At 60.6% G+C, this 55,799-nt stretch carries 56 protein-coding genes; 40 read left to right on the top strand and 16 right to left on the bottom strand.

Annotation, left to right across the window (positions count from 1 at the left end; all coding sequences use genetic code 11):
• Window positions 1-78: 78 nt before the first annotated feature.
• Complete coding sequence (gene fabB, locus GUC32_RS17395; protein ID WP_016926857.1) at window positions 79-1,299, top strand: beta-ketoacyl-ACP synthase I; 1,221 nt, start codon at window positions 79-81, stop codon at window positions 1,297-1,299.
• Window positions 1,300-1,511: 212 nt separating this feature from the next.
• A complete protein-coding gene (locus GUC32_RS17390) occupies window positions 1,512-1,733 on the top strand; it encodes a hypothetical protein (protein WP_004936201.1) in 222 nt (73 codons plus the stop codon).
• Between the two features lie 51 nt (window positions 1,734-1,784).
• Here GUC32_RS17390 and apbE read toward each other — a convergent pair whose 3' ends face one another.
• Complete coding sequence (gene apbE / locus GUC32_RS17385; RefSeq protein ID WP_342122415.1) at window positions 1,785-2,816, bottom strand: FAD:protein FMN transferase ApbE; 1,032 nt, start codon at window positions 2,814-2,816, stop codon at window positions 1,785-1,787.
• A gap of 154 nt (window positions 2,817-2,970) precedes the next feature.
• On the opposite strand from apbE, the gene GUC32_RS17380 reads away from it, so the two are divergent.
• Window positions 2,971-4,083, top strand: a complete 1,113-nt coding sequence (locus tag GUC32_RS17380; protein WP_049203718.1) for an SLC13 family permease — start codon at window positions 2,971-2,973, stop codon at window positions 4,081-4,083.
• On the opposite strand, the gene pepT is transcribed toward GUC32_RS17380, so the two are convergent.
• A complete protein-coding gene (gene pepT, locus GUC32_RS17375) occupies window positions 4,080-5,327 on the bottom strand; it encodes a peptidase T (RefSeq protein WP_049294897.1) in 1,248 nt (415 codons plus the stop codon). The genes GUC32_RS17380 and pepT overlap by 4 nt on opposite strands.
• A gap of 217 nt (window positions 5,328-5,544) precedes the next feature.
• Between pepT and GUC32_RS17370 the strand changes: the two genes are divergently transcribed.
• On the top strand, window positions 5,545-6,441 hold the full coding sequence (locus tag GUC32_RS17370; protein ID WP_025303712.1) for an endonuclease/exonuclease/phosphatase family protein: 897 nt from the start codon (window positions 5,545-5,547) through the stop codon (window positions 6,439-6,441).
• A gap of 27 nt (window positions 6,442-6,468) precedes the next feature.
• On the opposite strand, the gene GUC32_RS17365 is transcribed toward GUC32_RS17370, so the two are convergent.
• Complete coding sequence (locus tag GUC32_RS17365) at window positions 6,469-7,902, bottom strand: PLP-dependent aminotransferase family protein (RefSeq protein ID WP_188016067.1); 1,434 nt, start codon at window positions 7,900-7,902, stop codon at window positions 6,469-6,471.
• A gap of 93 nt (window positions 7,903-7,995) precedes the next feature.
• On the opposite strand from GUC32_RS17365, the gene GUC32_RS17360 reads away from it, so the two are divergent.
• Window positions 7,996-8,451: a rhodanese-like domain-containing protein gene (locus GUC32_RS17360; RefSeq protein WP_049207351.1), complete on the top strand. Its 456-nt coding sequence runs from the start codon at window positions 7,996-7,998 to the stop codon at window positions 8,449-8,451.
• Between the two features lie 4 nt (window positions 8,452-8,455).
• On the opposite strand, the gene flk is transcribed toward GUC32_RS17360, so the two are convergent.
• Window positions 8,456-9,484, bottom strand: coding sequence for a flagella biosynthesis regulator Flk (gene flk / locus GUC32_RS17355; protein WP_060447957.1), 1,029 nt, complete (start codon window positions 9,482-9,484; stop codon window positions 8,456-8,458).
• A gap of 205 nt (window positions 9,485-9,689) precedes the next feature.
• Here flk and GUC32_RS17350 point away from each other — a divergent pair, with 205 nt between their 5' ends.
• The 4 genes from GUC32_RS17350 to GUC32_RS17335 are packed head-to-tail and all read left to right on the top strand — an operon-like array spanning window position 9,690 to window position 13,344.
• Entirely contained in the window at window positions 9,690-10,052 is a 363-nt protein-coding gene (locus GUC32_RS17350) for a hypothetical protein (protein WP_060447956.1), read from the top strand.
• Window positions 10,053-10,101: 49 nt separating this feature from the next.
• Window positions 10,102-12,138: a protein-disulfide reductase DsbD gene (locus GUC32_RS17345; protein WP_342122409.1), complete on the top strand. Its 2,037-nt coding sequence runs from the start codon at window positions 10,102-10,104 to the stop codon at window positions 12,136-12,138.
• Window positions 12,135-12,851, top strand: coding sequence for a DsbA family protein (locus GUC32_RS17340; protein ID WP_025303706.1), 717 nt, complete (start codon window positions 12,135-12,137; stop codon window positions 12,849-12,851). The genes GUC32_RS17345 and GUC32_RS17340 overlap by 4 nt, the downstream gene beginning before the upstream one ends.
• On the top strand, window positions 12,844-13,344 hold the full coding sequence (locus tag GUC32_RS17335; RefSeq protein ID WP_060447954.1) for a protein disulfide oxidoreductase: 501 nt from the start codon (window positions 12,844-12,846) through the stop codon (window positions 13,342-13,344). Before GUC32_RS17340 ends, GUC32_RS17335 begins: the two co-directional genes overlap by 8 nt.
• Here the strand turns inward: GUC32_RS17335 and GUC32_RS17330 are convergent.
• Window positions 13,341-14,807 (bottom strand): PLP-dependent aminotransferase family protein, encoded by a 1,467-nt coding sequence (locus tag GUC32_RS17330; protein ID WP_049294892.1) that lies wholly within the window; start codon window positions 14,805-14,807, stop codon window positions 13,341-13,343. The genes GUC32_RS17335 and GUC32_RS17330 overlap by 4 nt on opposite strands.
• A 172-nt stretch (window positions 14,808-14,979) precedes the next feature.
• Between GUC32_RS17330 and GUC32_RS17325 the strand changes: the two genes are divergently transcribed.
• Entirely contained in the window at window positions 14,980-15,975 is a 996-nt protein-coding gene (locus GUC32_RS17325; protein ID WP_049203705.1) for a DMT family transporter, read from the top strand.
• Between the two features lie 156 nt (window positions 15,976-16,131).
• Complete coding sequence (locus tag GUC32_RS17320; RefSeq protein ID WP_025303702.1) at window positions 16,132-16,764, top strand: CatB-related O-acetyltransferase; 633 nt, start codon at window positions 16,132-16,134, stop codon at window positions 16,762-16,764.
• A 244-nt stretch (window positions 16,765-17,008) separates the two neighbouring features.
• Here the strand turns inward: GUC32_RS17320 and GUC32_RS17315 are convergent, their stop codons facing one another.
• From GUC32_RS17315 to GUC32_RS17300, 4 genes are all read right to left on the bottom strand, one after another.
• Window positions 17,009-17,674, bottom strand: coding sequence for a hypothetical protein (locus GUC32_RS17315; protein WP_369435352.1), 666 nt, complete (start codon window positions 17,672-17,674; stop codon window positions 17,009-17,011).
• A gap of 514 nt (window positions 17,675-18,188) precedes the next feature.
• Window positions 18,189-19,706 carry a tripartite tricarboxylate transporter permease gene (locus GUC32_RS17310; RefSeq protein WP_043140139.1) on the bottom strand — a complete coding sequence of 506 codons (1,518 nt, stop codon included), beginning with the start codon at window positions 19,704-19,706 and terminating at the stop codon, window positions 18,189-18,191.
• 11 nt (window positions 19,707-19,717) lie between these two features.
• Window positions 19,718-20,149, bottom strand: coding sequence for a tripartite tricarboxylate transporter TctB family protein (locus GUC32_RS17305; protein WP_049203701.1), 432 nt, complete (start codon window positions 20,147-20,149; stop codon window positions 19,718-19,720).
• A 15-nt stretch (window positions 20,150-20,164) separates the two neighbouring features.
• Complete coding sequence (locus GUC32_RS17300) at window positions 20,165-21,145, bottom strand: tripartite tricarboxylate transporter substrate binding protein (RefSeq protein WP_025303700.1); 981 nt, start codon at window positions 21,143-21,145, stop codon at window positions 20,165-20,167.
• A gap of 275 nt (window positions 21,146-21,420) precedes the next feature.
• Here GUC32_RS17300 and GUC32_RS17295 point away from each other — a divergent pair, with 275 nt between their 5' ends.
• The 3 genes from GUC32_RS17295 to GUC32_RS17285 all read left to right on the top strand — a co-directional run bounded on the left by GUC32_RS17295 (window position 21,421) and on the right by GUC32_RS17285 (window position 23,997).
• A complete protein-coding gene (locus GUC32_RS17295) occupies window positions 21,421-21,750 on the top strand; it encodes a hypothetical protein (RefSeq protein WP_060433730.1) in 330 nt (109 codons plus the stop codon).
• 167 nt (window positions 21,751-21,917) lie between these two features.
• Window positions 21,918-22,592 carry a transcriptional regulator TctD gene (tctD, locus tag GUC32_RS17290; protein WP_025303698.1) on the top strand — a complete coding sequence of 225 codons (675 nt, stop codon included), beginning with the start codon at window positions 21,918-21,920 and terminating at the stop codon, window positions 22,590-22,592.
• Window positions 22,579-23,997 (top strand): sensor histidine kinase, encoded by a 1,419-nt coding sequence (locus tag GUC32_RS17285; protein WP_043140131.1) that lies wholly within the window; start codon window positions 22,579-22,581, stop codon window positions 23,995-23,997. The genes tctD and GUC32_RS17285 overlap by 14 nt, the downstream gene beginning before the upstream one ends.
• Here GUC32_RS17285 and GUC32_RS17280 read toward each other — a convergent pair.
• A complete protein-coding gene (locus tag GUC32_RS17280; protein WP_193403018.1) occupies window positions 23,994-24,914 on the bottom strand; it encodes a DMT family transporter in 921 nt (306 codons plus the stop codon). The two genes, GUC32_RS17285 and GUC32_RS17280, sit on opposite strands and share 4 nt — an antisense overlap.
• A gap of 117 nt (window positions 24,915-25,031) precedes the next feature.
• On the opposite strand from GUC32_RS17280, the gene GUC32_RS17275 reads away from it, so the two are divergent.
• The 15 genes from GUC32_RS17275 to hisP all read left to right on the top strand — a co-directional run bounded on the left by GUC32_RS17275 (window position 25,032) and on the right by hisP (window position 39,328).
• Window positions 25,032-25,805 carry a helix-turn-helix domain-containing protein gene (locus tag GUC32_RS17275; RefSeq protein WP_025303695.1) on the top strand — a complete coding sequence of 258 codons (774 nt, stop codon included), beginning with the start codon at window positions 25,032-25,034 and terminating at the stop codon, window positions 25,803-25,805.
• 53 nt (window positions 25,806-25,858) lie between these two features.
• Window positions 25,859-26,980 carry a 4-phosphoerythronate dehydrogenase PdxB gene (gene pdxB / locus GUC32_RS17270; RefSeq protein WP_043140127.1) on the top strand — a complete coding sequence of 374 codons (1,122 nt, stop codon included), beginning with the start codon at window positions 25,859-25,861 and terminating at the stop codon, window positions 26,978-26,980.
• Window positions 26,981-27,090: 110 nt separating this feature from the next.
• Window positions 27,091-28,101, top strand: coding sequence for an aspartate-semialdehyde dehydrogenase (locus tag GUC32_RS17265; RefSeq protein ID WP_025303693.1), 1,011 nt, complete (start codon window positions 27,091-27,093; stop codon window positions 28,099-28,101).
• Window positions 28,101-28,922, top strand: coding sequence for a tRNA pseudouridine(38-40) synthase TruA (truA, locus tag GUC32_RS17260; RefSeq protein WP_025303692.1), 822 nt, complete (start codon window positions 28,101-28,103; stop codon window positions 28,920-28,922). Before GUC32_RS17265 ends, truA begins: the two co-directional genes overlap by 1 nt.
• Before the next feature lie 78 nt (window positions 28,923-29,000).
• Window positions 29,001-29,663, top strand: coding sequence for a DedA family protein (locus GUC32_RS17255; RefSeq protein WP_004936130.1), 663 nt, complete (start codon window positions 29,001-29,003; stop codon window positions 29,661-29,663).
• Window positions 29,664-29,895: 232 nt separating this feature from the next.
• Window positions 29,896-30,804 carry an acetyl-CoA carboxylase, carboxyltransferase subunit beta gene (gene accD / locus GUC32_RS17250; protein WP_025303691.1) on the top strand — a complete coding sequence of 303 codons (909 nt, stop codon included), beginning with the start codon at window positions 29,896-29,898 and terminating at the stop codon, window positions 30,802-30,804.
• 191 nt (window positions 30,805-30,995) lie between these two features.
• Window positions 30,996-32,261, top strand: a complete 1,266-nt coding sequence (gene folC / locus GUC32_RS17245; protein ID WP_369435351.1) for a bifunctional tetrahydrofolate synthase/dihydrofolate synthase — start codon at window positions 30,996-30,998, stop codon at window positions 32,259-32,261.
• Window positions 32,262-32,999, top strand: coding sequence for a cell division protein DedD (gene dedD / locus GUC32_RS17240; RefSeq protein ID WP_049203693.1), 738 nt, complete (start codon window positions 32,262-32,264; stop codon window positions 32,997-32,999).
• A 234-nt stretch (window positions 33,000-33,233) separates the two neighbouring features.
• Window positions 33,234-33,734, top strand: coding sequence for a colicin V production protein (cvpA, locus tag GUC32_RS17235; protein ID WP_004936119.1), 501 nt, complete (start codon window positions 33,234-33,236; stop codon window positions 33,732-33,734).
• A gap of 21 nt (window positions 33,735-33,755) precedes the next feature.
• Window positions 33,756-35,273 (top strand): amidophosphoribosyltransferase, encoded by a 1,518-nt coding sequence (gene purF, locus GUC32_RS17230; protein ID WP_025303688.1) that lies wholly within the window; start codon window positions 33,756-33,758, stop codon window positions 35,271-35,273.
• A gap of 131 nt (window positions 35,274-35,404) precedes the next feature.
• On the top strand, window positions 35,405-35,977 hold the full coding sequence (locus GUC32_RS17225; protein ID WP_019453741.1) for a UbiX family flavin prenyltransferase: 573 nt from the start codon (window positions 35,405-35,407) through the stop codon (window positions 35,975-35,977).
• 303 nt (window positions 35,978-36,280) lie between these two features.
• Window positions 36,281-37,063, top strand: a complete 783-nt coding sequence (gene hisJ, locus GUC32_RS17220; RefSeq protein ID WP_004936109.1) for a histidine ABC transporter substrate-binding protein HisJ — start codon at window positions 36,281-36,283, stop codon at window positions 37,061-37,063.
• 82 nt (window positions 37,064-37,145) lie between these two features.
• Complete coding sequence (locus GUC32_RS17215; protein ID WP_025303686.1) at window positions 37,146-37,832, top strand: histidine ABC transporter permease HisQ; 687 nt, start codon at window positions 37,146-37,148, stop codon at window positions 37,830-37,832.
• Complete coding sequence (locus GUC32_RS17210) at window positions 37,829-38,533, top strand: ABC transporter permease (RefSeq protein WP_025303685.1); 705 nt, start codon at window positions 37,829-37,831, stop codon at window positions 38,531-38,533. The genes GUC32_RS17215 and GUC32_RS17210 overlap by 4 nt, the downstream gene beginning before the upstream one ends.
• Window positions 38,534-38,554: 21 nt before the next feature.
• Window positions 38,555-39,328 carry a histidine ABC transporter ATP-binding protein HisP gene (gene hisP, locus GUC32_RS17205; RefSeq protein WP_004936098.1) on the top strand — a complete coding sequence of 258 codons (774 nt, stop codon included), beginning with the start codon at window positions 38,555-38,557 and terminating at the stop codon, window positions 39,326-39,328.
• Between the two features lie 7 nt (window positions 39,329-39,335).
• Here hisP and GUC32_RS17200 read toward each other — a convergent pair whose 3' ends face one another.
• The 3 genes from GUC32_RS17200 to yfcG form a co-directional block, all read right to left on the bottom strand.
• On the bottom strand, window positions 39,336-40,250 hold the full coding sequence (locus tag GUC32_RS17200; protein WP_043140109.1) for a TIGR01777 family oxidoreductase: 915 nt from the start codon (window positions 40,248-40,250) through the stop codon (window positions 39,336-39,338).
• 16 nt (window positions 40,251-40,266) lie between these two features.
• Window positions 40,267-40,638 carry a dihydroneopterin triphosphate 2'-epimerase gene (gene folX, locus GUC32_RS17195; protein WP_025303682.1) on the bottom strand — a complete coding sequence of 124 codons (372 nt, stop codon included), beginning with the start codon at window positions 40,636-40,638 and terminating at the stop codon, window positions 40,267-40,269.
• A gap of 111 nt (window positions 40,639-40,749) precedes the next feature.
• A complete protein-coding gene (gene yfcG, locus GUC32_RS17190; RefSeq protein ID WP_089196115.1) occupies window positions 40,750-41,379 on the bottom strand; it encodes a GSH-dependent disulfide bond oxidoreductase in 630 nt (209 codons plus the stop codon).
• 233 nt (window positions 41,380-41,612) lie between these two features.
• Here yfcG and yfcE point away from each other — a divergent pair, with 233 nt between their 5' ends.
• The gene (gene yfcE, locus GUC32_RS17185) at window positions 41,613-42,164 is read left to right on the top strand and encodes a phosphodiesterase (RefSeq protein ID WP_025303680.1); all 552 of its coding nucleotides are present in this window, start codon (window positions 41,613-41,615) and stop codon (window positions 42,162-42,164) included.
• Window positions 42,165-42,263: 99 nt separating this feature from the next.
• Window positions 42,264-42,809, top strand: coding sequence for an NUDIX hydrolase YfcD (gene yfcD / locus GUC32_RS17180; protein ID WP_004936086.1), 546 nt, complete (start codon window positions 42,264-42,266; stop codon window positions 42,807-42,809).
• A gap of 54 nt (window positions 42,810-42,863) precedes the next feature.
• Here yfcD and GUC32_RS17175 read toward each other — a convergent pair whose 3' ends face one another.
• Window positions 42,864-43,883 (bottom strand): LacI family DNA-binding transcriptional regulator, encoded by a 1,020-nt coding sequence (locus tag GUC32_RS17175; RefSeq protein ID WP_089181150.1) that lies wholly within the window; start codon window positions 43,881-43,883, stop codon window positions 42,864-42,866.
• Window positions 43,884-44,193: 310 nt separating this feature from the next.
• Between GUC32_RS17175 and GUC32_RS17170 the strand changes: the two genes are divergently transcribed.
• The 5 genes from GUC32_RS17170 (at window position 44,194) to GUC32_RS17150 (ending at window position 48,231) form a co-directional block, all read left to right on the top strand.
• Complete coding sequence (locus GUC32_RS17170; protein ID WP_025303677.1) at window positions 44,194-44,637, top strand: PTS sugar transporter subunit IIA; 444 nt, start codon at window positions 44,194-44,196, stop codon at window positions 44,635-44,637.
• 92 nt (window positions 44,638-44,729) lie between these two features.
• Entirely contained in the window at window positions 44,730-45,011 is a 282-nt protein-coding gene (locus tag GUC32_RS17165; protein WP_025303676.1) for a PTS sugar transporter subunit IIB, read from the top strand.
• Between the two features lie 23 nt (window positions 45,012-45,034).
• Window positions 45,035-46,414 carry a PTS ascorbate transporter subunit IIC gene (locus tag GUC32_RS17160; protein WP_043140091.1) on the top strand — a complete coding sequence of 460 codons (1,380 nt, stop codon included), beginning with the start codon at window positions 45,035-45,037 and terminating at the stop codon, window positions 46,412-46,414.
• Window positions 46,415-46,427: 13 nt separating this feature from the next.
• Window positions 46,428-47,279, top strand: a complete 852-nt coding sequence (locus GUC32_RS17155) for a transketolase (protein ID WP_099816994.1) — start codon at window positions 46,428-46,430, stop codon at window positions 47,277-47,279.
• Window positions 47,272-48,231 (top strand): transketolase family protein, encoded by a 960-nt coding sequence (locus GUC32_RS17150; RefSeq protein WP_043140084.1) that lies wholly within the window; start codon window positions 47,272-47,274, stop codon window positions 48,229-48,231. The genes GUC32_RS17155 and GUC32_RS17150 overlap by 8 nt, the downstream gene beginning before the upstream one ends.
• Before the next feature lie 63 nt (window positions 48,232-48,294).
• On the opposite strand, the gene pta is transcribed toward GUC32_RS17150, so the two are convergent.
• Both pta and ackA read right to left on the bottom strand, forming a co-directional pair.
• Window positions 48,295-50,457 (bottom strand): phosphate acetyltransferase, encoded by a 2,163-nt coding sequence (pta, locus tag GUC32_RS17145; RefSeq protein WP_043140081.1) that lies wholly within the window; start codon window positions 50,455-50,457, stop codon window positions 48,295-48,297.
• A gap of 74 nt (window positions 50,458-50,531) precedes the next feature.
• Window positions 50,532-51,734, bottom strand: coding sequence for an acetate kinase (gene ackA / locus GUC32_RS17140; protein WP_025303669.1), 1,203 nt, complete (start codon window positions 51,732-51,734; stop codon window positions 50,532-50,534).
• A gap of 358 nt (window positions 51,735-52,092) precedes the next feature.
• On the opposite strand from ackA, the gene yfbV reads away from it, so the two are divergent.
• From yfbV to GUC32_RS17120, 4 genes are all read left to right on the top strand, one after another.
• A complete protein-coding gene (gene yfbV, locus GUC32_RS17135; protein ID WP_004936061.1) occupies window positions 52,093-52,548 on the top strand; it encodes a terminus macrodomain insulation protein YfbV in 456 nt (151 codons plus the stop codon).
• Window positions 52,549-52,691: 143 nt separating this feature from the next.
• On the top strand, window positions 52,692-53,186 hold the full coding sequence (locus GUC32_RS17130) for a YfbU family protein (RefSeq protein WP_016926898.1): 495 nt from the start codon (window positions 52,692-52,694) through the stop codon (window positions 53,184-53,186).
• A gap of 17 nt (window positions 53,187-53,203) precedes the next feature.
• Window positions 53,204-53,860 (top strand): sugar phosphatase, encoded by a 657-nt coding sequence (locus GUC32_RS17125; RefSeq protein WP_004936056.1) that lies wholly within the window; start codon window positions 53,204-53,206, stop codon window positions 53,858-53,860.
• 97 nt (window positions 53,861-53,957) lie between these two features.
• Window positions 53,958-55,790 (top strand): SLC13 family permease, encoded by a 1,833-nt coding sequence (locus GUC32_RS17120; protein ID WP_043140070.1) that lies wholly within the window; start codon window positions 53,958-53,960, stop codon window positions 55,788-55,790.
• Window positions 55,791-55,799 lie beyond the last annotated feature (9 nt).

Here is a 55,799-nt window from a genome sequence, read left to right as displayed (position 1 = left end):
ATCGGACTTGTTCGGCTTACATCTGTACGCTAAAGTGCGATGCAAAATCCCGTAGGTAAATAGTGGAAGAGGTATTGAATGAAACGTGCAGTGATTACTGGCCTGGGAGTTGTCTCCAGCATTGGTAATAACCAGCAGGAGGTCCTGGCAAGCCTGCAGGAAGGACGTTCTGGGATCACTTTCTCCCAGGAGCTGAAAGATTCCGGCATGCGTAGTCACGTATGGGGGCAAGTTAAGCTCGACACGACCGGCCTGATCGACCGCAAGGCAGTGCGTTTCATGAGCGATGCTTCCATTTATGCCTTCCTGGCGATGCAAGAAGCGATCGCATCTTCCGGCCTGAAGGAAGAAGAGTATCAAAACAACCCGCGTGTAGGCCTGATTGCCGGTTCCGGCGGCGGTTCTCCGCGCTTCCAGGTGTTCGGCGCCGATGCGATGCGCAGCCCGCGCGGCCTGAAAGCGGTTGGCCCGTACGTGGTGACCAAAGCCATGGCTTCCGGCGTTTCCGCCTGCCTGGCAACGCCGTTCAAAATCCATGGCGTGAACTACTCCATCAGCTCCGCTTGCGCGACCTCCGCGCACTGCATCGGCAACGCGGTTGAGCAAATTCAGTTGGGCAAACAGGACATCGTGTTCGCCGGCGGCGGCGAAGAGCTGTGCTGGGAAATGGCCTGCGAGTTCGATGCGATGGGCGCGCTGTCCACTAAGTACAACGACACGCCGGAAAAAGCCTCCCGCACCTACGACGCCGATCGTGACGGTTTCGTCATCGCCGGCGGCGGCGGCATGGTGGTGGTTGAAGAACTGGAGCACGCGCTGGCGCGCGGTGCGCACATTTATGCAGAAATCGTTGGCTACGGCGCGACTTCCGACGGTGCCGACATGGTTGCCCCTTCGGGCGAAGGCGCAGTGCGCTGCATGAAGATGGCGATGCAGGATCTGGATGCGCCGATCGACTACATCAACGTGCACGGCACCTCTACGCCGGTAGGCGACGTGAAAGAGCTGGGCGCTATTCGTGAAGTGTTCGGTGACAATACCCCGGCCATCTCCTCCACCAAGGCGATGACCGGTCACTCGCTGGGCGCCGCGGGCGTGCAGGAAGCGATTTACAGCCTGCTGATGCTGGAGCACGGCTTTATCGCGCCGAGCATTAACATCGAAACCCTGGATGAGCAGGCGGCCGGCATGAACATCGTGACCCAGCCGACTCAGCGCGAGCTGACCACCGTGATGTCCAACAGCTTCGGCTTCGGCGGCACCAACGCCACCCTGGTGATGCGCAAACTGGCGAAATAATTCCGCCTGAGCTTCATTTCGCCATCAAGCCCGCGTTTTCGCGGGCTTTTTACTGCTCAAAGCCCGCCGGGCGAGCGCTCGGAGTTTTCCCAAATCACATCCCCTGACACATCATTACCTCGCCATTACACGCGTTGAGCATACAATAGCCAGGTAGCGTGATTATCGCTCGGCGTAGCTTTCTAAAGTGATCGAACATTGAGGCAAGAAGTATGAAAAAGTTAATTGCGGTTGGGTTACTGTCGGCCGTGTTGGCCGGATGCGCCACCGATTCTCCCTGCGTGCCGGTCTACGATGACCAGGGGCGTCTGGTGCACACCAACACCTGTATGAAGGGCACCACTCAGGATAACTGGGAAACCGCAGGCGCGATCGCCGGCGGCGCGGCGGCGGTTGCCGGTCTGACCCTCGGTATCATCGCGCTGACCAAGTGATCGGCGCGGAACAGGAATAAGCCCGGCCATGGCGCGCCGGGCTTTTTTATCTCACTGCACTAAAAACGCCTTGAACTGCGGCGTCATCACGGCGCTGAAACCGTCGTCGGTTTTGCTGATCAGGTAGACCGCCAGCCCTTTCTCTTCGGCGAGCTGCAACGCTTTCTCCGGGCCCAGCACCATCAAGCCTGTATCCCAGCCGTCGGCCTCGAGCGCAGTGGGGGCGATCACCGTGGCGGAAACCAGCCGGTGGTTGATCGGCCTGCCGGTGGTCGGATCGATGACATGGGAGTAGCGCTGGCCGTTTTGTTCAAAGTAGTTGCGGTAGCTGCCGGCGGTGCTGATGCCGTAACCGTGCAGATCCACCAGCGCCTGCACCGCATTTTCACGATCGGTCGGCTTTTGGATCGCTACCCGCCAGGGTTTGCCCTGGCCGTTGACGCCGCGCGAAGAGACCGCGCCACCGACCGATACCAGGTAGTTGGTAATGCCGTTACGGTTCATCAGGCGCACCAACTCATCGGCGCCATAGCCTTCGCCCAGCGTCGAGAGATCGACATACATGCCCGGCAGATCTTTTTGCAGCCACTCCCCGCGACTGTCGCTGATCAGCTTCAGGTGCTGCAGGCCGGTGCGCTGCTTCGCCGCGTGGATCTGCGCCTGTTCCGGCACCTTGACCGGATGCTTGTCTGGGCCGAATCCCCACAGGTTTACCAGCGGGCCGACGGTGATGTCCATGGCGCCGCCGGTATCACGGCCGATGCGCTGGGCCATCAACACGATGTCCGCCATGCCGCGCGGGATAGGCTGCGGTTCGAGGCTGGCGCTGTGGTTAAACCGCGACAGTACCGAATCGGCGCGGTAGGTCGAGATGTCGTCGTTGGCCCGTTCGAGCACCGTGTCGATCTGCCGCTGCAGCTCTTGTTTGCCGATCGCGACGTCACCGCTGACCTTAACGCTGTAGAAGGTGCCCATGGTCTTGCCGTCGATATCGATTTGCGGGCGGGAGGCGGCATCGTCGCAGGCGGCGAGCAGGGCGCATAAGGCGCTGAGCAACGCCCCTTTGGCGAACAGGGAAGCCATAACATGTCCTTTGAAACCGTGAAAGCCGCTACAAATAAAGTAAAGCGCGGCAAATGAAAAGCGGATAAAGGTAAAATAGCATTTTGCTGGCGCTGAAGCCGCGCCTGAGCTAACGTCTCGTTCATGCTTTTCGCTGAGGTTTCAAGCTGCCACCATGAGTGCAACCGCCATTTCCCGGATTATCCATCCCTTTGTCAAAGATCGCTTCTTGCATGTATTGCTGCTGGCCGGCGTGGCGATGTTCGTCTTTCATCCGCAGCCATTGGCGGCGTTGGGCGGCTTTATCGACGGCCGCACCCTCATCACCCTGCTGGGGCTGATGCTGCTGACCAAAGGCGTTGAGGTTAGCGGCTACTTCGACTTCGTTGGCCGTAAGATTATCAACCGGTTGCACAGCGAACGACGGCTAGCGCTGTTCCTGGTGTTTTCAGCCGCGCTGCTGTCGTCGTTTCTGACCAACGACGTGGCGCTGTTTATCGTCATTCCGCTCACCATCACGCTAAAAAAGCTGTCGGCGCTGCCGGTTGGCCGCTTGATCATCTTCCAGGCGCTGGCGGTGAACGCCGGTTCGTTGCTGACGCCGATCGGCAACCCGCAAAATATCCTACTGTGGAGCCGATCCGGCCTCTCTTTCCTCGATTTTATCGGCCAGATGGCGCCGTTTGGCGCCGCAATGATGTTGAGCCTACTGGCGCTGACCTGGTTCAGCTTCCCGGCGCGCGACATCGTGAAAACGCCGAATACCGAGGGGTATCCCTACCAGCGGCCGCTGTTGCTGAGCTGTGTAGGGCTGTATGCAGTTTTCCTGCTGTGTCTCGATTTCGATCTGCCGTTGTACGGGCTGCTGGCGGTGTTCGCCGGTTTCTTGCTGCTGGCGCGCCGAGTGCTGTTGCAGATCGACTGGAGTCTGATTTTCGTGTTCGCCGCCATGTTCATCGATGTCGGCCTGTTTACCCGCTTGCCGCCGCTTCAGCCGGCGTTCGCCGCCATCGCCGGGCTGAGCGAGGGGAGCGTGTATGCGTTGGGCGTCGGGCTGTCGCAGATCGTCAGCAACGTGCCGGCCACCATACTGTTGCTCAACTATGTGCCCTCCAGCGCTCAGCTGGCCTATGCGGTCAACGCCGGCGGCTTCGGGTTGGCGATCGGATCGCTCGCCAACCTGATTGCGCTGCGCATGGCGGGGGAGCGCAAGATCTGGTTGCGCTTCCACTATTATTCGCTGCCGCTGTTGGTATGGGCCGCGTTGCTCGGCTGGGTGATGAGCTAAGCCGGTTGGCCGCTTTGCCGCGCGGCCAGCAGGCAAATGCTGCGGGTCACCTGATAGGATTTCACGAAGGCGCTGACGGGTAAAAACTCGAAGCGCGAGTGGAAGTTATGCGCGCCGGTGAAGTAATTGGGCGTCAGGATACCGCGGCTGGAGAGCGCCGCACCGTCGGTGCCGCCGCGCATTGGGATCACCTTCGGCGGGATGCCGTGGGCGGCAAGGGCGCCGAAGATCAGATCGATAGCGCGCCGATCTTCGCCGATGGCATTGCTGATGTTGCTGTAGATGTCGCTGACGTTGCAGCTAACGTTGGCGCGCGGATAGTTGGCCGCCACCTGGCGCACCGTCTCCTCAAGGCGGGCCTTGCGCGCCTCGAACGCCGCGCGATCGAAGTCGCGAATCGACACCTTCAGCGTCGCCTGATTGGCGTTGGCGGCCAGATCGGTGAACCAGAAATAGCCCTCGCGCCCTTCGGTGTGCTCCGGGGTATCCAGTACATCGAATCGGTTAATGATGTCGTTGGCGATGCGTATCGGGTTGATTAATACGTTTTTCGCCGACATCGGGTGGGCGGTCACTCCCTCGATGCGGATCTCCGCCGCTGCCGCGTTGAAATTCTCGTACACCACTTCACCCAGTTCGCAGCAGTCGATGGTGTAGGCGAAATCGACGGGGAAACGCTGCAGATCCAGCGCCTTGGCGCCGCGCAGGCCGATTTCTTCGTCCGGTACGAACGCCACCACGATATCGCCGTGGCGATCGGCCGCGGTCAGGTTGGCCAGCAGCGTCATCACCACGGTGACTGCCGCCTTATTGTCGGCGCCCAGCACGCTGGTGCCGTCGCTGAACAGGATCTCTTCGTTCCGGTAGGGCAGGATCTCCGGATGCTCGGCGGTACGCAGCCAGATGTCCTGCTCGGCGTTCAGGCATAAATCCTCGCCGGTGAAGCGCAGGCGCTGCGGATGAATCTCGGGCGACAGGCCGACGTCCACGGTGTCGATATGCGTGATGAAGCCGATGCGCGGCGCGCCGGGTTGGGTGCCGGGCTTGCGGGCGGTCACGGTGGCGTGCTCGTCGATTTGCACGTCGGCCAGGCCGAGCCGGCGCAGCTCGTCCGCCAACAGTTGCGCCATCTCATGCTGCCCCGGCGTGCTGGGCAGGGCGGTTGCGGCGGCGTCGCTCTGGCTGGTCACCGCCAGATAGCGGAAGAAACGTTCGGTAAGCTGTTCGGCAATCGGGCTGGTCATCGGAACTCCTCGCGGTTGGCAATCTACCGGTTTTAAAACGAAATCAGCCGATTGTCCAACGGCGCAATGCGTAAACCGCCAGAATGCGAAGCATCGCGCAGAAACGAAAAATAGCGGTGCAACTAGGAAATAGTCGCAGGTTTCTGCGGCAAAATCGGTGTTAGCTGTGGGCCGGGAAGCGCCTACATAACACTTATCTGTCCCTCAAGGAGAATTCATGCACACCGGTCACGCTCTGCTTATCACTTTACTGTCCCTGGGTATCTCTCACAGCGCCTGGGCGTCCGCCGATACCGGGCATGCCAACAGCAACGCCAACAGCCGCGAAGTGGCCAGCGCGTTGGGCGGCCTGAAGAACAAAACCTACGAGCTGGAGCAGGCGCCGAAGATCCGCGTCGCCAGCTTCAATATCGCCGCCGGCAAGGTCAGCGACATGACCGCCATCGCCAAGGCGATTCGCGCGATGAACGTCGACGTGGTGGCGCTGCAGGAGGTGGATAAACTCACCGCCCGCAGTGGGCGCGTCGATCAGGCGGCGGAACTGGCGAAGCTGACCGGCATGCAGGCGGTGTTTGGCCGGGCGATCGATTTCGACGGCGGTGAATATGGCCTGGCGTTTCTCTCGAAGTATCCGCTGCACGACGCCGTGATCTATCCGTTGCCGTCCGGCCAGCGCGAACAGCGCATCGCCTTCAGTGCCAAAGTTGACGTGCCGGAGTTCCCGGCGCCGATCACCCTGTTCAACGCACATCTCGATACCAAGGAAGATCCGACGATGCGTCTGGATCAGGTGCGGGAGCTGAACGATCGCGCCATCGAAGTGCGCGGCATCAAGCTGCTGTTCGGCGACATGAACGATGTGCCGGGCAGCGTCACCTGGCTGGAGCTGAGCCGCTATTGGAACGACATCATGCCTAACGGGCAGGACGGCCGCAGCTGGCCGGCGGAAAACGCCGAGATCAAGGTGGATTACATCTTTAGCGGCAATGCGCAGCGTTGGCATCTGGACAGCCTGACGGTGCCGAACGCCAGCGGTGATTGGAACGGCGTGCACTGGCCGGCGGTGAGCGACCACCTGCCGCTGGTGGCGGAGATGCGCCTGACCGAGCAATAAGCCGGCCGGCGTCTCTCCGGGGCAGGGCTAAGCCGCGGCGATCCGCGCCAGCCGCTCGACGGCGCTGCGGATCTCGCCCGGCGTCAGGGCCGAAAAACCCAGCAGCCAGCCATCGCGCTGGGCCTGAACCGTTTGGTATTGCGCCGTTAACCCGGGCGTAAGGACGCCGAGCCGCCACGCCTGCCGGCTGAGCGCCGCCTCTCGGCCGGGCGGCAGCCAAACGCTGAGCTGCAGGCCGCCGGCGGCGGGAACGGCCGTGGCGAAGTGGCTCAGCTTTTCGCGCACTTCCGTCAGCAGCACATCGCGCCGGCTGTGGTAGAGCTGGCGCATGTAGCGAATATGCGCGGCGAAGTGCCCCTGGCGGATGAACTCGGCGGTCACCGCCTGCATCAATTGCGCGCTGTGGCCGTCATAGACCGTGCGCGCGGTGACGAAGGGAGCGACCAGCGCGGGTGGCACGATCAGGTACGCCAGCCGCAGCGAAGGGAACAACGATTTGGAGAAGGTGCCGAGATAGAGCACCCGGCCATGGCGATCCAAGCCTTGCATCGCCGGAATCGGCAGCCCGTCGTAGTGAAATTCGCTGTCGTAATCGTCCTCAATGATCCAGGCCTGTTGCCGCTCCGCCTGCGCCAGCAACGCCAAGCGGCGTGCCAGGCTGAGCGCCGCGCCGGTCGGGTATTGGTGCGAGGGCGTCAGATAAATCAAACGCGGATCAGGCAAGGAAGGTTCTGCTTGCAGGCCGTCGCCGTCTACGGCCACCGGCGTCAGCGCGGCGCCGGCGCTGATAAAGGCGTTTCTCGCCCCGGCGTAACCCGGCTCTTCCATCCAGACGCTGTCGCCGCTGTCCAACAGTAAGGTGGCGATCATTTGCAGCGCCTGCTGCGAACTGGTCAGCACGATAACCTGGCTCGCATCGCAGACTACGCCGCGCGTTTGGTTGACGTGGGCGGCAATGGCTTCGCGCAGCGGCAGATAGCCTTGCGGATCGCCGTAGCGCAGCAGGCTTTCCCCCTGCAGGCGCAGGCGTTGAGCGGTCAACTGCTTCCACAGGGCCAGCGGAAACGCGCGCAGGTCCGGCGAGCCGGCTGCGAAGGCCTGAGGATGCTGCGGATCGCGGCAGCCGCCGGTGTGCACGATCTGTTGGCCGCGCAGCGAAAGGCGCGGCATGGCGGTGCGGGTCGCCGGCGGCGGCGATTTGGCGATGCGGATAGCAACAAATGTGCCCTGGCCGACGCGGCGCTGCAAATACCCCTCCGCCTCCAACTGGCCGTAGGCTGCTTCGACGGTCACCCTTGAGAGGTTCAGATCCCCAGCCAGCACTCGGCTGGAGGGCAGCCGTTGCCCAACGCTCAATGCGCCGTGGTGGATGGCCTGCCGCAATGCCGCACACAGACGATCGCGCAGCGTGCCGATGGCCTGGGGCGATTGCTGAAACAGCGTGATCAGCGTGTGCCGCATAATGGGTCTTATCATGAGTAAAAAATGGGTATCAATCATAAGACCAAAATCGGGCACTATTGTCATCTGTCTTGATCAACGGGAGTGAGTGATATGTCGAAAGAATCCTTGGTGCTGGCTTTTCCGCCAGCGGCGCCGGAAGAGAGCCTGGCCTATCTGGCGGCCAAACTGAGCCGCTATGCGGATGCCTGGGACGTGGCGGAAGATTTGCGCAATGGCGTGGACGGAATGGTGGTGATCGATACCCGTGCGGAGGCGCTGTACGCCGCCGGGCATATCCCCGGCGCGTTCAGCTTGCCGCATCGCCTGATGGATGAAGCCGGCACGGCGCACCTGGATCGCCAAAAGGTGTATGTGACCTACTGCGACGGCATTGGCTGCAACGGTTCCACCAAAGGCGCCTACAAGCTGGCGACGTTGGGGTTCAGGGTGAAGGAGTTGATTGGCGGGCTGGATTTCTGGCTGCGCGACGGCCATCCGTTGGCCATCGGCGAACAGCCGGGATCGCTGCGCGATCGGGCGGCTGTTGCGGACTGCGGCTGCGCCTGAGGCGTTAAAATACCAGCGCCAGCACCACGGCCAGCACCAACAGCAGCAGGATCAGCGCCACGGCCGGCTTGCTGAGCGCTTTTTGCAGTGGCAGAGGCAGGGCGGCGATCAGCGGGTTGAGCAGCGGCTGTGGCTCGACAGGGTGGCTGGCGATCGGCTGCGCCTGGCCGGCCTTCTCCAGACGGCGGGCAAACAGTTGATGAATGGCGTCGCTCATTTGCGGGTGCGTCAGCGGCGCATTGGCGCCGCAGTTGAAGCGCGCCTGGCAATAGTCGTTCATCTGCTGCAGTTCTTGCTCGTCCGCCGGCTGTTTGAGCGCCGCCAGCAGGTTGTTCAGCGTCGGTGCGCTCTGCGGGCTGAGCGCCACTTTCACCTGTAAAAACTGGTTCAGCAGCTGGAAGTGGCGCGCCGGCAGCGGATCGTTGGTTTTCACACCCGCCAGATCGAACAGCGTTTGCCAGATTTTAGCCGGCGCTTCGCCGGTGGCGGCACTGAGTTTGGTGATCTGCTGCTGCAGGCTTTGATGCTCTGCGGGCAGCAGCGGGCGATCGCTGGTGGCGGTTTGCTGCGGCTGGGGAATGGTCAGGCCGCCGGTCTGCAACAGATTCAGCACTTGCTGCAGCTGCGGCGGGCTCAACTGGCTCAGCACCGTATGGCCGAACTGCTGGCGAATAAAGTCGCTGACCGCCTGGCGGTTGTTGCCCAGGGGCAGTAATTCGGCCAGCTGTTGCAACAGCTGGCGCCCGGCGTGGTTTTGCTGCGCCTGCGTCAGGCGCGTTTGCAGCAGCTGTTCCGCCGGTTGAAAATGGCGCGCCAGCAGTTCGCCGCCGTTGTCGGCGCCAAGATCGTGACGCAGAGACGCCCAGATCTCCGCCGACTTTGCCGGGCTGAGCGTCATGATTTTCACGATCAGTTTTTCCAGCGTCGTGCGCTGCGCCGGAGAGAGGGGTTGATCGTCAGTGGCCGCCGTTTTGCCCGGGGAGGGAGGGCGCTCGCCGGCGATTGGGGTGCCCGGCCCACTCAAAGGTTGCATATCACCAGTCCTTCGCTGTGTATCCCCGCAGTGTGCCTGGAGGAGAGAATCGTCATCGTACCCGGCGAAAAGCGCAGGCTTACCCTCTATGATACCTGTAATTCGCCGCCATCAATACCGCCGCTCAGACATTTCTTTACCGACAAAACGTTGCTAATCGCGTCTGCGCCGCTAAGATAACCCCAGATCTGAACATGAGGATGGCATGGTTAAACGGCAGCGGATTGCAAAATGGTTTTTATGCCTGGCTTGCCTGGTGGTGCTGACGTGCATGACCCAGCGCATGGCGGGCCTGCATGCGCTGCAGCAAACGCTGGGGATCCCGGCCGCTACCGCCGTTCAGTCCAGCGATGCCGCCGCCGAAGCGCAGCCGACGCCCTGTGAACTGAGCGCCAAATCATTGCTGGCCGCGCCGCCGGTAATGTTCGAAACCGTGCTGTTCGGGCTGGGGCTGCTGCTGGCGCTGTTGGCGCCGACCATGGCCGCGCGCCTGCGCATTCCTCCTCCCCGCGTCATTTCACCGCCCACCCTCAGGGTGCACCTTCGATTATGCGTCTTCCGTGAATGAGTTAATCGCCCGTTTTTCGCGGTGAATTAATCATTTATGGAGAATTAACATGTTGAAAATTATCAGGCTGGCCTGCGCTTGCCTGTTTATGCTGTGGCTGCCTGCCTTGCAGGCGGCGGACAGCGGCTGGCTGCAGAACCCGGCCAACGATCATGCCAAGGTGCGGCTGCGCGCCGACACGTCACAGCCGGGAGAGACCCGTCTGCTGCTGTCGGTCGAGCTGCAAAAAGGCTGGAAAACCTACTGGCGCTCTCCAGGCGAAGGCGGCATCGCGCCGGCTATCGTCTGGCAGGGCAACCCGCCGCCCGCAACCTGGCACTGGCCGACGCCGCAGCGTTTCGAGGTGGCCGGCATTTCCACCCAGGGCTATCACGATTGGGTCACGCTGCCGATCGTGATGCCAGGCCAGGTGTCCGGCCCGCTGGCGGGCACCCTGACGCTGTCCACTTGCAGCAATGTCTGCATTCTGACCGACTACCCGTTCAGCCTGGATCTGACCACGCCGAACGATCCGCTGTTTAACCACGATTTCGCGCAGGCGATGGGGCAGGTGCCGATCGCCACCGGGTTGGCGGAAAGCGTCAAGGCCGGTTATCGCAGCGGCGAGCTGCAGATTTCCGCCGAACGCGCCGCCGGTTGGCAGCAACCCGCGCTGTTCTTCGATACGCTAGCGGATGCCGATCTCGGCAAGCCGCAGGTCGAGACCGACGGTGCTCAGCTGTTGGCGCGAGTGCCGGTCAGCGACGGTTGGGGCGATGCGGCGCCGGATCTGCGCGGCAAAACGCTGACGTTGGTGATTGACGACGGCGGCATGGCGCAGCAGATTACGCTGCCGATTGGCGATCCGCTGGCCGCGCCTGCCGGTGCGGCGTTCCCGTTATGGCAAGCGGTATTGATGGCGCTGGCGGGTGGGTTAATCCTCAACCTGATGCCGTGCGTGCTGCCAGTGCTGGGCATCAAGCTCGGTTCTATCCTGCAGGTGGAGCATCGCGATCGGCGCAGCGTTCGTTTGCAGTTCCTGGCGTCGTCGCTGGGTATCGTCGCCTCGTTTATGGCGTTGGCCTTGCTGATGACGCTGCTGAGACTCGGCAACCACGCGCTTGGCTGGGGCATTCAGTTCCAGAATCCGTGGTTTGTCGGCTTTATGGTGCTGGTGACGCTGCTGTTCAGCGCCAACCTGTTTGGCCTGTTCCATCTGCGCCTCTCATCCGATCTGAATACCTCACTGGCCACCCATAACGGGCACGGTCTGAGCGGCCATTTCTGGCAGGGCGCGTTCGCTACGCTACTGGCGACGCCGTGCTCGGCGCCGTTTCTCGGCACGGCGGTGGCCTTCGCGCTGGCGGCGTCGCTGCCGGTGCTGTGGGGCATGTTCATCGCACTCGGCATCGGCATGAGCCTGCCGTGGCTGCTGATCGCCGCCTGGCCTTCGCTGGCGCTGCGCTTGCCGCGCCCCGGCCGCTGGATGAATACCGTCAAGCTGGCGATGGGGTTGTTGATGCTGGCGTCGTCGCTGTGGCTGCTGAGCCTGCTGAGCAATCATATCGGCGTGCAGGCCACGCTGTGGCTGGGGGCGCTGGCGCTGCTGGCGTTGCTGCTGGCAGTATGGCGTCAGCAGGGAGCACGGTTAGCGGCCAAGCTGGCGGCGGGCACGTTGGTGCTGGCTGGCGTGGCCTTGTTGGCCGGCTCGCTGACCGCCGGCCTGTGGCGCCAACCGTTGCAGGATCGGGTGCAGTGGCAACCGCTGAGCGAACAGGCGATTGCCGAGGCGCTGGCCCAGCATAAGCGGGTGTTCGTCGACGTGACCGCCGACTGGTGCGTGACCTGTAAAGCCAACAAATTCAATGTGCTGCTGCGCGATGACGTACAGCGCGCGCTGAGCGCCGACGATGTGGTCGCGCTGCGCGGCGACTGGAGCCGCCCGTCGGCCGACATCAGCGCCTTCCTGCAAAAGCGCGGCAGCGTCGCCGTGCCTTTCAACCAAATCTATGGCCCCGGCAGCCCGGACGGCGAGGTGTTATCCCCGCTGTTGACCCGTGACGCCGTGCTGCAAACGCTCTCCCATGCCAAAGGAACCGAACAATGAAAAAGCTACTGATTTTACTGATGATCATCGCCGCCCCGGCGTGGGCCGCCGAGCCTTTCACCCCGGCGCAAGAGGCGCGCATTAAAGAGATGATCCGCGAAACGCTGGTGTCCAACCCGGACATTCTGGCGCAGGCGGTGGACGCCTGGCAGCAGCAGACCGCAGGCCAGCAAATCAGCCAGGCTATCAAGCAGAATGCCAAAACGCTGTATCAGGATCCGGCCAGCCCGCGCCTGGGCGCCGCCAACGCCAAACTGACGCTGGTGACCTTTACCGACTATAACTGCCCGTACTGCAAGCGGTTTGATCCGATGCTGGAGAAGATCGTCAAGCAATACCCGGATGTGGCGCTGGTGGTGAAGCTATTGCCGTTCAAGGGCGAAAGCTCGGTCAGCTCGGCGCGCGTGGCGCTCACCACCTGGCAGCAGCATCCGGATCAATTCTGGGCTTTGCACCAGCGGCTGATGGCGAAAAAGGGCTTCCACGACAAGGCCAGCATCGCCGCCGCGCAAGAAAAAACCGGCGTCAAGGCGGTGGCTCCGAGCGAACAAAGCATGACCACGCTGCGCACCAATATGGAATTGGCGGAACAATTGGGCGTACAAGGGACGCCGGCGACGCTGATCGGCGATCAAATGCTGCCGGGGGCGGTGTCCTATGAAGAGCTGGAAACGATGGTGAAGCAGCAGCTGGCGAAGGCCAACCATGGCTAAGCTCAAGCGCTGGGGGCGCGAGTTGCTGCTGCTGGCGCTGATCGTACTGGCGGTGGTCACGGTAATGGATTGGCTGAACGCGCCGCAGGCGCCGTCGGCCTTCGATGCCCAGACGCTGACCACGTTGGACGGTGAGCGCGTATCGTTGGCGCAGCTCAGCCATGAACGGCCGCTGCTGGTTTACTTCTGGGCCAGTTGGTGCGGCGTCTGCCGTTTCACCACGCCGGACGTCGCCCGTTTGCAGGCGACGGGCGGCAACGTGCTGACCGTCGCGCTGCGCTCGGGCGACGATACCCAGGTGAAACAGTGGCTGGCACGCAAACGGCTGGCGCTGCCGGTGGTCAACGATCCGGCCGGTACGCTGTCGGCGCAGTGGCAGATTGGTGTGACGCCGACCTTCGTGGTGATCTCGCAGGGCAAAGTGGTGCAGAGCACCACCGGCTGGACCAGTTACTGGGGGATGAAGCTGCGGCTGTGGTGGGCCGCCGTCTAACCGGCGTTTTTCTCTGTTATCACTTCCTCAATCGCCCGGCCTAGCCGGGCGATACCTTCTTCAATCTGCGGCGGCGAGTTGGCGGCAAAGTTTAGCCGCAGACTGTGCGCGCCCAGCTGTTCCTGGGCATAAAAGCATTCGCCGCGCGCGAAAGTGACGCCGTGTCGCCAGGCCACCGGCATCAGTTCGGTGGTGGTTACCGTCGCGGGCAGCGTCAGCCAGATAAACAAGCCGCCTTGCGGCGTTTCGAAACGGCACCCCGGCGGCAACCGCCGTTGCAACGCGTCGATCATCACTTCCAGATGGCGGCGGTAGACGCGCCCGGCGCGCCGCAGCTGCTTGTCGTAACGGCCGACGGTGACGAACGCGTCCAGTGCCCGCTGGATCAGACTGGAGCTGGTGAAGCTGTCGACGTGTTTCAGCCTGGCAAAACGCTGATAGTGTTCGCTGTCCGCCACCAGATAGCCGATGCGCATGCTGGGCAGCAGCATCTTGGAGAAAGTGCTGACGTAGATCACCGCGCCCGGCTGCGCCAGCGCGCGCAGCGACGGCAGCTGCTTGCCCTGGTAACGCAGATCGCCGACGAAATCGTCCTCCAGGATCACCACGCCGGCCTGTTGGGCGATCGCCAGTAGGCGTCGCCGACGCACCTCGCTCAGGCAGCGGCCGGTCGGGTTGTGGAAATTGGGGATGGTGTAGATCAGTTTAGGGCGGTGGCGTTCCAGCAACTCGGGCAATCGTTCGACCAGCATGCCGTGGCGATCGCCGGGCACGGTGACGATATTGATGCGGTGCTGGCGCAGCAGGCCCAGCGCTTCGGCGTAGGTCGGCTCTTCGACGATCACCGTATCACCCGGCGCCAGCAGGCTTTGCACCACCAGACTGATGGCATGCTGCGAGCCGTTGGTGATCAGCACCTGTTCCGCCTGCGTGGGGATACCCTGTGCGCTGAGGATGCGGCTCAGCGTATCGCGCAGCGGGTAGTAGCCGCAGTACTCCCCGTAGCTGAAGGCTTCTTCCGCATGGCGGCTGAGCACCGACAGCAGCACTTTGCGAAACGCCTCCAGCGGAAACACCTTAGGGCTGCCGACGCCGGCGGCGAAGTTGATCAGCCCCTCGGGCAGCGGGGCGTCGGCATAGCCGTCCAGCCGCGAGGTGAGGGTGGTGAAGCTCTCCAGCGGGAAGGGGGTATCGCTGGTCGGCCGGGCCGGGCGCGTTTGCGCCTGCGGGTGCGCAACATAGGCGCCGCTGCCGCGCCGCTGATGCAAAAAGCCCTTGGCCGCCAGTTCGGCATAGGCGTTATCCACCGTTAAACGGCTGACCGCCAGCTCGGCCGCCAGCGTGCGCGTCGAGGGCAGCTTGTCGCCATCGACGAACACGCCGGTAAGGATGGCGCGCCGCAGCGCTTCTTCGATCTGTAAATAGAGCGGAACGTCCTGCTCGCGATCTAACGGAATGTGCATGCGAAATTGGCCCGGTTAAGGAGAGAGCTTTTTACTATAACCCATGTCAACGGGGCTTCAAGCGCAGAAAAGTGGCCTGCATGACAACGCCGTAAAGTGGCTATAGTGAGAAAAAATGGCCGAGTTACACTCTGTGCCTGAGTATTTATGTCGCCATTTCTCCGAGGATCTCATGTCATTACCGTCAGGCGTTTCCGCCCGGCCTTTGCTGCCCGGCGCGCGTCTCTTTCAGGGCAGCCGCCAGGGTTACGTCATCGCCATTATCAGCGCCATGCTGCTGGCCTTTACCGCCATCATCATTCGCGCGCTGACCGAGTACTATCACCTGCCGACTTTCGTGCTGGCGTTCTGGCGCGCGGCGCTGGTGGCGCTGGTGCTGTTGCCGCTGCTGTTGGTGGTGAAACCGCAGTGGGCGCGCCTGCGCCGTGAACAGGTATTGTTCTACGCGCTTTACGGGCTGCTGCTGGCGCTGTTCAACAGCCTGTGGACGCTGTCGGTGGCGCTGAACGGCGCATCGGTGGCGACCATTCTGACCTACTGCTCGGTGGGCTTTACCGTGTTCCTCGGCTGGGTGATGTACAGCGAACGCCTGACGCTGCGCCAACTGCTGGTGATCGCCATCAGCCTGGGCGGTTGTTTCCTGGTCAGCAACGGCGACAGCATGGGCAACCAGCACTTCGACTTGTTGGGGCTGCTGGTGGGGATGCTGTCGGGCATCGGCTATACCCTGTATACCCTCGGCGGGCGAGTGGCCAGCGAACGGGGCTATCCGGTGTGGAACACCATTTTGTACGTTTTCGGTTTTTCGGCACTGTATCAGCTGGTGTTCAACGCGGCGCTGACGGCGTTCCCGCTGGCGGCGTTCCACGGCATGGCCGGCTCTCTGTGGTTCCTGTCGCACGGCGCGCAGGGCATTCAGTGGAGCGGCTGGCTGTTGTTGCTGGCGCTGGCCGCCGGGCCGACGCTGCTGGGCTTCGGGCTGTACAATATCAGCCTGAAAACGCTGCCGCTGGCCGTAGCCAACCTGATCCTGTCGCTGGAACTGGTGTTCACCGCGGCGATCGCCTATTTCCTGCTGGGGGAGAGCATGAATCAGCTGCAGCTGCTGGGCAGCGCGCTGGTGATGGGCGGGGTGCTGCTGTTGAAAAGCAAGACCGCCGAGGCGTGATCGGCTACCATTACGCCTCGCAAGAGAGGCGGTAATGATGAATAACCCGAGATTGAAACGAGCGCTTATCGCTTGAATGGCCGTGTTGAGTGAACGACAACACGGCCACAGACATTCCGTTCCGTGGCTTTTATTCCCGTAACAAGAGAATACGCCATGTCCGAAAAACACTGGTCTAAAACCGAGCTGCTGCATCAGACGGTGACCAACCCGAATATCATCGTCAAAGGCACCCACAGCTACTACAGCGACTGTTGGGATAACGGCTTCGAACGCTCGGTAGTGCGCTATCTGCACGGCGACGCGGTCAGCCGGCAATGGCAGCCGCTGGGTGACATAGATCGCTTGCTGATCGGCGATTATGTGTGCATCGCGGCCGAAGCGGTGATCCTGATGGGGGGCAATCACACCCACCGTATCGACTGGTTGAGCCTGTACCCCTTTATGGAAACCATCAAACGGGCGTACCGCCCCAAAGGCGACACCCGGCTGGGGGACGGTTGCTGGATTGGCATGCGGGCGATGTTGATGCCAGGGGTATCGATAGGCGAAGGGGCGATCGTCGCCGCTGGCAGCGTGGTGGCCGGCGATGTTGAGCCTTATGCCATCGTCGGCGGTAACCCGGCGAGGTTTATCCGTTGGCGATTCGCGCCGGAAATCATCGCGCGGTTGCTTGCGTTGCGCCTCTATGACTTGTCCGAGGCGGACTTTGCGGTGGTACAGCCTTTGCTGGTCGACAATGATATTGCGGCCGTAGAGCGGGCGATATGCAACATTAAGCGTTATTAAATGAAAAGGACGGGGTAATGACCCCGTCCGAGTGTGACTGAGATAATCGGGCCAAGTGTACCAGAAACTCTCCGACTGTTAATCCTCGCTCCACGGCAGCCGTATAACTGCATTATAGAAATGCAATGTATATAATAGCATTGCCTGAGAAAGGTCCTGGGTCTACGGTATTATTGGCTGTCAGTTTTGCTTTTAGATTGATATTTTTCTGTTGGCCGCCAGTCAAAGAATAATCCACGCCTGTTCATGCGGAATTTCCATCTAAAAAAAGCGTCGAATAAAAATTTTTGGTGTTTCTGAAATAAATATTTCCATCGCCTAATGTAGATTGGGCATGTATTTTTACCGTGCCTGACTGAGTGCATCCGATTGTTCCATAAATCGTTCTCTCCATCCCGGAAATCTCGTCCTGCGAAAGCGTACCAAAATCTATCACAGGAGGGAGATTCACATCACAAGATTGGTTTTGGGGAGGCAATTTGCCGCAAACAGAATTAGGCCATAAAAACGCCCCCCCGGCTAGTGATGGCGTATGTACATAAAAAAGCCCAACGCAACTGGCATCCCTACCGTTCACCAGGTAGGGTCGCGAGGTCCATGGAATGCCAAAGGAGTTTTTCCAGGCGATCTCTATTTCTTTTGCGGTTCTATATTTTTCAATTCGAAGACAATTTTTAGAGTCTATACATGAGCCATGTAGCCCAGGATTTCGGGTACTGTATTTGACATCAGGGCCAATAAAACAAGACGACCATCCATAACAAGGATTGAGATCAGAAGGGTTCTCATCCCACGCAACCAACGATTGAACAACCGTTAGGTTAACAAAAGATACGGGAAGCATATATGCGCCAGCTATAGCTTGTTGAGATAATAAAAATGTGCAACAAAAAATAAATATTCTAAACATATAACTCCTGATTTTATATTTATCTTCCCTATTGATTGTCATCTATAATGCCGCCCATGTTTTGGTGGATTTATAGAGAATATCTGCATCACATTATCATGTGTCTGAGTGAACAGCAATAATTTGGGTTCTCGAATTAGCTGGTTGATTTAGTCTGGGTTTTTATTTTTATGATTAAATAAAAAGTATAATTAATGACAATGTAATAGCTCAGGTTACTTTCTTCACTCTCTCCGTCAATAACGATATAAAAGGGTCACGTAGAGTGTGTGTGGGGGGAGGAGGAGGGGCCAAATGTAGTGGCAAAAATTGATAGCCGTTATCAGGTTAAAAAACGGTATCAAAAAGGTAACGGACATCTGTAATGGATCAATCGCGGACAACAAAAGTTTTTGCGTGTTTAGACATGAAAAATCCAGAGTCAAAAGTCTGGCTCTGGATTTTTTCTCTGGTCGGCTTATTCAAGCTCTCTCAAACGATCGGCATCAGAGATCATAACACCGCCCGTTTCGCATTACTCGGCCTTGGCCTCGGCCACCGGTTGGCGGCGTTTACGCATCAGGCGCAGCAGCGGCGGCAGCGCCAGTACCGCGACCGCCAGCACCAGCAGCGTTTGCGCGATGCTGCTGCTCCACAGGATGCCGAATTCGCCGTTGCTGATCGACAGCGCGCGGCGCAGGTTCTGCTCCAGCATCTCACCCAGAACAAAGCCCAGAATCAGCGGCGACATCGGGAAGTGCATTTTCCGCAGGATATAGCCGAACACGCCCAACCCCACCATCAACAGCAGGTCGAAGGTGGTGCTGTGCACCGCATAAACCCCCACCGCGGAAACTGCGGCGATCGCCGGCACCAGGAACCACAGCGGAATGGTCAGCATGCGGGTGAACAGGCCGACCAGCGGCAGGTTCATGATCAGCAGAATGACGTTAGCGATCAGCAGTGCGGCGATCAGCCCCCAGACGATATCCGGCTGTTCGGTGAACATCGCCGGGCCGGGGGTGATGTTGTACAGCGTCAGCGCCCCCATCATCACCGCCGTGGTGCCGGAACCCGGCACTCCCAGCGTCAGCATCGGAATGAATGAGCCGCAGGCCGAGGCGTTGTTGGCCGCTTCCGGCGCCGCTACGCCGCGGATGTCGCCCTTGCCGAAGGTGTCGCTGTTACCGCTGATTTTCTTCTCGGTCATGTAGGTCAACGCGCTGGCGATGGTGGCGCCGGCGCCCGGCAGAATGCCGACGAAGAAACCGATCACCGACGAGCGCAGGGTCGGGCCTGCGCACTGCGCCGCCTCTTTGCGGTTGAACAGCAACCGGCCGGTTTTACGCACCAGCTTTTGCCCGGCGCTGGTGCTTTCCAGCATCAGCAGGATTTCGCTGACCGAGAACAGGCCGATCACCACCACGATAAACTGCACGCCGTCGGAGAGGTGCACACTGTCGAAGGTAAAGCGGTAAACGCCGGTGTTGGCGTCGACGCCCACCGTCGCCAGCCCCAGGCCGATCAGCGCCGCCAGCAGCGATTTCAGCGGGTTCTGGCTCATCATGCTGCCGAGGCAGGCGATGGCGAACACCATCAGGGCGAAATACTCCGCCGGGCCGAAGGCCAGCGACCAGCGGGCCAGCAGCGGCGCGAACAGGATGATGCCGCCGATGGCGATCATCGATCCGACGAACGAGCTGACCGCCGAGATGGACAGCGCCACGCCGGCGCGCCCCTGCTGCGCCATCGGGTAGCCGTCCAGCGCGGTCATGATCGCCGCCGCATCGCCCGGCACGTTGAGCAGAATCGACGAGATGCGTCCGCCGTACTCGCAGCCGATATACACCGTCGCCAGCAGGATTAGCGCCGATTCGGCCGGCAGCTTGAGGGCAAATGCCAGCGGCAGCAGGATCGCCACGCCGTTGATCGGCCCGAGGCCCGGCAGCAGGCCGACGATGGTGCCGACGAAGCAGCCGATCAGGGCGATAATCAGGTTCTGCGGCACCAGCGCCACTTCGAACCCTTGGGTCAAATACATCCAGGTATCCATCGTCGCTCCCGTTAGCTCAGCCAGATGCCGAGCGGCAGTGTGACATCGAGAAGTTGGTCAAAGGCGTAGTACAGCGCTGCGCCCATGACGACGCCGGAGAGGGCCGCCGCCGGCAGGCTGGCCTGAAACAACAGGCCGATGCTGAACGTCAGCAGCGCGGTCGCCAGTGGAAAGCCCAGCCATTCAAAGCCCCAGGCATACAGCACCAGGGTGATCACCAGCACCAGCAGCCGCTGCAGCACCTTGTGGTGCGGCCATTCCACCGCCTGTGGGCGGCGCAGCAACAGTAGGGCCGCGCACAGCGCCATCAGGCTGAGGATCGCCAGCGGGAAAGGGCGCGGCCCCAGCGGTTCATAGCTGTATTCGCTTTGAATGCCCCAGCCGATGAACAGCCCGCCGATACACAGCAGCAGCCAAAAGCCGGCAAAAATACGATCGCTCATGGTTTTCCCCTGCGGTTATTTGGCCAGGCCGAACACTTTCGCCTGCTCACGGTATTGGGCAACCTGATTCTTCACGTAGGCGTCCAGCTCTTTGCCGGTCATGTTGAATTCGAACAGGCCGCGCAGATCGCGTTGCTGCTTGAATTCATCGGTCGCCATCATTTTCTGGAAGGTGTCGATCCACCACTGATACTCTTCATCGCTGACTTTCGGCCCGACGTAGAAGCCGCGAATGATCGGCCACACCAGGCTGTACCCCTGTTCTTTGGCGGTTGGAATGTCGGCCAACTGGCCAGGCAAACGTTGTTCGGCATACACCGCCAGCACGCGGATTTTGTCGCCCTGCAGGTAAGGCACCATCTCGCTCAGATCACCGGAAACTGCCTGAATATGATTGCCCAACAGCGCGGTGACCGGCTCGCCGCCGCCTTCGAACGCCACGTAGCGCATCTTGCGCGGATCCACGCCGACTTCGCGCGCCAGCAGCGCAGTTTTCATCCAGTCCTGGCTGCCGATGGAGGCGCCGGCGCCGAACACCACGCTGTTGGGATCTTTTTGGAAGGCGTCCATCAGGTCTTTCAGGGTCTTGTAAGGCGAGTCGGCGCGCACCGCGATCATGCCGTAGTCGGTTCCGACCGCCGCCAGCCATTTCACGTCGTCCACGTTATAGCGGCCGAACTTGCCCTGGGCCAGATTGAGCAGCGAGCCGCCGGAGAAGGCCACCACGGTGCCGAACTCCGCCGGGCGCTGCGCGACGATGGCGTTGTAGGCCACCGCGCCGACGCCGCCGGGCATATAGGTGACGCGCATCGGTTTATCGATGGCCTTGGTGTCCTGCAACGACACCTGAATCAGCTTGCAGGTCAGATCGAAGCCGCCGCCAGGCTTGGCCGGCGCAATACATTCGGTGCGTTTGGGCGCTTCCACGGCAAAGGCCTGAGAGGCTGCCAGCAACAGTGCGGCGGCGGTAAAGGTACGGGTCATTATTTTTTTCATTGTGGCTTGCCCTCGGTATTGTTCTGGTTGTGAATCCCGCAGAGCGCGGTTGCAGGATTGTTAAAACAACAACCTTTCATTTACCTTTCAGTGGCCGGAAAAGTTTCCAGTCTGTGATTAGGGTCTCTTGTCGCCAGTGAATCACGGGTGCGCTACCATAGAAATGCGGGCAGGAACAGGGCGCAAAACCGGCCAAAATCCTGCGTAATATCAGGTTTGCCGTTCTGCTTTCGCGATAAAATCATGATCAGTGAAATGAATAGAGACGCAGTGATATGTTTTCGTTAGGGAAATTATTTGGTGGTAGGGACAGCGCCAAAGTATGCGCGATTAAACGGTTGCCTGAGGTCTACGCGGAGATGGTCGGTGAAACCGGGCAGTGCCGTTTGAAGCGACTGCGTGCCGACGTTGGCGTGTTTGAACTGCATTTCGTCAACGCCGACGGTGAAAAGTATGCCTGCCAGATGACCGCCTGCGTGACCGGCATCGATCTGGTATTTGCCGCCAACAACCGCTCCGTGCTGGTTTCTTCGCCGTTTACCGCCGACAAGCTGCGCCCGGTACTGGACATTGCCGTGGCCGATAGCCCCATTCCGCTGATCTGACATCGTCCTGCGATCGCGCTCTATACGCATAATTGTGTGCCAGCTCCCAAAACTGGCGGCGCGGCGCTCTTTTATCCCCTTATTTTCCATGCCATTCTCTGTTATCGACCTGTTAACAATCGCGATATTGGCGCCAGGTTGATCAGATAAATCAATGGAATGGGAACATGCGACTGTTATTGGTTGAAGATCACCCCGAGCTGTCTCACTGGTTGCAAAAGGCGCTGACCGGCGCCGGCTTTGCCGTCGACGTCGCCCCGGACGGCGTGGCAGCGGATCACCTGCTGCTCAACGAACGCTATGCGCTCGCGGTGCTGGATGTGGCGCTGCCGCGTATGAACGGTCTGGATTTGCTGGCGCGCCTGCGCAAGCGCGGGCAGGATCTGCCGGTGCTGCTGCTGACGGCGCGCACCGACGTGGCCGACCGGGTAAAAGGCCTGAATCTGGGGGCGGACGATTACCTCACCAAGCCGTTCGAACTGGACGAGCTGGAAGCGCGTATTCGGGCGCTGCTGCGCCGCAGCGTCGGCGCCCCGCAGCCGGCGTTGCAGTACGGCGCGTTGACCTATCACGACGAAGGCTATTTTCTGCTGGAGAGCAAACCGCTGGCGCTGACGCCGCGTGAGCTGGCGGTGTTGACCGCGTTGATGCACCGGCGCGGCCGCCCGGTGGCCAAGCAACAGCTGTTCGAGCAGGTATTTACGTTGTCCGACGAGGCCAATCCGGAGAGCATCGAGCTTTACGTACACCGCCTGCGGAAAAAGCTGCAGGGCAGCGACGTGGCGATCGTCACGCTGCGTGGCCTGGGTTACAGCCTGGAGCTGTGCGATGCGGTGGTTTAACGCGCCGCGTTCGCTGTTCTATCAACTGCTATTGTTTTTTGGCCTGCCGCTGCTGGCGTTGGGCGGCATCTCTATCTACACCCACTATTTCAGCGCCATGAGCGCCGCCACCCTGGCTTACGATCGCACGCTGCTGGCGTCGGCGCGCACCGTAGCGGAGCGACTGGTGGTGCGCGAAGGCAAGCTGGCGGTTGATGTGCCCTATGTGGTGCTCGACAGCTTCGAGCGCAACATGAACGATCAGCTGTATTACGAGGTGATCTCGCCGCAGGGGAAAAGCATCTCGGGCTATGACGATTTGCCGCCTTTGCCGCCCCATATCCCGCGTTCCACGCTCTACCCGGCGCTGGTGCATTTTTACGATGCGGAATACCTCGGCAGGCCGATCCGCGTGGCGGCGCTGTTTCAACCGGTCAACGAGTCGGGCGTGAGCGGCATGGCGACCATTCTGGTGGCGGAAACCCTGGAGTCGCGCCGTTACCTGGCGCGGCAGATGATGATCGCGGCGCTGCTGAGCCAGGGCACGGTGGTGGCGTTAACCCTGATCCTGGCGTTCGCATTGCTCAAGCGGGTGTTGAAGCCGATGCGTAAGCTCTCCGGTATCATGCTGCGGCGCGATCCGGGCGAGCTGACGCCCTTGCCGCGGGTATTGCCATGGTCGGAGATGCAGCCGCTGCTGGTGGCGTTTAATCGTTACATCGAACGGCTGCGGCTGATGGTGGCACGTCAGGAGCGCTTCAGCGCCGACGCTTCGCACCAACTGCGCACGCCGCTGGCGGTGTTGAAGACTCAGGTAGGGGTCGCGCTGGCCAGTGACCGGCCGCAGCAGTGGCGCGAAAGCCTGCAGGCGATGAGCGCGACGCTGGATAATACCGTGTCGCTGACCGACCGCCTGCTGCATCTTTCACGCCTGAAGGCCAGCGAGCACCAGGCCGATCGTAAGTTGCAACCGGTCAACCTGGCGCAGGTGCTGCGCGACGCCTGCTTTTCCCGCTTGCCGCAGGCGCGCAGTAAACAGATCGATCTCGGGTTCGAAGGCGAGGCGGCGTGTCAAGTGGCGGGGGAGCCGCTGCTGTTGGCCGAGCTGTGCGCCAACCTGCTGGACAACGCGCTGAAATATACACCGCGTCAGGGCGTGGTGACCGCTCGCCTCACGCAGGATAAGGCGGCAGGGGAAGGCGTGCTGGAGATAGAAGACAGCGGCCCCGGCATCGCCTTGCAGGACAAGGCGCTGGCGCTGCAGCCGTTTCACCGGCTGGACAACGTGGGCGATCAGCCGGGCGCCGGATTGGGACTGGCGTTGGTGAAAGACATCACCGCGTATCACGGCACCCGCCCGGAGCTGTTGAGCTCCGCCGCGCTGGGCGGCCTGTTGGTGCGGGTGCGTTTCAGGCTGCTGCCTTAAGCCTGTTCTTTGCAGGACTCTGCGTTGGCCGCCGGGGCTTTGGCTTTACGCGTCAGCGGCGTGCGCAGCCGCTGCGACAAGATAACGCCCAGCAGGGTAATGCCGCCGCCGATCAGGTGGTAACCGTGCAACTGCTCATGCAGGAACAGCACGGCGATAGCGGCGGTAAACACCGGTGCCAGGTTCATGAAGATCGAGGCGGTGTTGGCGCCCAGGCGCATCACGCCCTGGATCCACAGGAACGGGGCGATGATCGAAGCCGGAATGCCGGCGAACAGCACCAGCGGCAGGTTATGGCCGTTCAAGCCGACATCCTCCGCCATCAGGAAATTAGGCAGCAGCAACAGCACGCCGAACAGGATCTGCACATACAGCGATTGCCAGTTCGGCAGCGCGATGGCCCAGCGTTTGGTCAACACCCCATACAGCGCGTAAGAGGCGGTGGCGAGCAGCATCATCAATTCCCCCTTGCCAATACCGTGCTGCAGCAGCACGCCGGGCTGACCGCCGCTGACCAGCCAGATCAGGCCGCAGAAGGAGAGTATGCTGCCGAGCAGCACGCCGACGGTCGGCGCAATGCGCAGCAGAACGATGCTGATCAGGATGGTCAGCAGCGGGATCAGCGACACGATGATGCCCATAAACAGCGCGCTGACGCTGTGCGCGGCGTAATAGGCCAGGCTTTGGTACAGTACCATGCCCAGCAGGCCGAGGATCATCAGCTTCCACCAGTTGGCGCGCACCTGCGCCCAGTTGCGCAGCACCCCCGGCAGCACGAACGGCGTCAGGGCAACCAGCGCCAGCAGCCAGCGGTAGAGCGAAATGGCCGCCGGATCGATAGCGGTGGCGGAGAGTTTGCTGACGACGGCGTTAATCGACCAAATCAGCACGGCCAACAGCGGGAAGAGCATATTCATGATAATTATTCTCAATAACGTCCAACATGCTGGCTAGTCTACGCGTGTCCGGTTTATCATATATAGCGATATCCAGACAAAAATCGGCGTAAACAAGACAAATCACGGGACGAAACCATGCCAGAAATCCGCCATTTCCCCGAGTCGTTGATCCCGGCGCCCAACCCGGTACAGTTCCGCTGCGAGGAGTTCAACGCGCGCACCGAATTCCAGCCGCACAGCCACACCTGGGGTCAGTTGATGTGGGTTAAAGCCGGGGTGATGGTGCTGCGCATCGGCGGGCAGCGCTTTCTGGCGCCGCCGGAGTTCGTGCTGTGGGCGCCGGCTGGCATCGAACACTCCTGCTATAACCAGCGGCTGGCGCAGTGCCGCATGGTGGACATCACGCCGGCGCTGTGCACCGGCATGCCGGCCGACCCCTGTCTGGTGAGCGTAACGCCGATATTCCGCGCCATCGCCGAGGATTTCTATGCGCGCAAGCAGTACATTCCGCAGGCGGAGGCGGATTTGCGTCTCTGCCAGGTGCTGATCGATCAGCTGCGCCTGTCGCCGCGCCAGCAAACCTATCTGCCGTCGTCGGACGACAAGTTCTTGGCGCCGGTGCTGGAAGCGTTGGAGCATTGTCCGGCGGACAACACCTCGCTGGCGGCGTGGGCGGCTCGGGTCTACACCACCGAGCGCACGCTGTCGCGACGCTGCCAACAGGATCTGGGCATGTCGTTCAGCGAATGGCGCCAGCGCCTGCGGTTCCTGCATGCCGTCTCCCTGCTCGAGCAGGGCAAGACCGTGCAGGACGTGGCGTTAGACGTCGGCTACAGCTCCGCGTCGGCCTTTATCGTCATGTTCCAGCAGATCGCCGGCACTACCCCTGAGCGCTTTCGCCGTGCCTGATTCAGTGGCACACTATTTCGCAGACAAATAGCCGTAAACCGTCGGAGAACGCAGTGAAAATTCTGGTTGATGAAAATATGCCGTACGCGGCCGAGCTGTTCAGCCGCCTGGGCGAGGTGCAGGCGGTACCGGGCCGCCCGATCCCGCTCGAGGCGCTGGCGGATGCCGATGCGCTGATGGTGCGTTCGGTCACCAAGGTCAATGAAGCCTTGTTGGCCGGCAGCCATATCGACTTTGTCGGCACCGCCACCGCCGGCACCGATCACGTCGATGAAGCCTGGCTGCAACGTCAGGGCATCGGCTTTTCCGCCGCGCCGGGCTGCAACGCTATCGCGGTGGTCGAGTATGTGTTCTCTGCCTTGATGCTGCTGGCCGAACGCGACGGCTTCCACCTGCGGGATAAAACCGTCGGCATCGTCGGCGTGGGCAACGTTGGTTCCCGTCTGGACGCTCGCCTCAAAGCGCTGGGCGTGCGCACGCTGCTGTGCGATCCGCCGCGTGCCGATCGCGGCGACGCCGGGGAATTCTGGCCGTTGGAGAAGCTGGTGGCCGAGGCCGACGTGCTGACCTTCCATACGCCGCTGAATAAATCCGGCCCATACCATTCGCTGCATCTGGCGGACGCCGAGCTGTTGGCGGCCCTGCCGGACAACCGCATTCTGATCAACGCCTGCCGCGGGCCGGTGGTGGATAACGCCGCCTTGCTGCAGGCGCTGGAAAAGGGCAAAAAGCTGAGCACGGTGCTGGACGTGTGGGAACCGGAGCCGGATCTCGCCTTACCGCTGCTGGCGCGGGTGGATATCGGTACCGCGCACATCGCTGGGTATACGCTGGAAGGCAAGGCGCGCGGCACCACCCAGGTGTTCGAGGCGTTCAGCCGCCATCTGGGGCAGCCGCAACAGGTGGCGCTGGCCTCGCTGTTGCCGGTGCCGGAGTTCAGCCAGATCCGCCTCAATGGGCCGCTGGATGAAGCGCGGTTAAAACGATTGATGCACTTGGTGTATGATGTGCGCCGCGATGATGCGCCGCTGCGCAAAGTCGCTGGGCAACCGGGCGAATTCGATCGCCTGCGCAAGCACTACCAGGAGCGCCGCGAGTGGTCTTCGCTGGCCGTGCAATGCGATGACAGCGCCAGCGCCGAGCTGCTCGGCAAGCTGGGCTTTAGCCTGGCGTAGCGCGTAAGGTTGTCTTAAGCCAACGCCGCTACAGTGAGCGGTAAAGATTATCGGGCGGTGATTGCACTGCCCGTCTGCTTTTATGAATGAAATACTCTGGAGAAAACCCGATGTCTGACGGCTGGAATATCGCGCTGCTCGGCGCCACTGGCGCGGTAGGTGAAGCGTTGCTGGAATTGTTGCAGGAACGCCAGTTCCCGGTGGGTGAGCTCTATCCTCTGGCAAGCGAACGCAGTGCGGGCGCCAATGTGCGCTTCAACGGCAAGTCTCTTCTGGTGCAGAACGCCGAAGAGTTCGACTGGTCGCAGGCCCAACTGGCCTTCTTCGTCGCCGGCAGCGACGCTTCCGCTCGCTATGCCGAAGAGGCCGGCAACATGGGCTGCCTGGTGATCGACACCAGCGGTCTGTTCGCCATGGAGCCGGATGTGCCGCTGGTGGTACCGGGTGTTAACCCGCAGGTGCTGGCGGATTACCGCAACCGCAATATCGTCGCGGTGGCTGACAGCATGGTCAGCCAACTGCTGACGGCGATCAAACCGCTGACCGAACAGGCGGGTCTCTCGCGTCTGCACGTTACCACGCTGATGTCGGTATCCTCGCGCGGCAAGGCCGCGGTGGACGATCTGGCCGGCCAGAGCGCGCGCCTGCTGAACGGCATTCCTGCCGAGGAAGGCGTCTTCGCTAAACAGCTGGCGTTTAACCTGCTGCCGCTCGTTGCCGACGAGCAGGGCAGCGTGCGCGAAGAGCGTCTGATCGTCGATCAGGTGCGCAAGGTGCTGCAGGACGAAGGGTTGCCGATTTCGGTGAGCTGCGTTCAGTCGCCGGTGTTTTACGGCCATGCGCAGGTGGTGCACCTGGAAGCGCTGCGCCCGCTGTCCGCCGAAGAGGCGCGCAGCGAGCTCGAAGAAGTCGAGGACATTCAGCTGAGCGAAGAGGACGATTACCCGACTCAGGTGACCGAAGCCTCCGGCAGCGATGCGCTCAGCATCGGTTGCCTGCGTAACGATTACGGCATCCCCGAGCTGCTGCAGTTCTGGACGGTGGCGGACAACGTGCGCTTCGGCGGCGCGTTAATGGCGATCGAAACCGCCGAGCGTCTGGTGCAGGAGCAGATGTACTGATGTCAGAGGTGGTCTCGCCCGCTCAGCCGACGCTGAAGGTAGCGCTGGGCATCGAATATGACGGCAGCCGGTACTACGGCTGGCAGCGGCAGCAAGAAGTGGCCAGCGTGCAGGAGCGCCTTGAGCAGGCGTTGAGCAAGGTGGCGGATGCGCCGATCAACGTGCTGTGCGCCGGGCGCACCGACGCCGGGGTGCACGCCACCGGGCAGGTGGTGCATTTCGAAACCACCGCGCGTCGCAAGGACGCCGCCTGGACGATGGGCGTGAACACCCATTTGCCGCCGGACATCGCGGTGCGCTGGGTGAGCCCCGTCGCCGACGATTTTCACGCGCGTTTCAGCGCTACCGCGCGCCGTTACCGCTATATTATTTTCAACCATCGCTACCGGCCGGCGGTGTTGCAACAGGGGGTGACGCACTTTTATCACCCGCTGGATGCCGATCGCATGCACCGGGCGGCGCAGGCGCTGCTGGGCGAGAATGACTTCACCTCGTTCCGCGCGGTGCAGTGTCAGTCGCGCACCCCGTGGCGCTGCGTAAAACACGTTAAGGTTACGCGCTACGGCGAATATATTGTGGTAGATATCAAGGCGAATGCCTTTGTGCATCACATGGTTCGCAATATCGTCGGCAGCCTGATGGAGATCGGCTGCGGCAATCAGGATGAGAACTGGATGGCCGAGTTGCTGGCGCTGAAGGATCGCAATCTGGCGGCGGCGACGGCGCGAGCCGAGGGGCTGTATTTGGTTGCCGTGGACTATCCCGATCATTTTGGTCTACCGCGGCCGCCGATGGGGCCGCTGTTTTTGCCCGACGATTAAACGCCGGCACGCCTGAAAGCGTCGCTCCCTTGTGCTTCTGCCGGGTGATTGAAACACCCGGTATCAATGAGAGAATTTATGGACATCATCAAGTTTATTATTGATTTCATTTTGCATATTGATGTGCACCTGGCCGAGCTGGTCGCACAATACGGCATGTGGGTCTACGCTATTCTGTTCCTGATCTTGTTTTGCGAAACCGGCCTGGTGGTGACGCCGTTCCTGCCGGGAGATTCTTTGCTGTTTGTCGCCGGCGCGCTGGCGGCGTTGCCGACCAACGATCTCAACGTGCACACCATGGTGGCGTTGATGGCCGTAGCGGCGATCATTGGCGATGCGGTGAACTACACTATCGGGCGGTTGTTCGGCGAGAAGCTGTTCAGCAACCCGAACTCGAAAATTTTCCGCCGTAGCTACCTGGACAAGACGCATCAGTTCTATGAGAAGCACGGTGGGAAAACGATTATTCTGGCGCGATTCGTGCCGATCGTGCGTACTTTTGCGCCGTTCGTCGCCGGCATGGGGCATATGTCCTATCGCCACTTCGCCGCCTACAACGTGATTGGCGCACTGGTTTGGGTGCTGCTCTTCACTTATGCTGGCTACCTGTTCGGCGATCTGCCGGTGGTGCAGGAGAACCTGAAACTGTTGATCGTCGGGATCATCATCGTTTCGATTCTGCCGGGCGTGATTGAAATTTGGCGTCACAAGCGCGCGGCCGCCCGCCAGCAAAAACAGTAAAAACATCGCTTAACCTGTCGGTTCGACCAGTTTTTTGTCCACAGCGCCGGGCCGATATGGTTTAATGAGCGACATTATGGTCTGTTCCTGCGAACAACCCTGAAGCCGATGCCTCAGTCGCCGCGCTTGCCGCGCCGCGAACGGGCATTTTTTCATTGGGGTGTTTTCAGGGGGATTGTTAAAGCATGAACAGCGGACTGGCGTGTGCCAGGTTCAAACAGAAAGGTCATCGATGAGCTGGATTGAACGAATTCTTAACAAGAGCAATATCACACAAACCCGTAAGGCGAGCATTCCTGAAGGGGTCTGGACCAAATGCGACAGCTGCGGCCAGGTTCTCTACCGCGCCGAGCTGGAGCGTAATCTGGAAGTGTGTCCGAAGTGCGACCACCACATGCGTATGGGCGCGCGCGCGCGTCTGCATACCCTGCTGGACGAAGGCAGTGAAGTGGAGCTGGGCAGCGATCTGGAGCCGAAGGACGTTCTGAAATTCAAGGATTCCAAGCGCTATAAAGATCGTCTGGTCGCCGCACAGAAAGCGACCGGCGAGAAAGATGCGCTGGTGGTGATGAAGGGCACGCTGTACGGTATGCCGATCGTCGCCGCATCCTTCGAATTCGCTTTCATCGGCGGCTCAATGTCTTCCGTGGTCGGCGCGCGTTTCGTGCGTGCGGTTGAGCAGGCGCTGGAGGACAACTGTCCACTAGTGTGCTTCTCCGCCAGCGGCGGCGCGCGCATGCAGGAAGCGCTGATGTCGCTGATGCAGATGGCGAAAACCAGCGCGGCGTTGGCTAAGATGCAGGAGCGCGGCTTGCCGTACATCTCCGTGCTGACCGACCCGACCATGGGCGGCGTCTCCGCCAGCCTGGCGATGCTGGGCGACATCAATATCGCCGAGCCGAAAGCGCTGATCGGCTTTGCCGGCCCGCGCGTCATCGAGCAGACCGTGCGCGAGAAACTGCCGCCTGGCTTCCAGCGCAGCGAGTTCCTGATCGAAAAAGGCGCGATCGACATGATTGTTCGCCGTCCGGAGATGCGCCAAACGTTGGCGAGCATTCTGTCCAAGCTGACCAACCAACCGCAGCCGCATTTCGATGAGGCCGCGCCGGTCATTGAGCCGGAGCCGCAGGCCGACGCCTGAGGCAAAGACAGATCCCGCCCGGGTTCAGCCGCCACTTTGTGGCTAAGTGACGGCTGATGCCCGTTCTCTGCCGGCCGTGGCCTATCGCGCCATGGTTTGCGGGTTGGCGGCGGTTACGAAGCGCATCGCCTTTACCGCGGTGAGGGTGGTGCCCTGATGGATTAATGAACCCAAGTTCAGTGACGGGACTCATGCAAAACCACCAAATTCCCCAAGCCACGTCGCCATTGAGCTCGTGGCTTTACTATCTGGAACGTCTGCACAGCCAGGCGATCGAACTCGGCCTTGAGCGCGTACAGCGCGTCGCGGCGCATCTGGATTTACTGACCCCCGCACCCACGGTGTTCACCGTTGCCGGCACCAACGGCAAAGGCACGACCTGTCGTACCCTCGAAGCCATTCTGCTGGCCGCCGGCCTGCGCGTCGGCGTCTACAGTTCGCCGCATCTGGTGCGCTATACCGAACGCGTGCGCATTCAGGGGGAAGAGCTGAGCGAAGCAGAGCATAGCCGCTCGTTCGCCGCCATTGAAGCCGGCCGCGGCGAAACGTCGCTGACCTATTTCGAATTCGGCACCCTGTCGGCGCTGCAGCTGTTCAAACAGGCGCGGCTCGACGTGGTGATCCTGGAAGTGGGCCTGGGCGGGCGTCTCGACGCCACCAATATCGTCGATCCGAGCGTGGCGGTGATCACCAGCATCGCGCTCGATCATACCGACTGGCTGGGCAACGATCGCGAAAGCATCGGCCGTGAAAAGGCCGGTATTTTCCGCAGCGGCAAGCCGGCGGTGGTGGGCGAACCCGACATGCCGGGCAGCATTCGCCAGGTCGCCGAAACGCTGGGCGCACCGCTGTATCGCCGCGGTGAAGCCTGGAGCTTCAGCGAGCAGGGCGATCGCTGGCAGTGGCAGGGCGGCGACACGCAGCTGACCGATCTGCCGACGCCGAACGTACCGCTGGCCAACGCCGCTACCGCGCTGGCGGCACTGAACTGTTCCCCGCTGGAAATCGACGAACGCGCGATCTTCACCGGGCTGCAGCAGGCGACGCTGCCGGGGCGTTTCCAGATCGTGCGGCGGGAGCCGATGCTGATCCTCGACGTGGCACACAACCCGCACGCCGCCGGCTATCTGGCCGGGCGTCTGGCCAAGCTGCCGCGCGACGGCGGCAAGGTACGCGCGGTGGTGGGCATGCTGTCCGACAAGGACATCGCCGGCACGCTGGCCTGCCTCAGCGAGCAGGTGGATGAATGGTACTGCGCACCGCTCGACGGACCGCGCGGTGCCAGCGTCGAACAGCTGGCGCAGCATCTGACGGAACCGCGCCGCTTTAATGATGTCGAAACTGCCTGGCGGCAGGCTATGCAGGATGCTGATAAACAGGATATTGTGATCGTCTGTGGATCGTTCCACACCGTGGCGCAGGTGATGGCGGCGTTAGACGAGATGCGGGGAGTGTGAGTGGCGAGTAAATTTCAGAACCGACTGGTTGGAACCGTGATTCTGGTGGCGCTGGGGGTAATCATCCTGCCAGGGTTGCTGGACGGCAAAAAGAAGCATTACGAGGATGAGTTCGCGGCCATTCCATTGGTGCCGAAGGCGGGCGACGTCGAAGAGAACGACGTGCTGCCGCCGGTGACGCAGCCGTTGCCGGCGCAGCCGCCGGAAGGGGCGGGCGCGCTGGTCGAGCAGCAGGCGGCCAACGAAGCGGCGGCGCAACAGGCGGTGCGGCAGAGCGCTCAGCAACCGACGCAGGTGGCGCCGCCGCCGGTCGAGACGCGTCCTCAGCCGGTGCAGCAGCCTAAGCCGAAGCCGGTGGAAACCAAACCGGTGGAAGTGAAACCAAAACCGGTACCGCAGCCGAAGCCGGTGGAGGTGAAACCGGTGCCGAAGCCGGAACCGACGCCGAAACCAGAACCGACGCCGCAGCCAAAACCGGCGGAAGAAAAAGCGCCGTCCGGGCAAGCCTATGTCGTGCAGCTCGGGGCGCTGAAGAACGCCGCCAAGGCGAACGAGATTGTCGCTTCGCTGCGTCTCTCGGGCTATCGCGCCTTTACCGTGCCGTCAACGCCGGTGCAAGGGCAGATCACCCGCATCTACGTTGGCCCGGACGCTTCCAAGCAGAAGCTGCAGGCGGCTCTGCCGTCGCTGAACTCGATCAGCGGGCTGAGCGGGCAGGTGAAGCCGTACGGCCGTTAAACCCCGCGGGGGCGCAGCAGGATGCGCCCCTGAATTCAGGAGTAGTGGAGAGAAAGCGAGAGAAACCGCGCCTTTTACAGGCGAAATCACCTATGTAGGCGCGGCGATTGGGAATTTTTTAATCGCCGCTTTTTATTTGTAACGTGGTAGGAAATCCCCTACGCAAACGTTTTCTTTTTCTGTTAGAATTCGCCGCGAATTGGATGCAGGGGCGATTCATCATTGGAATAGTTCATGGTCTGGATTGATTACGTCATTATAGCGGTGATTGGATTTTCGGCTCTGGTGAGCCTGATCCGAGGGTTTGTTCGCGAAGCATTGTCACTTGTGACATGGGGATGTGCGTTTTTTGTTGCCAGCCATTTCTACTCTTACCTTGCGGTCTATTTCACTCGTTTTGAAGATGAACTGGTGCGAAACGGCATCGCGATCGCGATTTTGTTCATCGCGACCCTGATCGTAGGGGCTATTGTTAACTATGTGATTAGCTCACTGGTAGAGAAAACCGGGTTGTCAGGCACCGACCGGGTGCTGGGCATCTGCTTCGGCGCACTGCGCGGCGTGTTGATTGTCGCGGCGATCCTGTTCTTCCTGGATACCTTTACCGGCTTTTCACAAAGTGCCGACTGGAAACAGTCGCAGCTGATCCCCCAGTTCAGTTACGTCATCAGGTGGTTCTTTGACTACCTGCAGAGCACGTCGAGTTTCTTGCCGACCCAATTGCCGGGGCGGTAGCGCTGATGAGGAAAAGACAACATGTGCGGTATTGTCGGTATCGCCGGTTTCATGCCGGTAAACCAGTCGATTTATGATGCGCTGACGGTGCTTCAGCACCGTGGCCAGGATGCCGCAGGCATCGTCACCATTGACGCCCACAACGGGTTCCGTTTGCGTAAAGCCAACGGCCTGGTGAAGGATGTGTTTGAGGCGCGCCATATGCAACGCTTGCAGGGCAACATGGGCATTGGCCATGTGCGTTACCCGACGGCCGGCAGCTCGAGCGCCTCTGAGGCCCAGCCTTTCTACGTCAACTCGCCGTTCGGCATTACGCTGGCCCACAACGGCAACCTGACCAACGCCCATGAGCTGCGCCAAAAGCTGTTCGAAAGCGGCCGCCGCCATGTCAACACCACCTCCGACTCGGAAATCCTGCTGAACGTGCTGGCCAGCGAGCTGGATCGCTTCCCGCACTATCCGCTGGAAGCCGACAACATCTTTACCGCGGTCGCCGCTATGCATCAGCAACTGCGCGGCGCTTACGCCTGCGTGGCGATGATCATCGGCCATGGCCTGCTGGCGTTCCGCGATCCCAACGGCATTCGTCCGCTGGTGATCGGCAAGCGCACGCTGGAGGATGGCCGCAGCGAGTACATGGTGGCTTCCGAGAGCGTGGCGCTGGATACCCTGGGCTTTGAGTTCCTGCGCGACGTGGCGCCGGGCGAAGCGGTGTACATCACCACCAAGGGCCAGCTGTTCACCCGCCAGTGCGCAGAGAACCCGAAAACCAACCCGTGCCTGTTCGAATATGTTTATTTTGCGCGCCCAGACTCCTTTATGGACAAGATCTCGGTCTACAGCGCCCGCGTGCGCATGGGCCAGAAGCTGGGTGAGAAGATCGCCCGCGAGTGGGAAGATCTGGATATCGACGTGGTGATCCCGATTCCTGAAACTTCCTGCGATATCGCGCTGGAGATCGCGCGTATTCTCGAGAAGCCCTACCGCCAGGGCTTCGTGAAAAACCGCTACGTTGGCCGCACCTTTATCATGCCGGGCCAGCAGGCGCGTCGCCAGTCGGTACGCCGCAAGCTGAACGCCAACCGTGCCGAGTTCCGCGACAAGAACGTGCTGCTGGTGGATGACTCCATCGTGCGCGGCACGACCTCTGAGCAAATCGTCGAGATGGCGCGCGAAGCGGGCGCTAAGCGCGTGTATCTGGCTTCCGCCGCGCCGGAAGTGCGTTTCCCTAACGTCTACGGCATCGACATGCCGAGCGCCAACGAACTGATCGCCCACGGGCGTGAAGTGGATGAAATCCGTCAGATTATCGGCGCCGACGGGCTGATCTTCCAGGACCTCGACGATCTGATCGAAGCGGTGCGCGAAGAGAACCCGGACATCATCCAGTTCGAATGCTCGGTCTTCAATGGTATCTACGTGACCAAAGACGTCGACCAAAGCTATCTGGAATACCTGGAGTCGCTGCGCAGCGACGATGCCAAGGCGATGCGGGTGCAAACCGAAGCGGAAAATCTGGAACTGCACAACGAAGGCTAACGGTCTGCGTTGATCCCTCAAGGTGCATCGCCGCGTCTGCGGCGGTGCACCTTGTTCCTCTGACTTGCTTATCCCTCGCCATTGCGGCAAAGTCTGCCTGATCTTACTTTTTACGGCAGAGGCCATTCTTCATGAAACGACTCATCATCGGCATTTCCGGCGCCAGCGGCGCTATCTACGGCGTGCGCCTGTTACAGGTTTTGCGCGACGTCGCAGAGGTGGAAACCCATCTGGTGATGAGTAATGCTGCACGGCAGACGCTGGCGCTGGAAACGCCGTACAGCCTGCGTGAAGTGCAGGCGCTGGCCGACGTGGTGCACGATGCGCGCGACATCGCCGCCGGCATCTCCTCGGGCTCTTTCAAAACGTTGGGCATGGCGATCCTGCCTTGTTCGATCAAAACCCTGTCTGGCATCGTTAACAGCTACAGTGACGGATTGCTGACCCGCGCCGCCGACGTGGTGCTCAAAGAGCGCCGCCGTTTGGTCTTGTGCGTGCGTGAAACGCCGTTGCATCTTGGTCATTTGCGGCTGATGACGCAGGCGGCGGAGATGGGCGCGGTGATCATGCCGCCGGTGCCGGCGTTTTACCACCAGCCGAAAAGCGTGGAAGACATCATCGATCAAACCGTCAATCGGGTGATCGACCAGTTTGATATCGAATTGCCGACCGATCTGTTCACCCGCTGGCAGGGTGCTAATTAACAGTTTTATCCCTAAATTGGTACATTTGTGCAACACCGCACTGAATTGGGGCGGAGTATGCACCATAATGATCCCACTTCATCACGCTCACTGTTTCATGGTGCCGCCTTATTGCGGTTGCCAGTGGCGCGGCCCCAACCGGCCGATTTAATTTTGCGGTTATCGTCCCAGGAAACAGTATTGTGAAGGTCGGAGCCGTTCCCTCCGCCCGTAGCACCTAATGTGGCACGATTACTGCAAATTGATTTGGTGGGGAAAGTAATGCCCGTAGTGGCATCAAAAAAATCAATTTGAGGGTAATTTATGAAAAAGCGGGTTTTGATTTTGCCGTTAGTTCTGGCTTTGAGCGCCGCCAGCAGCGCCTTTGCCGCCATTCCTTCCACGCTGAAGATTGGCACCGATCCGACTTACGCACCGTTTGAATCCAAAAACGCCAAAGGCGAATTGGTTGGCTTTGACATTGATTTGGCCAAAGAGCTGTGCAAACGCATCAATACCCAATGCACCTTCGTGGAGAGCGACTTCGACGCGCTGATCCCCTCCCTCAAGGCGAAGAAAATCGACGCCATCATCTCTTCGCTGTCCATCACTGAAAAACGCCAGCAGGAAATCGCCTTTACCGACAAGCTGTATGCCGCCAACGCGCGTCTGATCGCGCCGAAAGGGTCCAAGCTGTTGCCTACCGTGGACGCTCTGAAAGGCAAGAGCGTGGGCGTGCTGCAGGGCACCACCCAGGAAGCCTACGCCAACGCCATGTGGCAGCCGAAGGGCATCACCGTCGTGCCTTACCAGAACCAGGATCTGGTTTACGCCGATCTGGCTTCCGGCCGTATTGACGCCGCCTTCCAGGATGAAGTGGCGGGCAGCGACGGCTTCCTGAAACAGCCGCCGGGCAAAGACTATGCGTTCGCCGGCGAATCGGTGAAGGATGACAAGTTCTTCGGCGTCGGCACCGGCATGGGGCTGCGCAAGACCGATACCGAGCTGAAAGCGGCGCTGGACAAAGCCTTCGCCGAGATGCGCAAAGACGGCACCTACGACAAATACGCGAAAAAGTACTTCGACTTTGACGTCTACGGCGGGTAATCCGCTTACCGTTCCATGCTGTGACTGCGGGGCCGGCGTGCCGGCCCCGATGGTTCGGATCCTAGACCACAGGGTGAAGTAGATGCTGCAAGGCTATTCCCAACTGATTTTCGAGGGGGCTCTGGTGACGTTGGAGCTGGCCCTCAGTTCCGTGTTGCTGGCGGTGGTGATCGGCCTGATCGGCGCCGGTGGCAAACTGTCTCATAACCCCTTTATCTCCGGTCTGTTCGGCGCCTATACCACGCTGATCCGCGGCGTGCCCGATCTGGTGCTGATGCTGCTGATCTTTTACGGCCTGCAAATCGCGCTGAACAACATCACCACGCTGCTCGGCTTCTCGCAGATCGATATCGATCCGCTCGGCGCCGGTATCATTACCCTCGGCTTTATCTACGGTGCTTACTTCACTGAGACCTTCCGCGGCGCCTATCTGGCGGTGCCGAAAGGGCAGATCGAAGCGGCGACGGCCTACGGCTTCAGCGGCGCGCAGATCTTTCGGCGCATTCTGTTCCCGGCGATGATGCGTTTCGCTTTGCCGGGCATCGGCAACAACTGGCAGGTGATCCTGAAGGCGACGGCGCTGGTGTCGATCCTCGGCCTGAACGACGTGGTGAAAGCCACGCAGCTGGCGGGGAAAGGCACCTATCAGCCGTTCTTCTTCGCCATCGTGGCCGGCGTGGTGTACCTGATCTTCACTACCGTTTCCAACGGCGTGCTGCTGTGGCTTGAACGGCGTTACTCACTGGGCGTCAAGAGGGCCGAACTATGATCGAGATTTTGCAACAGTATTGGCAGTCGCTGCTGTGGAGCGACGGCTACCGTTTCACTGGCGTGGCAGTCACGCTGTGGCTGCTGATCGCCTCGGTGGTGATGGGCGGGCTGCTGGCGATCCCGATGGCGGTGGCGCGCGTCTCTTCCCTTCGCTGGGTGCGTTTCCCGGTGTGGCTTTACACCTATGTGTTTCGCGGTACGCCGCTGTACGTGCAGCTGCTGGTGTTCTACTCCGGCATGTACAGCCTCGAGATCGTGCGCGGCACCGAGTTTCTTAATGCGTTTTTCCGCAGCGGGCTTAACTGCACCATCCTGGCGCTGACGCTCAACACCTGCGCCTATACCACCGAGATCTTCGCCGGGGCGATCCGCGCGGTGCCGCACGGTGAAATCGAGGCCGCCAACGCCTACGGTTTCTCGCGCTTCAAGATGTATCGCTGCATCATTTTGCCTTCGGCACTGCGCACCGCGTTGCCGGCTTACAGCAACGAAGTGATCCTGATGCTGCACTCCACCGCGCTGGCGTTTACCGCCACCGTGCCGGATCTGCTGAAGATCGCGCGCGACATCAACGCCGCGACTTACCAGCCGTTCTACGCTTTCGGCATCGCGGCGGTGCTGTACCTGATCATCTCCTACGTGTTAATCAGCCTGTTCCGCAAAGCTGAAAAACGCTGGATGGCACACGTTAGTCACTGATAAATGACGGGAAGAAAAACCATGTCTGAGAATAAATTAGCCGTCACGGAACTGCACAAACGCTATGGCGACCACGAAGTGCTGAAAGGCGTCTCGCTGGCGGCCAACGCCGGGGATGTGATCAGCATCATCGGCTCCTCTGGCTCCGGCAAAAGCACCTTTCTGCGCTGCATCAACTTCCTCGAGAAGCCGAGCGAAGGCTCGATCAGCCTGAACAACGAAGATATTCGCATGGTGCGCGACAAGGACGGCCAGCTGAAAGTGTTCGACAAGAAGCAGCTGCAGCTGCTGCGCACCCGCCTGACCATGGTGTTCCAGCACTTTAACCTGTGGAGCCATATGACGGTGCTGGAGAACGTGATGGAGGCGCCAGTGCAGGTGCTGGGGCTGAGCAAGGCCGACGCGCACGAGCGCGCGGTGCGTTACCTGGATAAAGTGGGCATCGACGAGCGGGCGCGCGGCAAGTACCCGGTGCACCTGTCGGGTGGCCAGCAGCAGCGCGTCTCCATTGCTCGCGCATTGGCGATGGAGCCGGAGGTGCTGCTGTTTGACGAACCGACGTCGGCGCTGGATCCCGAGCTGGTGGGCGAGGTGCTGCGCATCATGCAGAAGCTGGCGGAGGAGGGAAAAACCATGGTGGTGGTGACGCACGAAATGGAATTTGCACGCCACGTTTCCAACCACGTGATCTTCCTGCACAAAGGGTTGATCGAAGAGCAGGGGCCGCCGGCCGAGCTGTTCGGCAACCCCAAAAGCCCGCGCCTGCAGCAGTTCCTGTCCGGCGCGTTGAAGTAACCTCAGATCAGCGGGCTTCGGCCCGCTGATTAATCACGTCATCCAATGCCTGTTCCAATTCCAGATAGCGGAAGTGGAAGCCGGCCTCTTCCAGGCGCTTCGGCACCGCCCGCTGGCCGCCGAGCACCAGCACCGCCGCTTCCCCCATCAACAGCCGCATGGCGAACGCCGGCACCCGCAGAAACGCCGGGCGATCGAGCACGTTGGCCAATTGGGCGGCGAACTGCTCGTTGTGCACCGGGTAGGGCGCGACCATGTTAAACGGGCCGCTCAGCGTGGCGTGATCCAGTAGATAAATAATGCCGTTGACCATGTCGTCGAGATGGATCCACGGCAGATATTGGCGACCGTCGCCGATCGGGCCGCCCAGCCCGAAGCGGAACGGCGGCAGCATTTTGGCCAGCGCGCCGCCCTGTGGCGCCAGCACCACGCCGGTGCGCAGCAGGCAGACGCGGGTGGCATCGCTTTGCGCCTGCAGCGCCAGCGTTTCCCAGCGTTGACACAGCTGGTGGGTGAATTCGTCGTGCGGTGGCTCCTCTTCGGTCACCACCGCCTGCCCCTGATCGCCGTAGTAGCCGACGGCGGAACCGGAAATCAACACACCGGGCGGCGTGCTGCCGGCCTTGATCAGCTGCGCCAATCGTTCGGTCAGATCCCAACGGCTGCGGCACAGGCGCTCTTTCTGCTGTGCGCTCCAGCGCTTGTCGGCGATAGGTTCGCCGGCCAGGTTGATCACCGCGTCGAATTCATCCAGCGACTGCCGGTCGTCCAGCGTTTGCCAATAGTTCGGCCGATCGCCCAGCCGGGCTCGGGCTCGCCGCTCGTCTCGGGTCAACACCGTAATGTGGTGAGAAAGCGCCAGCAGCCTGGCCGTCAGACTGCTGCCTATCAATCCCGTTGCGCCGGTGATCAGGATCCGCATTGTCGACCTCCCTGAGTTAGTCCCGGCGGTAGCTCATGGTCATGGAAACCGAATCGGCGTAGCGCAGGGCCAGAAGTTTATCTATCTCCACTTCAGCATAGGTTACCCAGGCGTGTTCTTTTACGATGTCGAGCACATCCTGCGTTAATTTTTCCAGCAACGCGAAACGGTTATCTTCCACATGGCGGATGATCGCTTTGGTGATGGTGCGGTAGTTGAGTGCATCGGCGATGTCTTCGCTGTTGCGCGCTTTGTCCGCCGGGTAGTGGATCACCACGTTGATCAGGACGTCCTGTCGGTTGTTGATTTCCTCTTCCTTGATACCGATGAACGTGCGCAGCCGCAGATTTTTAATGCGAATAACGGCGTCGGGTTGACTGAAAGACATCAGAGATTCTCCATAGGTCTGATTATTAGCGTTCAGAATACACGGAAAGTAAGGAAAAGATAACGAGGGGACGATGTGACTCCCCGGCCGACGGGGAGTCGGGGAAGGCGCTTAGCCTTGTTCGGCCAGTTTGTAGGCGCGCTCGGTCGCCGGGCGGTTGCTGATGCGCTCGAACCAGTTGCGCACCGATGGGTAATCTGCCAGATCGATGCGTTGACGCGGATGCGATACGACCCACGGATAGGTGGCGATATCGGCGATGCTGTAGTTGTCGCCGCCCAGGTACGGGTGTTTTTGCAGTTCAGCTTCCAGCACGCCGTACAGCCGCTTGGTCTCCAGATGGTAACGCTCGATGGCGTAAGGCACCGGCTGCGGCGCGTAGTGATTAAAGTGGTGATTCTGCCCGAGCATCGGCCCGAACCCCGCCACCTGCCAGAACAACCACTGTAGGGTCGCGGCGCGTTCGCGCAGGCCGGTGCTCAGCAGCTTGCCGGTCTTCTCCGCCAGATACAGCAGGATTTCCCCGGATTCGAACAGACTGATTGGCGCGCCGCCGTCCACCGGTTGCTGATCGACGATCGCCGGGATTTTGTTGTTGGGAGAAATGCTCAGAAAGTCCGGTTTGAACTGGTCGCCGGCGCTGATGTTTACGCGATGGATACGGTAGGGTAAGCCGACCTCTTCCAAAAACAAGGTGATCTTGTGACCATTGGGAGTAGGCGCGTAATACAGGTCAATCATGTTGCCTCCTGCGGTAAGGTGATCTGTAATTCATTACACGTTGCTGCGGTCTTCGCCGCGCACAAAGGTATATCAGAGATCCAACAATAGCAGCTAAGGATAGCAGGCTATGTGGGATTCGTCCGATGCTATCTGCGCAGTTGGATCACAATTCTCCACCGGGGCGGGTGGTGGTTTGCCGTACGGCGTCGGCGCGGTAAAATGGCGCTTATTTCCCTCTATAGGACAAGGTTATGAAGCTGATGTTCGCCTCGGATATCCACGGATCGCTGCCGGCCACCGAACGCGTGCTGGAATTATTCGCACAACACGGCGCTGACTGGCTGATTCTTCTGGGTGATTTGCTGAATCACGGCCCGCGCAACGCGCTGCCGGCCGGCTATCAGCCCGCTCAGGTTGCCGAACGATTGAATCGCTATAGCGACAAGATCATCGCCGTTCGCGGCAATTGTGACAGCGAGGTCGATCAGATGCTGCTGACGTTTCCTATCGAGGCGCCGTGGCAACAGGTTCTACTGCAAAAAAGACGATTGTTTTTGACCCACGGTCACCTTTATCATCCTTCGGCACTGCCGCCGTTATCCCGCGGTGACGTCCTGGCCTACGGCCATACGCATCTGCCGCAGGCGGAGCGGCAGGGTGAGATCTATTGCTTCAATCCGGGCTCGGTCAGCATCCCGAAAGGGGGCTTCCCGGCTAGCTACGGCATGTTGGATCGGGGCACTTTGCGCGTGCTGACGCTCGACGACGGCAAGGTCGTCGCGGAGGTGGCGTTAACACGCTAAACGCACTAATTTATACACACACAATAAAAATCTTTGAAAAACACTCATTGATTAACCAGCGCGCGGGATGCATCGCGCCAAAATAGAAGGTTTTAGAGGATGGCGGAACAGGGTCAGGCTGCAGATACCGAATGGGTTGATATCGTCGACGAGCAAAACGAGGTGATTGCGCAATCCAGTCGTCAACAGATGCGGGCGGAGCGGCTGCGTCATCGTGCGACCTATATTGTGGTGCATGATGGGATGGGAAAAATTCTGGTGCAGCGTCGCACCGAGATTAAAGACTTCTACCCGGGCTGGTTGGACGCGACGGCGGGTGGCGTAGTGCAAAGCGGTGAAAACGTGCTGGATTCGGCGCGCCGCGAGGCGGAAGAAGAGCTGGGCATCGCCGGCGTGCCTTTCGCCGAACATGGTCTGTTCTACTTCGAAGAAGAGCAGTGCCGGGTGTGGGGCGCTCTGTTCAGCTGCGTGTCACACGGCCCGTTTGCACTGCAGGAAGAAGAAGTGGCCGAGGTGTGCTGGCTGACGCCGGAAGAGATCACCGCTCGCTGCGACGAGTTTACCCCGGATTCGCTGAAGGCGCTGTCGCTGTGGCTGACGCGCAACAACGAACAGGATTACGGTAAGCCGCTCGACAACCACTGAGGCGCCAACGCGTGAGAAAGCCGGTCATCGACCGGCTTTTTTTACGGTTCGGATTCAGCAGCTGTCGCGGCGGCACAGCGTGGCGGGCAGGGTGCCTTCCGGCAGCCAGGGCTGCTCGTTCAGCCGTGCCAGCAGTGCCTGGCCGGCCTGAATGCCGATATCGCGATGCGGAATGGTCATGGTGGTCAGCGGCGGCTGGCACACCCGGCCGAACTCGCTGTTGCCGAACCCCACCACCGCCAGATTGTCCGGCACCCTGATGCGCCGCCGCTGGCATTCGTACAGTGCGCCGCCGGCCAGTTCGTCCGAGGCGCACACCAGCGCGTCCAGTTCCGGCCAGGCCAGCAAGAATTCCGGCAGCTGCTGCGCACCGGTGCTGAAGCTGGCGGGCTGCGCGGCGTTGATCACCCGATGCGGCGACATATGGTTGCGCAGCAGCGCCTTGTGCCAGCCCTGCAGGTGCTGCTGGAAAATCCACTGTTCCTGATTGGCGCACAGCAGCCCGATATTCTGATAGCCGCTGGCGATCACCGTTTGCGTCAGCTGATACATGGCCGCCACATAGTCGATGCCGATGCTCATATCGATCGGATCGGCGCGCACGGCGCCGATCTCCACCACCGGAATGTTGGCGGCGATCAACGCGTTGCGGGCGTTTTGCGAATGCTCGACGCTGAGCAGCACCGCCGCCGCGAGGTTGTAAGAGAGCAGCGTCTCCAGCAGCTTTTCTTCGCGCTCCAGGTGGTGCTGCGACTCCGCCAGCATGATGTGATAGCCGGCCGGCTGCAGCACTTTCTGCAGGCCGGCGAACATCTCGGCGCAGCCAGATTCGGACAGGCTGGGCACCACCATGGCGATGGTGTAGGACGAGGCCGACGCCAGCGAACTGGCGGCCAGATTGGGCAGGTAGCCCAGTTCGCTCACCGCGGCTTCAATCTTCTCGCGCAGTTTGTCTGAAACCTGCTCCGGCGTGCGCAGCGCGCGCGACACCGTCATGGTGCCGACGCCCGCCAGCTGCGCTACGTCAGCCAACGTCACCCTGCCTGTGCTGCGTCGTTTTTTACCGATCGACATGCCTAATCCCGACTGAAATGCGCGAGCGGCGCATAAAAATGGTGAGGGTGGGAAGCCGACGGCGCGGCTTCGACGATCCCCGTATGCGGCACATTCTACCCCGTTACCCGAAAGAGCGAGAAAAAATTGTGGTTAACGCCATGCCGCCACGCGGTGTTTTGATAGCGCTATCACAGATCCGCATGATAGCGCTTTGGTAGCGCTATCTTTGTGATATCCATCACTGTGTCGCCGAGAGGGGTTGATTAAAGTTTTACCGTCGTCGGTGAATTAATCACCGGCCGAAACCATCAACGTTTGGGAGGGTAATGTGCTGAAAGAGTGGCTGACCGCCGATCATATACAGCTGTGCGAACGGGTGGAGGACTGGCGCCAGGCGGTCACGCTGAGCGCGCAGCCGCTGCTGCAAGGCGGCGTGATTACGCCGAATTACCTGACGGCTATCTTTCATCAGCAGGAGAAGCTCGGCCCTTACTTCGTCCTGGCGCCGGGCATCGCCATGCCGCACGCCAGGCCGGAGGAGGGCGCCAACGCGCTGGGGCTGTCGCTGTTGAAGATCCATCAGGGCGTGAATTTCCATTCCGCGGATAACGATCCGGTTCAGGTGGTGGTGATGCTTTCGGCGCCCGACGGCAACAGCCACATTGAAATGATTTCGCAGTTGGCGGAATTATTTTCCGATAACTCGGCGATGGAGGCGTTATTTCACGCCACAGATAAACGGCAAATTGAGGATATTATCGCCCGCTATTAACGTTTAATCACCAGGAACACGATTAATGCTAACAACGCTGGGAATATGACCGGCGGCGCTACCCTACACGCTAAATTCAACAGGTGGATATTATGAAAATCATGGCGATTTGCGGTTCCGGTCTCGGCAGCAGTTTTATGGTGGAAATGAACATTAAAAAAGTGCTGAAAAAGATGGGGGTGGAGGCCGAAGTCGAACACTCCGATCTGTCGTCCGCTACCCCCGGCGCCGCCGACGTGTTCGTGATGGCGAAAGACATCGCCGACAGCGCCAGCGTACCGGCCGAGCAGCTGGTGGTGATCAGCAACATCATCGACATTAATGAGCTGGAAGCCAAGCTGCGCGCTTACTTCGAAGCCCACTCAATCATCTAAATAAAACGATTGGCGAGGTGGATATGTTTATCCAGGAAACGCTTAAGTTTGTGGTGGATATATTAAAGGTGCCTTCGGTGCTGGTCGGGCTTATTGCGCTGATCGGTTTGCTGGCGCAAAAGAAATCGTTTTCCGACGTGGTGAAAGGCACGGTAAAAACTATTCTCGGCTTTATCGTTTTGGGCGGCGGTGCCACGGTATTGGTCGGATCGCTCAATCCGCTGGGCGGCATGTTCGAACATGCGTTCAATATTCAGGGCATCATTCCGAACAATGAAGCGATCGTCTCCATCGCGCTGGAGAAATACGGCGCCTCCACCGCGTTGATCATGGCGTTCGGCATGGTGGCGAACATCGTGGTGGCACGGTTCACCCGGCTGAAATACATCTTCCTGACCGGCCACCACACCTTCTACATGGCCTGCATGATCGGCATCATCCTGACGGTGGCGGGCTTCGAGGGCGTGCAGTTGGTGTTTACCGGTGCGCTGACCCTGGGGCTGGTGATGGCGTTCTTCCCGGCGATCGCCCAGCGCTATATGCGCCGCATTACCGGCAACGACGATATCGCTTTCGGCCACTTCGGCACCCTGGGCTATGTGTTGTCCGGCTGGATCGGCTCGAAGGTGGGCAAAAACTCGCGCTCGACCGAGGAGATGAACCTGCCGAAAAACCTCAGTTTCTTGCGTGACAGTTCCATTTCGATCTCGATGACCATGATTGTCATCTACCTGATCCTGGCGATCTGCGCCGGGCGGGCCTATGTGGAAAGCGAGCTCAGCGGCGGCCAGAACTACCTGGTGTATTCGATTATCCAGGCCATCACCTTCGCCGCCGGGGTATTCATCATTCTGCAAGGCGTGCGCTTGATTCTGGCGGAGATTGTGCCGGCGTTCACCGGTTTCTCGGAAAAGCTGGTGCCTAACGCGCGGCCGGCGCTGGATTGCCCGGTGGTCTATCCCTATGCCCCCAACGCGGTGCTGATCGGCTTCCTGTTCAGCTTCCTTGGCGGGTTGGCCGGGCTGTTCCTGCTGGGGCAGCTGAAAATGGTGCTGATCCTGCCCGGCGTGGTGCCGCATTTCTTCACCGGCGCTACCGCCGGGGTGTTCGGCAACGCCACCGGCGGGCGGCGCGGCGCGATGCTGGGCGCCTTCGCCAACGGGCTGCTGATCACCTTCCTGCCGGTGCTGCTGTTGCCGGTGCTGGGGGCGCTTGGCTTTGCCAACACCACCTTCTCCGACGCCGACTTCGGCGTGATCGGCATCCTGCTGGGCAACATGGCGCGCTTTATGTCGAAGGAGATGATCATGCTGGCGATCGTCGCCGTGTTCGCGCTGCTGGTGGCGCATAACTTCCTGGGAAAACGCAAAGGCGCGCCGGCCGCTGACCGCGTCGAGAAATAACGAGGGCAGACTGATGAACGACACAACGAGCGAAACGGAAATTGAAGAGCTGCAGATCCTGGCGCGCGCGATCCGCCTGGAAACATTGAAGGCGTTGACCGGGCTGGGCTTCGGCCACTACGGCGGCTGCATGTCGGTGGTGGAGACGCTGGCGGTACTGTACGGCAGCGTGATGCGTATCGATCCGGCGGATCCGGACTGGCCGGAGCGCGATGACTTCGTGCTGTCGAAAGGGCACGCCGGCCCGGCGCTGTACAGCACGCTGGCGATCAAGGGCTACTTCCCGCTGGCGGAGCTGAAGACCCTCAACCAGAACGGCACGCGTCTGCCTAGCCACCCGGACCGATTGCGCACGCGCGGCGTGGACGCCACCACCGGTTCACTGGGGCAGGGCGTGTCGATCGCCGCCGGCATGGCGTTATCCCATCGGCTGGCGGGGCGTCGTAACCGGGTGTTCAGCATCCTCGGCGACGGTGAGCTGAACGAAGGGCAGTGCTGGGAGGCGTTCCAGTTTATCGCCCACCACAACCTGAACAACCTGACGCTGTTCATCGATTACAACAAGCAACAGCTAGACGGTGCGCTGGACGAGGTGATCCAACCGTTCGATCTGGCCGCCAAGTTCCGCGCTTTCGGCTTTGAGGTGCAGACCATCAAGGGCGACGACATCGCGGCGCTGCTGGCGGCGGTGGCGCCGGCGCGCGGCGGTGAACAGCGGCCGCTGGCGATCGTGCTCGACAGCATCAAAGGGCAGGGCGTGACCTATCTGGAAAACCTGTCGAACTCACACCACCTGCGCCTGACGCCGGACGTGCAGCTGGAAATCGAAAAAGCCATCGCCGAACTGGAGGCCGCCCATGTTTAACGTAGTGACCCAGTTGGAAAACGACGCCGTCGAAATGCGCAAAGTCTATGCCGGTGCGGTGCGTCGGCAGATAGAAGCGGGCGCACCGATCATCGCGCTGGAGGCCGATTTGATGAGCTCGATGGCGATGGACGGCGTGCACAAGGATCACCCGCAGCACGTGATTAACTGCGGCATCATGGAGGCCAACGTGATCGGCGTCGCCGCCGGGCTGTCGCTCACCGGCAGGGTGCCGTTCGTGCATACCTTTACCGCCTTCGCCAGCCGCCGCTGTTTCGATCAGCTGTTCATGTCGCTGGATTATCAGCGCAACAACGTCAAGGTGATCGCCTCCGACGCCGGGGTGAGCGCCTGCCACAACGGCGGCACCCACATGTCGTTCGAGGACATGGGCATCGTGCGCGGGCTGGCGCACTCGGTGGTGCTGGAAGTGACCGACGCTACCATGTTCGCCGACATTCTGCGCCAGCTGATGGATCTACGCGGCTTCTACTGGGTGCGCACCATCCGCAAGCAGGCGACGCGCATTTACCAGGAAGGCTCGCGCTTTACCATCGGCAAGGGCAACCTGCTGCGCGACGGCGACGACATTACGCTGATTGCCAATGGCATCATGGTGGCGGAGGCGCTGAAGGCGGCGCAGATGCTGGCGCGGCAGGGCGTCAGCGCGGCAGTGATCGATATGTTCACCCTCAAGCCTATCGACCGTGAACTGATCAAAACCTACGCGGCCAAGACCGGACGTATCGTCACCTGTGAAAATCACAGCATTCATAACGGGCTGGGATCCGCAGTGGCGGAGGTGCTGGCGGAAGAGTGCCCGACGCCGATGCGGCGCGTGGGGGTGAAGGAGCGTTACGGCCAGGTGGGCACCCAGGCGTTTTTACAGCAGGAGTACGGCCTGACCGCCGAGCATATTCTGGAGGCTGCCGGGCAGTTGCTGGCGCGTTAGGGAACGCAAAAGAAAAGCGCCGGTCAATGACCGGCGCTTTTTTATCGCTCAACCTGAAGAATATCAGGCCTTGGCGGCGGCAGCGTCAGCCTGGGAAGACTGGATCGCCGTCAGCGCAACGGTGTAGACGATATCGTCAACCAGTGCGCCGCGCGACAGGTCGTTCACCGGCTTGCGCATGCCTTGCAGCATCGGCCCGATGGAAACCAGGTCAGCGGAGCGCTGTACCGCTTTGTAGGTGGTGTTGCCGGTGTTCAAATCCGGGAAGATGAACACGGTCGCCTGGCCGGCCACCGGTGAGTTCGGCGCCTTGGACTTGGCAACGTCGGCCATGATGGCGGCGTCGTACTGCAGCGGGCCGTCGATGATCAGATCTGGGCGTTTTTCCTGCGCCAGACGGGTCGCTTCGCGCACTTTCTCGACGTCGCTGCCCGCACCGGAGTTACCGGTGGAGTAGGAGATCATCGCTACGCGCGGCTCGATGCCGAAGGCAGCGGCGGAATCCGCAGACTGGATGGCGATTTCAGACAGCTGCTCGGCGGTCGGATCCGGGTTGATCGCGCAGTCGCCGTAGACCAGTACCTGGTCAGGCAACAGCATGAAGAATACGGAGGACACCAGCGAGCTGCCCGGTGCGGTTTTGATCAGCTGCAACGGTGGACGGATGGTGTTGGCGGTGGTGTGAACCGCGCCGGAGACCAGACCGTCGACTTCGCCTTGTTCCAGCATCAGGGTGCCGAGCACCACGTTGTCTTCCAGCTGCTCGCGCGCGACCACTTCGGTCATGCCCTTGCTCTTGCGCAGCTCAACCAGACGTGGCACGTAGTTTTCACGTACGGCGACCGGATCGACGATTTCGATGCCTTTGCCCAGCTCAACGCCCTGCGCTGCCGCTACGCGCTGGATCTCGTCCGGGTTGCCGAGCAGCACGCATTCCGCGATGCCGCGTTCGGCACAGATGGCCGCCGCTTTTACGGTACGCGGCTCGTCGCCTTCCGGCAGCACGATGCGCTTGCCGGCTTTACGCGCCAGCTCGGTCAGTTCGTAACGGAACGCCGGTGGAGACAGGCGGCGTGAACGCTCAGAGGTGGCGGTCAGCGAGTCGATCCACTCGGTGTTGATGTGGCTGGCCACGTAGTTCTGCACTTTCTCGATGCGCTGGTGGTCGTCCGCCGGCACTTCGAGGTTGAAGCTCTGCAGGCTCAGCGAGGTTTGCCAGGTGTTGGTGTCAACCATGAACACCGGCAGGCCGGTTTGGAAGGCGCGTTCGCACAGCTTCTTGATCGGCTCGTCGATGGCGTAGCCGCCGGTCAGCAGGATGGCGCCGATTTCCACGCCGTTCATCGCCGCCAGGCAGGCGGAGACCAGCACGTCAGGACGGTCTGCGGAGGTCACCAGCAGAGAGCCTGGGCGGAAGTGTTCCAGCATGTGCGGGATGCTGCGCGCACAGAAGGTCACGGACTTCACGCGGCGGGTCATGATGTCGCCTTCGTTGACCACGCGGGCCTTCAGGTGGCGAGCCATGTCGATGGCGCGGGTGGCGATCAGATCGAAGCTCCACGGCACGCAGCCCAGAACCGGCAGCGGGCTGTTGGCGAACAGCTGCGCAGGATCGACGTGGGCGATGCTGGCTTTGGTGGAGTCGTCGAAGATTTCGGACAGGTCAGGACGGGTACGGCCCTGATCGTCGACCGGTGCGTTCAGCTTGTTGATGATAACGCCGGTGATGTTTTTGTTCTTGCTGCCGCCGAAGCTGGTGCGCGCCAGTTCGATGCGCTCTTTCAGCTGCGCCGGGGAGTCGTTGCCCAGCGCCAGCACGAAGACGATCTCGGCGTTCAGGGTTTTGGCGATCTCGTAGTTCAGCGCGTTGGCGAACTGGTGTTTGCGAGTCGGCACCAGGCCTTCGATCAGCACCACTTCCGCGTCTTTGGTGTTCTCGTGGTAACGCGCCACGATCTCTTCCATTAGCACGTCTTGCTGGTTGGAGCTCAGCAGGCCCTCAACGTAGTCCATGCGCAGCGGTTCGGCCGCCGTAATGGTGGAGTTGCTGCTGCGGATGATGGTGGTGGTCTGGTCGAGCGCGTTGTCGCCGGTGCGCGGTTGAGCGATAGGCTTGAACACGCTCAGACGAACGCCTTTTTGCTCCATGGAGCGGATGACACCCAGGCTGACGCTGGTCAGGCCGACGCTGGTGCCGGTGGGGATCAACATAATAGTACGTGACACAGAATAGTCCTCTTCACGATTAACATGAGGCTAAAACAACACCGTCAGCCTGGGCTGACGGTGTTTTGAGAGCATTACGCGGTCAGGCGGGATGCGTCCTGCGCGATGACCAACTCTTCGTTGGTCGGGATCACCAGCGCCAGGCGGCTGCCGTCTTTGGTGATGGCGCCGGATTTGCCGAAGCGAGCGGCCATGTTGCGGTCGTGGTCGATTTCGAAGCCCAGTAGGCCCAGTTTGTTCAGGGTCAGCTCACGCACCATGCCGGCGTTCTCGCCGATGCCGCCGGTGAAGATCACCGCGTCCAGACGGCCTTCCATCAGCGCGCTGTAGGCGCCGACGTATTTGGCCAGACGGTGGCAGAACACGTCCATGGCGCGTTTGGCGTCGGCTTTGCTGTCGTAGTTGTCTTCAACGTAACGGCAATCGCTGGTGACTTCGGTCAGGCCCAGCAGGCCGGATTCTTTGGTCAGCATCTTGTTGATCTGGTCAACGCTCATGCCCAGAGAATCGTGCAGGTGGAAGATGATAGCCGGATCGATGTCACCGCTGCGGGTGCCCATCACCAGGCCTTCCAGCGGGGTCAGACCCATGGAGGTGTCAACGCACTGGCCGTTGCGCACTGCGGTGACGGAGCCGCCGTTGCCCAGGTGGCAAGTGATCACGTTCACTTCTTCTACCGGCTTGTTCAGCATCTTCGCGGCTTCTTGAGTCACGTAGAAGTGGCTGGTGCCGTGCGCGCCGTAGCGGCGAACGCCGTGGTCGCGGTACAGGCTGTACGGCAGGGCGTACAGGTAAGATTCTTCCGGCATGGTCTGGTGGAACGCGGTGTCGAACACGGCAACGTTCTTGTCGGCCAGGTTAGGGAAGGATTTCAGCGCTTCCGCGATGCCGATCAGGTGAGCTGGGTTGTGCAGTGGTGCAAACGGCACGGAATCTTTGATACCCTGCAGAACTTCGTCGTTGATCACGGCAGAGGCGGTGAACTTCTCGCCGCCGTGCACGATGCGGTGGCCGATAGCGGTCAGCTGCGCGGAAAGCTCTGGTTTTTGTGCCAGAATAGTATTAACAATGAAGTTCAGCGCTTCGCTGTGTGCAGCGCCGGCCCCCAGGGCAGCTTCGTGTTTGGCGCCGTCCATTTTCCACTTGATGCGAGCTTCAGGCAGGTGGAAACACTCGGCCAAACCGGAGAGGAATTCGTCGCCGTTAACGGCATCGATGATGGCGAATTTCAGAGAAGAACTGCCGCAGTTAAGAACCAGTACTAGCTTACTCGACATGGAAGTACCTACTTAAATAGTCGTGTTGTTAAAAGAAAATCGAACACACGTGGTGAATTAATCGTCAATCAGACAACAAGCGTAGCGCATAGTGCCGATGACATTTATGATTAACATCATGTGAAGTGCACAAATCACAGGATGATGGAAAAACCGATGATTTCTCTGCGGTTTAAATAATCTTGATTTTTATAGGGCTAAAAGTTGACAAAATTTACGTCATCTTCTACCGGCCACAAGGCCGGCTTAGGATACCGATAGCCCGGTGCAAACACAAAATAAATTTAAAGCTTCAAATTTTTTAGTATGGTCTCTGGCAGCACGCTTTTAGTTTCTTTACGTGACGTTGAGGTACGCAATGACGAGCAAACCGTCCGGTTCCGTAAGCTGGTTTCAGGTCTTCCAGCGCGGGCAGCATTATATGAAAACCTGGCCGTCAGACAAACGTCTGGCACCGGTCTTTCCGGAGAATCGCGTTGCGCGTGCCACCCGTTTCGCTATCCGTTTCATGCCGCCGTTGGCGATTTTCACGCTGACCTGGCAGATCGCGCTGGGCGGCCAGCTGGGTCCGGCGATCGCCACCGCGCTGTTCGCCTGCAGCCTGCCGATGCAGGGCTTGTGGTGGCTGGGGCGCCGTTCGGTCACGCCGCTGCCGCCGACGCTGCTGCAATGGTTCCATGAGGTGCGCAACAAGCTGACGGAAGCCGGGCAGGCGGTGGCGCCGCTCGAAGGCACGCCGACCTATCAGACGTTGGCCGATCTGCTCAAGCGCGCCTTCAAGCAGCTGGACAAAACCTTCCTCGACGATCTGTAAATGAAAAAAGGCCGCGCTGATGCGGCCTTTCTCGTCAAAGCGGCAATAACCCCGGTTTAAATCAAAGAACGGTCGAGTTGTGATTTCCTGCGTTCTTGCGCTGTGCGATGCTCCCGTCATCACACAGAAATGAGGAAATCCTGATGGAAATGACCAACGCCCAGCGGCTGATCCTGTCGAACCAGTACAAGATGATGACCCTGCTCGATCCGGACAACGGCGACCGTTATCGCCGGTTGCAAACCATCGTCGAACGCGGCTTCGGTTTGCAAATGCGCGAACTGGATCGCGACTTCGGCGAACTGAGCGAAGAGGTGTGCCGCACCATCATCAACGTGATGGAGATGCACCATGCGCTGCAGGTTTCCTGGGGCAACCTGAAAGAGAAGCAGGATCTGGACGAGCGCCGCCTGGCGTTTCTCGGCTTCGACGCCGCTACCGAGGCGCGCTACCTGAGCTACGTGCGTTTCCTGGTCAGCACCGAGGGGCGTTATACTCACTTCGATTCCGGTAGCCACGGTTTTAACGCCCAGACCAAAATGTGGGAAAAGTACCAGCGTATGCTGGCGATCTGGCTGGCCTGTCCGCGCCAGTATCACTTGAGCGCCGTTGAGATAGCGCAAATCATCAATGCTTGATTAAGAAGAGGTTTTCTGTGGAGTGTAAGGGTTTTCTGTTCGATCTTGATGGCACCCTGGTGGATTCTCTGCCGGCGGTAGAGCGTGCCTGGACGCACTGGGCCGAGCGCCGCGGCGTTGACCCGCAAGCGGTGCTGGACTTCATTCACGGTAAACAGGCCATTACTTCTCTGCGCCACTTTATGCCGGGCGAAAGCGAAGCGGAAATTCAGCGCGAGTTCCAACTGCTGGAGCAGGTGGAAGCGCAGGATACCGACGGCGTTCGCGCGCTGCCGGGCGCCATCGCGCTGCTGGAGCGCCTGAACGCGCTCGGCATCCCTTGGGCGATCGTCACCTCCGGTTCGGTGCCGGTGGCCGGCGCTCGCCGCCAGGCCGGCGGTTTGCCGCAGCCGGCGGTGTTCATCACCGCCGAGCAGGTTAAACACGGTAAGCCACAGCCCGATGCCTACCTGCTGGGCGCCGAGCGCCTGGGGCTGGCGCCGCACGAGTGCGTGGTGGTTGAAGACGCGCCGGCCGGCATTCTTTCGGGTCTGGCTGCGGGCTGTCAGGTGATTGCGGTCAACGCCCCGGCCGATGCGCCGAAGCTGGAGCAGGTCGACCTGCGGCTGGATTCGCTGGCGCAGATCGCCGTCGATAAAACGGCGCAGGGCGCGATCGTTCGCCGGCTGGCCTGAGTGGCATTATCTTCACCCTAATTGATTAGACCCCGCTTCGGCGGGGTTTTTTTATGCTATTTTTTAGACCCTTGGACATTTGCCGGATGAGGCCGTTTTGAACAGCGAATTACTGTGGGTGCTGAGTTTACTGCTGATTGCCATCGTGCTGTTTACCACCAACAAGCTGCGGATGGACGTGGTGGCGCTGTTGGTGATTATCGCCTTCGTGCTGAGCGGCACGCTCAGCCTGCAGGAAGCGACGGTCGGTTTCAGCGATCCCAACGTGATTTTGATCGCCGCGCTGTTCGTGATCGGCGAAGGGTTGGTGCGTACCGGCGTGGCCTATCAGGTGGGCGACTGGTTGGTGAAAGTGGCCGGCAGCAGCGAAACCAAAATGTTGATGCTGCTGATGGTGACGGTCGCCGGGCTGGGCGCGTTCATGAGCTCGACCGGCGTGGTGGCGATCTTTATCCCGGTGGTGCTCAGCGTGACGGCCAGAATGAAGATCGCGCCGGGGCGGCTGATGATGCCGCTCAGCTTCGCCGGACTGATCAGCGGCATGATGACGCTGGTGGCCACGCCGCCCAACATGGTGGTCAACAGCGAACTGGTGCGGGAAGGCATCCATGGTTTCGGTTTCTTCAGCGTGACGCCCATTGGCCTGGTGGTGCTGGCGCTGGGTGTCGGCTACATGCTGATCGCCCGGCGTTGGCTGGGCAGCGGTGACACCGGCAAAGCCGGAGATGACTGGCAGCGTCGCACCTTCCGCGACCTGATCCGTGATTACAAGCTGACCGGCCGCGCGCGGCGGCTGGCTGTCCGCAGCGCTTCGCCGCTGATCGGACGTTCGCTGGATGAACTGCACCTGCGTGCGCGCTATGGTGCCAACGTGGTGGGCATCGAGCGCTGGAAACGCTTCCGGCGGGTGATGGTCAGCGCCTCCGGCAGCACCGAGCTGCGCGAGGGCGACGTCCTCTTGATCGACATGTCGGACAGCCAGGTCGATCTGCGCGAATTCTGCGGCGAGCAGCGGCTGGAGCCGATGGTGCTGCGCGGCGATTACTTCTCTGAACAGTCGCGCAACGTCGGCATGGCCGAAGTGTCGCTGATCCCGGACTCGGCGCTGCTGGGCAAAAGCCTGCGTGAAGCAGCGTTCCGCAGCCGCTACGATCTGAATGTGGTGGGCATCCGCCGCCACGGCGAGACTCTGAGCGGCAAGCTGGTGGACGAGCCGCTGGAGCTGGGCGACATTTTGCTGGTGATCGGCGACTGGAAGGCGATTCGTCAGCTGCAGGCCAAAACCCACGACTTTATCGTGCTCAACCTGCCGGCCGAAGTGGACGAAGTGGCGCCGGCCATCACCCAGGCGCCGCACGCGCTGTTTTGCCTGGCGTTGATGGTGGCGATGATGCTGACCGACGAAATCCCCAACCCGATCGCGGCGTTGATCGCCTGCCTGCTGATGGGCAAGTTCCGCTGTATCGACATGGAGAGCGCCTATAAATCGATCCATTGGCCGAGCATCATTTTGATCGTCGGCATGATGCCGTTCGCGCAGGCGCTGCAAAAGACCGGCGGCGTGGATCTGATCGTTCGCGGGCTGATGGACGTCGCCGGCGGCGCGGGGCCGCGCGTGATGCTGCTGTGCCTGTTCGTCTTGTGCGCCACCATTGGCCTGTTTATTTCCAATACCGCGACGGCGGTGCTGATGGCGCCGATCGCCATTGCCGCCGCGCGCGAAATGGGCGTCTCGCCATACCCGTTCGCGATGATTATCGCCATCGCCGCGTCCGCCGCCTTTATGACGCCGGTCTCTTCACCGGTCAACACGCTGGTGCTGGGGCCGGGCAATTACAAGTTCGGCGATTTCGTGCGTCTCGGCGTGCCGTTCACCCTGTTGGTGATGGCGGTCAGCGTGATTGTGGTGCCGTGGCTCTACGGTTTTTAACGGCGCAGC

It is taken from the genome of Serratia sp. NGAS9 (assembly GCF_009905295.1).
GTDB classification, from domain to species: Bacteria; Pseudomonadota; Gammaproteobacteria; order Enterobacterales; family Enterobacteriaceae; genus Serratia; species Serratia bockelmannii.
This window is presented reverse-complemented; position numbering and strand designations above follow the sequence as displayed.

Excerpts from the sequence above, each read along its gene's own strand:
- fabB (WP_016926857.1), top strand. The coding sequence starts at position 79 with ATGAAACGTGCAGTGATTACTGGCCTGGGAGTTGTCTCCAGCATTGGT.
- GUC32_RS17390 (WP_004936201.1), top strand. The coding sequence starts at position 1,512 with ATGAAAAAGTTAATTGCGGTTGGGTTACTGTCGGCCGTGTTGGCCGGA.
- apbE (WP_342122415.1), bottom strand. The coding sequence starts at position 2,816 with ATGGCTTCCCTGTTCGCCAAAGGGGCGTTGCTCAGCGCCTTATGCGCC.
- GUC32_RS17380 (WP_049203718.1), top strand. The coding sequence starts at position 2,971 with ATGAGTGCAACCGCCATTTCCCGGATTATCCATCCCTTTGTCAAAGAT.
- pepT (WP_049294897.1), bottom strand. The coding sequence starts at position 5,327 with ATGACCAGCCCGATTGCCGAACAGCTTACCGAACGTTTCTTCCGCTAT.
- GUC32_RS17370 (WP_025303712.1), top strand. The coding sequence starts at position 5,545 with ATGCACACCGGTCACGCTCTGCTTATCACTTTACTGTCCCTGGGTATC.
- GUC32_RS17365 (WP_188016067.1), bottom strand. The coding sequence starts at position 7,902 with ATGCGGCACACGCTGATCACGCTGTTTCAGCAATCGCCCCAGGCCATC.
- GUC32_RS17360 (WP_049207351.1), top strand. The coding sequence starts at position 7,996 with ATGTCGAAAGAATCCTTGGTGCTGGCTTTTCCGCCAGCGGCGCCGGAA.
- flk (WP_060447957.1), bottom strand. The coding sequence starts at position 9,484 with ATGCAACCTTTGAGTGGGCCGGGCACCCCAATCGCCGGCGAGCGCCCT.
- GUC32_RS17350 (WP_060447956.1), top strand. The coding sequence starts at position 9,690 with ATGGTTAAACGGCAGCGGATTGCAAAATGGTTTTTATGCCTGGCTTGC.
- GUC32_RS17345 (WP_342122409.1), top strand. The coding sequence starts at position 10,102 with ATGTTGAAAATTATCAGGCTGGCCTGCGCTTGCCTGTTTATGCTGTGG.
- GUC32_RS17340 (WP_025303706.1), top strand. The coding sequence starts at position 12,135 with ATGAAAAAGCTACTGATTTTACTGATGATCATCGCCGCCCCGGCGTGG.
- GUC32_RS17335 (WP_060447954.1), top strand. The coding sequence starts at position 12,844 with ATGGCTAAGCTCAAGCGCTGGGGGCGCGAGTTGCTGCTGCTGGCGCTG.
- GUC32_RS17330 (WP_049294892.1), bottom strand. The coding sequence starts at position 14,807 with ATGCACATTCCGTTAGATCGCGAGCAGGACGTTCCGCTCTATTTACAG.
- GUC32_RS17325 (WP_049203705.1), top strand. The coding sequence starts at position 14,980 with ATGTCATTACCGTCAGGCGTTTCCGCCCGGCCTTTGCTGCCCGGCGCG.
- GUC32_RS17320 (WP_025303702.1), top strand. The coding sequence starts at position 16,132 with ATGTCCGAAAAACACTGGTCTAAAACCGAGCTGCTGCATCAGACGGTG.
- GUC32_RS17315 (WP_369435352.1), bottom strand. The coding sequence starts at position 17,674 with ATGTTTAGAATATTTATTTTTTGTTGCACATTTTTATTATCTCAACAA.
- GUC32_RS17310 (WP_043140139.1), bottom strand. The coding sequence starts at position 19,706 with ATGGATACCTGGATGTATTTGACCCAAGGGTTCGAAGTGGCGCTGGTG.
- GUC32_RS17305 (WP_049203701.1), bottom strand. The coding sequence starts at position 20,149 with ATGAGCGATCGTATTTTTGCCGGCTTTTGGCTGCTGCTGTGTATCGGC.
- GUC32_RS17300 (WP_025303700.1), bottom strand. The coding sequence starts at position 21,145 with ATGAAAAAAATAATGACCCGTACCTTTACCGCCGCCGCACTGTTGCTG.
- GUC32_RS17295 (WP_060433730.1), top strand. The coding sequence starts at position 21,421 with ATGTTTTCGTTAGGGAAATTATTTGGTGGTAGGGACAGCGCCAAAGTA.
- tctD (WP_025303698.1), top strand. The coding sequence starts at position 21,918 with ATGCGACTGTTATTGGTTGAAGATCACCCCGAGCTGTCTCACTGGTTG.
- GUC32_RS17285 (WP_043140131.1), top strand. The coding sequence starts at position 22,579 with ATGCGGTGGTTTAACGCGCCGCGTTCGCTGTTCTATCAACTGCTATTG.
- GUC32_RS17280 (WP_193403018.1), bottom strand. The coding sequence starts at position 24,914 with ATGAATATGCTCTTCCCGCTGTTGGCCGTGCTGATTTGGTCGATTAAC.
- GUC32_RS17275 (WP_025303695.1), top strand. The coding sequence starts at position 25,032 with ATGCCAGAAATCCGCCATTTCCCCGAGTCGTTGATCCCGGCGCCCAAC.
- GUC32_RS17265 (WP_025303693.1), top strand. The coding sequence starts at position 27,091 with ATGTCTGACGGCTGGAATATCGCGCTGCTCGGCGCCACTGGCGCGGTA.
- truA (WP_025303692.1), top strand. The coding sequence starts at position 28,101 with ATGTCAGAGGTGGTCTCGCCCGCTCAGCCGACGCTGAAGGTAGCGCTG.
- GUC32_RS17255 (WP_004936130.1), top strand. The coding sequence starts at position 29,001 with ATGGACATCATCAAGTTTATTATTGATTTCATTTTGCATATTGATGTG.
- accD (WP_025303691.1), top strand. The coding sequence starts at position 29,896 with ATGAGCTGGATTGAACGAATTCTTAACAAGAGCAATATCACACAAACC.
- folC (WP_369435351.1), top strand. The coding sequence starts at position 30,996 with ATGCAAAACCACCAAATTCCCCAAGCCACGTCGCCATTGAGCTCGTGG.
- cvpA (WP_004936119.1), top strand. The coding sequence starts at position 33,234 with ATGGTCTGGATTGATTACGTCATTATAGCGGTGATTGGATTTTCGGCT.
- purF (WP_025303688.1), top strand. The coding sequence starts at position 33,756 with ATGTGCGGTATTGTCGGTATCGCCGGTTTCATGCCGGTAAACCAGTCG.
- GUC32_RS17225 (WP_019453741.1), top strand. The coding sequence starts at position 35,405 with ATGAAACGACTCATCATCGGCATTTCCGGCGCCAGCGGCGCTATCTAC.
- hisJ (WP_004936109.1), top strand. The coding sequence starts at position 36,281 with ATGAAAAAGCGGGTTTTGATTTTGCCGTTAGTTCTGGCTTTGAGCGCC.
- GUC32_RS17215 (WP_025303686.1), top strand. The coding sequence starts at position 37,146 with ATGCTGCAAGGCTATTCCCAACTGATTTTCGAGGGGGCTCTGGTGACG.
- GUC32_RS17210 (WP_025303685.1), top strand. The coding sequence starts at position 37,829 with ATGATCGAGATTTTGCAACAGTATTGGCAGTCGCTGCTGTGGAGCGAC.
- hisP (WP_004936098.1), top strand. The coding sequence starts at position 38,555 with ATGTCTGAGAATAAATTAGCCGTCACGGAACTGCACAAACGCTATGGC.
- GUC32_RS17200 (WP_043140109.1), bottom strand. The coding sequence starts at position 40,250 with ATGCGGATCCTGATCACCGGCGCAACGGGATTGATAGGCAGCAGTCTG.
- folX (WP_025303682.1), bottom strand. The coding sequence starts at position 40,638 with ATGTCTTTCAGTCAACCCGACGCCGTTATTCGCATTAAAAATCTGCGG.
- yfcG (WP_089196115.1), bottom strand. The coding sequence starts at position 41,379 with ATGATTGACCTGTATTACGCGCCTACTCCCAATGGTCACAAGATCACC.
- yfcE (WP_025303680.1), top strand. The coding sequence starts at position 41,613 with ATGAAGCTGATGTTCGCCTCGGATATCCACGGATCGCTGCCGGCCACC.
- yfcD (WP_004936086.1), top strand. The coding sequence starts at position 42,264 with ATGGCGGAACAGGGTCAGGCTGCAGATACCGAATGGGTTGATATCGTC.
- GUC32_RS17175 (WP_089181150.1), bottom strand. The coding sequence starts at position 43,883 with ATGTCGATCGGTAAAAAACGACGCAGCACAGGCAGGGTGACGTTGGCT.
- GUC32_RS17165 (WP_025303676.1), top strand. The coding sequence starts at position 44,730 with ATGAAAATCATGGCGATTTGCGGTTCCGGTCTCGGCAGCAGTTTTATG.
- GUC32_RS17160 (WP_043140091.1), top strand. The coding sequence starts at position 45,035 with ATGTTTATCCAGGAAACGCTTAAGTTTGTGGTGGATATATTAAAGGTG.
- GUC32_RS17155 (WP_099816994.1), top strand. The coding sequence starts at position 46,428 with ATGAACGACACAACGAGCGAAACGGAAATTGAAGAGCTGCAGATCCTG.
- GUC32_RS17150 (WP_043140084.1), top strand. The coding sequence starts at position 47,272 with ATGTTTAACGTAGTGACCCAGTTGGAAAACGACGCCGTCGAAATGCGC.
- ackA (WP_025303669.1), bottom strand. The coding sequence starts at position 51,734 with ATGTCGAGTAAGCTAGTACTGGTTCTTAACTGCGGCAGTTCTTCTCTG.
- yfbV (WP_004936061.1), top strand. The coding sequence starts at position 52,093 with ATGACGAGCAAACCGTCCGGTTCCGTAAGCTGGTTTCAGGTCTTCCAG.
- GUC32_RS17130 (WP_016926898.1), top strand. The coding sequence starts at position 52,692 with ATGGAAATGACCAACGCCCAGCGGCTGATCCTGTCGAACCAGTACAAG.